We start from the raw sequence: 57,671 nt of genomic DNA on the forward strand, positions 1-57,671 counted from the left end.
ACAAAATAGCGTCATCGTCATGTGTAAATTCGATATATACGGATTTGCCCGTAAGATCCTCACTCAGTTCAACTTCCCTTCTAACCCAAATTTTAGGCTCCTGCCAATCAGTCTCCACATTGGGTTCTTTATCCTTGGTACCGAATGGCGCTGCCCCCGTCTTCCATTGCCGTGCATCAAATGAAGGTTTCATCCAGTCCGAGGCGGGTTCATTGACAACATAACTTCCGGTCCAAGCCGCATGTTCACCCATCCGTGCCAACGGCAAGAGTTCAGCTTCTTCTTTACCTAAGAAGCGATAGGATTTCCCATCCACTTTAAGGACGCCCAATAAGGGGAAGGATTTTCCGGTCCAATGGCGTACAACATCCGCATTCAATTCGTTGCTATAGGACCAGGCACTTGTATTGGGGTCAATTGTTACTAAAGGATAGGCAGGCGCGCGAAGATCATTCTTGAGGATTTGTTTTTGTGCAAACGACGATACCGATTGACATACAATAGCCGTTGCAATTAGTAATTTTAATTTCATTGATTTCGTATAAAATAGGTTTAGGTTGACGGGTATACTTTCAGCGATAAATTTAGGCCGCAACCCGAGTTGCGGCCATATCGCTATCAATTATTTGGTAGGTGCATTATAAAGCGCCTGATGTGCAGCTTTCAATTCTGCTTCAGGCATTTTGACAACTTTACGATCATAGGTCATCAAACCATTTGTTTCTACTTCCACATCTGTCGTCTGTGTATAAACAGCGGCAGACAATCCCATAGGAATTAGACGTGTCAAGTCATGGATCAGGCGTTTATAGCGCTCCAATAATTCCGTTTTATTTTTAAAACTTTGGTATCCCCAGTTGTCTTTTTGTTGCCAGGAGTGCCCGTCGATCGGTAATCCCAGACCACCAAACTCACCCAATGCAAGCACTTGTTTGGCGCCAAATAAATTTGGATCAGGCATGGCTGCGTCGGGATAATTGTGGATATCCAAGATATGTCCAGTTTCCATAAAGTTACCACCGCTGGCACTATTTACGAGTCTTGAAGGGTCATTAGCCATTGTCCATTCCGTTATTTCCTTCGTTTTGAATTGCCCCCAAGCCTCATTAAACGGTACCCAGATGACAATACTTGGGTAATTATGCAACACTTCCATAATGGTTTTCCACTCTTTTCTGTAGTACCCCTCAGATTCCTGCGAACGTACTTTATCCCTATTTCCTCCAGAAATCTTTCCCGGTTGCATATCCCAATGGTTTCCGCCAAGATCGCCGCTAGGCATATCTTGCCAGACAAGCATACCTATACTATCGCAGTAACGGTACCAGCGCGCCGGTTCTACTTTGATATGTTTACGGATCATATTGAATCCCATTTCCTTTGTTTTGACAACATCAAACTTCAGCGCTTCATCCGTTGGTGCTGTATGTAGACCATCTGGCCACCAGCCTTGATCCAATGGACCATATTGGAAGGTAAACTTATTGTTTAACATTAAACGTTGAACGCCATTTTCGTCTTTCTGCATGGCTATTTTCCGCATGGCAAAATAGCTTTTCGCCTGATCTACGACTTTTCCTTTTCGAATCAGCTGAATTTCTAGATCATAGAGCTTAGGGTTACTTGGGGACCATGGCTCCAGATTAGGTACCGAAAGATCGAAAGATGTATTCGGTTGTCCTGTTTGTTCTTTAATAACCTTTCCGCCATCCAATGCACGCACCTTTATTTCGTCACCGGCTTGACTTCCTTCTACTGAAGCCTGAAAGGCCAAGACTCCATCGTCCAAACGCGGAGTCTGTTTGGTACTCACGATGTAAGTTTGGGGAACACTTTCTAACCAAACGGTTTGCCAAATTCCCGTCACTGGTGTATACCATATACCATTCGGCTTGTTCACTTGTTTACCCCGTGGTTGTGGACCATCATCAGTCGGATCCCATACCCGAACGGCTATTTCCTGTTTCGCTCCTTTCTTTAGGAAGCTTGTCACATCCATCGAAAATGGATCAAAACCACCTTCATGTCTTCCGACCAATTGGTTATTTACATACACATCACATTGCCAATCTACGGCACCGAAATGCAACAGGACCTTATTTTTATTGACAGACTTGTCCAATGTTATAGTATTATTATACCATAACGCTTTATCTTTCCCGACCTCTTTACCAACACCGGACAATGCCGATTCAATAGCAAAAGGAACAAGGATATTTCCGTCCCATTGACGAGGAATCTCTTTAGTACCTACTGGAGTGACAGCATATTTCCATAGTCCATTTAAATTCTGCCAGTTATTGGCTCTGGTTAATTGTGGTCTAGGATATTCAGGATGTGGCTTTTGTGCCGTTACTTTCTCGCCCCAAGGGGTTAATATATGTGACCCTGCGGGTTTCCAATCCTGAGCAAAGTTCAATTGTGCTGCCATCATCAAACTGGCAAAAAGTAAGGTTTTCTTCATCATAAAAAATCGTTAAGTCATTAATTTATATATCGTATTTACATTATTTCACAGTTGGAAAAGCAGCAATGCGCAAACGTGCTGCTCCCATGGGAATCAGTTCAACTTCCTGCACCTCGCCCTTGCTTTCCACCGGACTCAGGGGCAATACGCCCGTTAGTCCATTTTCATCAATTTTCCATCCATCAATACGTTTCGCTTTCACAAGAATCGAAATAGGTACTGCTTCTGCGTCGAAAGGAAATGCATCTTTAGGCCATGGTCGTTTGACCACTTTTAGTTGGTCAACAGCTTGTAACTGATTTTGTACAAGTCCGTAATTCCAGTCACTTGCAGGAAGGATTTCATAGGATGGCCATTTTGATGGATCTGCAGTCTCCTGCCATTTAGAATCCCCAATTGCCGAAGCCTTACTATCCTTTTTCACATAATTCTCTTTGATTTTGAGTGCATAGGTCAATGGTCCACGCTGGATACTAACTGAATTTTTATTGGCAGCCCAAGTTTTCAGATCTATGGTCATCGGTAAGGAGAGTTCGACCTTGTCGCCGTCTTTCCATTTCCGTTCAATCCGAATATATTTTGCTCCAGCTTCTATAGCCTGACTTTTACCATTAACGGTTACTTTGGCTTGTTTCGCCCAGACAGGTATACGGAGATAAAAGGGAAAATCAACTGTTTTACCCTGTGTTCCTATTTCAAATCGTAGCGATTCTTCAAACGGATAATTGGATTCTTGTCTGATCTGAATGGATTGATTGTTTCCGACTTTGATTTCAGCTTTTGATGCGGCATAAAGTACTGCCGCAACACCATTATCATTCGTTGCCATATACAGATGCTCCGCATAATATGGCCAGCCCTGACTGTGATTATGTTGACAACAACGTGAACTGAAGGGGTTCATCATTAAAAATGGCCCATTATTATCAATCCCAGGAGCATGATTATGGCTATCGCTGATAGTCATATTAGGGCTCGTGATATAGCGTAATGCTTTAAAATCGGCTGTCACAGCGGCTGGGTAGGTATTAAAAGCAACTTCTTCCGCATGATCCGCCCAAAAAGGATCGCCTGTTATCCCGAGAAGGATTTCATTGGAAGCCATCTGCTCCACCATTCCACAGGTTTCCACTCCCTGACGGGGATCGGTATATCCCGGACGTGCATTTTCATCGGCACCGAACATGCCGCCCGGAACCTGACCAAATACTTGTCTGACAAAATTAAAATTATCGTAGGTTGCATTAAGATCTGCAGTCGATTGGCTTTTCAGATAATAGGTTGCTGGCTCTCTAAAACACTGCGCTACGTTGACATTATGCCAATTGGGCAAATCATCTTTCTGCCGCCAATTGGCTGTATTCCGATGGATTTTATCCGCTAAATCCATCAACCATTCATTACCTTGTGTTCTGTTATAGAGCCAATATACGGATAGCAAATTGTCACCACCACGACTGTTTTCCCAATAATCCTTGAGAAAAAAACTATCCGGCAAATTGGCCTGCCATTTAAAATAATTGGTCATCAACGTTAAAACACGTTGGTCACCGCTATATTCATAATAGGATTGCAAACACCATAGCATCAACATATTCCCCCAAAGATCAGGTTTGTTATTACGCAGGATCAATGGTCCAAAGTATCCATCAGGACGCTGGCTTCTTAGCGCAGCCTCTAACCAGATTTTTGATTCTGCTATTATCTTAGGATCTTTCAAGATGTAGCCCAAATTAGCGTAGCCTTTTAACCAATAAGGAACTTCTTCCCAGCCATAATCTCCTTTCCCATCCGTACTTAACCAAGCATTATTTTTTTTGGACAACCAGGCACTAATTTCTCCCAAATGGCCTGTAAGACCATCTTTTTGCAACTCGAGATACTTCCCTAACCAGCCTTCAGGCACGATACTACCCACCGGCAACTTCAGCAAGGCATTTTGTTTTAACGGAGCCCTATTGTTTATATATTGTGAGTTCTTACCTGTCAAGGGTAATTGATTTACGGAAGTCGCAATTCCGGATTGCGCCGACGCAGCTAAACCAAGCCCCATCAATAAGTTTAAAAAGCCAATTCTTTTAATCATTTTTTATTTTAGTTTCTTTGGTTCAATATCGTACAGGGCTTCAGTAATACCATTTACCCGCAATCCTACGCGCGCATACACTGCAGCACTCTTTGTCAAAATATCTTTGATATCCAGTTCTAATTCGACATGGCCGGCATTTATTCCAGTTTGTTCAATCTTGTAAGTATATTGGCCCAAATCCACAAATTTTGTATCATTGACCAGTAAAGTGACTAAATCAATGGTTCTTGAAGCATCTATCGTTTCGATATCAAAAGATGCTTTAAGGGTATTTCCTTGTACGTTATAGGTTATATTACTCATCATGTAATAAGGTTTCACCTGATAATCTACTGTGGTATTACCCTTTACATCAACCAGCAAGGTATCGGCACTGCTCAACCATGGTCCATTTCCACTTGTCGTCACCAATTTGTACTTTCCATCAAACAGTTTTGCGGAAAACGAACCATCTTGAGTCAAGTACACATTAATAGGAGACCGAAATTGATAACCATCCTGCCAGAGTTGAAGATAGACCGATTGATTGGATCCTCTCAGCCCCAAAGGTTTGGAATTATAGGTTACATGACCACTTAATGTACTTTGTGGCGCATCATAATTATCTTTGCCACAAGCAAAAACACCCAAGAGCAAACACAAACTGACTATTAATTTACAAAAAAAAGTTTTCATAAGAGTAATGCTATTGATAAGGATTTCGGACTAGCTTCGGATTGTTATTAATCCAATTTTGGTCAATGAAATTATAATAGTTTTGATATTTAAAATTTCGTGGATAGAGTGTATGACTCGATTTCTGTTTCTCAAAAATCCACTTACCATCATTAGGATCTCCTGGAGCATATATTTTGTAAGGAAACAATGCATAATGCACCGCATTGTAATTATCAGCGCTTCCATTCCAAATTTCGTGTGCAATCCGTAAACGCTTGAGATCCCAATAGCGATGATCTTCGAAAGCAAATTCAACGCGACGTTCCTGAATAATATCATTCAAGGAAATGGTCGTCAATGCCTGTATTCCCGCACGCTCTCTAATCTTATTGACATATCCTGTCAGCTCGGCTTGTGGTTTACCAAGCTCCAGGCCTGCCTCTGCAGCGATCAACAAAAATTCAGCATAACGGAAGCGCACAAACCAGATATCTGATCCACGCCCACGAGTAGAGGCATCTTTATTTTCGTCGATAAATTTCCTGATATTAAATCCAGTTTTGTTGACATACATATCGTTGGAAGTCGTAGGTCCGTCTTCGCTAGTAATAAGCCCGCCATATTTATCGTTTGAGGCGCCAGGCGAACCTGTTACGGTCTTCCAGGCACCATTTTCTTTATACCGTACCCCGGCCTGATATGTTATTTTCGTTCCTGCAAAGTCGGCTCCCGAGTATATTACTGTCCCATACAAGCGTGCATCCTTATTTGCAAAAAGATCTTCGGGGTTGCTATAATAAATATAGTCACCAGCAGCGGTCTTCGTTTTCAAATCGCCTTTTCGATCATTCGTATATTCAAATGCTTCCACTAAATTTAAAACGGGTGTTACGAAATTGGCATCAATATCACCGCGGACTGATGACGCAATATTATTATTGGTAAAAGAATGGGTCTCACCAGGATAAGCATAGTCTTTCGCCCAAATTACTTCATTGCTAGATTTAGAGGTTACAGCCAAATAAAAATTCTTGCCCTTATCAGGATTTGCATTATACAGCGCATAAGGACTATTATTTATGATATCCAAAGCGGTTTCGTAAGCCGTTTGATAATATTTGGTTGCTTCCGACGCCGGGATACCAACTTCATTTCCCGCAGTCTTCACGTCGGGAGTTTTATAGTTATACTTGGCAATGGAGGCAGCATATAAGCTTGCTCGAGCTTTTAGGGCCAGTGCAGTCCATTTGTTGGCTCTTGCCGAATTCACCGTTTTGTCGGATCCTAACATTTTAGCCGCTTCAGTACATTCACTGATGACATAATTATAGCTTTCAGCCTCCGTGGCACGCGATAACTGCAATTCGGCTGCATCCATCCCACTTGTATAATCATACACCTTATCTCCCACCAGCGGCACTCCGCCCAAACGCTTAATCATATTGAAATACGTCCAAGCACGAATAAAGCGAGCTTCCCCTTCGATGCTCTTTTTATTATTTTCATCCAATGTTGATTGACGGACGCCTACAATAAATTGGTTTAGATTGCGGATCAATTCATAATCGTACATCCGCCAAAAATCATTTGGAAACTCCTGCATATTGTTGGGAGAACCACTCGAAAATCCGGCTTCATCCAGCATTGCAAAGGAGCCATTATCACCAAATTGCTGGCCCCAGCTAACTCTTCCATAATAATTGGCCAACACTGACTTCACCATATTTTGATCTGAAAATATCTGATCGTCGGTAAAAATAGCTTGTGATTCCCGGTCCAAAAACTTATTACAGCTTGAAAATGCACATACAAAACATACACCCAATAAAATAACCTTCCTCTTTATCATTTCATTAAAAAGTTAAATTAACACCCACATTTATAACTCGGTTTGTTGGATATTGAACACCCGAATCACTTGTAATTTCCGGATCGATTTTCATATCACCCAAATTATCTATACTGAACAGATTCTGCATCATCGTATAAATTCGTAATTTTTGGATTCCACGGGCTTTCATCCATTTATCTGGCAACGTGTATCCAATCTGAAGATTTCTTAGTTTTATATAATTAACGTTGGTGAGCCAAAAATCACTGTGCCAATAATTACTATGGTTTTGATTTCCCCTAATTAAAGTCGGATACTTACCCGGGATCAATGTGCTATTCGGGTTGGTAATATCACTTAGCATCCATTGATTCTCCATGTAATACTGTGGGTTATTTCCACCATCGTGGAAAGGATTCATCGCTTCGTAATTAGGTCGATAGGATGCAAATGCTGCTCCTGTCAAATCCATAGCCAAATCAAATCCCTTGAATTGGCCTCCCAGGTTGATTCCAAAATTGAAATAAGGAAGTCCGCCTTGTCTATACCCTATCGGCCGCTGATCCAACTCATTGATCACTTTATCCCCGTTGATGTCCTCATATTTTATATCTCCCGGTCTCAAGGTTGAATTTCCCTGACGATCATTGTCTATATCATAATTTGCAATTTCTTCCCACGACTGAAACTGTCCTGTAGCATGTAAACCCCAATTTAGATAAGCATAGCGATCAAAAATGGAGTTCCGATATTGATCCCAGGAATTTCCAAACCGTGGTTTGTATTGTTCCCCATCGATCTGACGGGCAAATGTAAAATTCCCGCCCACAAAATAATTGAAATCACCAGCTTTACTTCGCCACATAATTGAGCCATCGATACCCTTATGCATATCGGAGTTTAAGTTTTCGTAGGGTAGACTAAAACCAACCTCATTCGGTATCAATACATCATTTCGAGAAGCCGGTAGACCGCTTCTTTTCCTTCGAAAGAAATCCAAGCTACCGGTCAGTCTTCCTTTTAATGTGCTAAAATCCAGTCCCACATTTAACATATGCGCCTCAATCCAGGAAAGTGTTTTAACCGGAAGTCCGCGAGGCTGCGTACCAATAACATATTTCCCGTCAATCGTTGAACCTTTTGAATTATAGGTATATCCACTTAAATAACCAAAAGCATAATATTTCCAATCATCCAAATTGTCATCCCCCAATATCCCATAAGATCCCCGGAGTTTAACATCGTCAAGTACCTTCCGCATGCCTTCTGTCCAGAACTTTTCGGATGAAATTCGCCACCCAGCGGATGCTGAAGGGAAAAATCCCCATCGACTTCCAGGAGCAAATTTCCAGGAGCCATCATAGCGCGAAGAAAGTTCCAGAAGATACTTTTGATCGTAGTCATAATTGACCCGACCTGCAAAACCTGCTCTCGCCTGCGTATTTACTCCAGTATCATTATAGGTATCCATCGTTTGAAAATAGATCAAACTCAATGCATTTGATGCTGGCCGATCATGTACATAGACATCGGGGTTATCACGTTTAATTGACTCCGCTGCTAATACGGCATTTACACCATGCTTTCCGAATCGTTTGTTATAATTTAAAGTAAATTGTGTTGAAATTTCTTCGATTTGGGCAATGGACCTTTCCCGCCATGGATTGTCCATGCTGAATATGACCGGATAAGTATCCGTCTTCTCATCATAGCCATACAATTTGTAAGTAAACTCCTGATTATCCATCCATTTATTGGCCAAATAATACCCTACCGTTCCTTTGGCCACCAAATCGTCTGTAATCTTATATTCTGCATTGAAATTTAACTGCATGACGCGCCAGGTTTCTTTATAGGTTCCTGAAAGGTCGTAGTTTAACATCGCGAAATTTGTCTCAGTATTGGCCGCAGTTTGTGTTGGATAAAGCGGGTTGTCATTTGCAAATGGCCGCGCAGTAGGCAAGTTGCGATATATAGCAAATAATGCTTGCCAGGTATCATCTGCTCCTGGTACCCCAGGTTGTTTACGTTGTTCAATACGCCCGTTCAAATTGGCACCTATTTTTAATCGTTTTGATACGCTCGCGTCAATGTTCATCTGTACATTGGTACGTTTGAAACCACCATAATTACGGATAATGGATTGTTGATCGAGATGCCCTGCACTTAAGTAATAATTGATTTTTTCAGACCCACCGCTCACGTTTCCAGAAATATAGGTCTGCGGACTGGTTTTTAAGATGTAATCATACCAATCAAAAGGGCGATATCCCTTTTCAGTACCTTGTTGCCATTTTTCAAGATCTCTTAATGTATACTTGGGATCCTTCACACCAAGAATGGCATCCGATTGAATGTAGCTCTTTACATAAGTACTGGCATCTGCAGGTTTAGGAAAACGAAACATGCTTTGCCAACCGTAGTAGGAATTAATATTGAAGCTGTTATTATCGCCACGCTTCCCCTTTTTTGTTGTTACGACGACAACACCATTGGCTGCTCGAACGCCATAAATCGCTGCCGAAGCATCTTTCAACACTGAAACGGATTCAATATCATTGAAATCTAAGTTATTGAATTGCCCTTCATCCTTTTGAACACCGTCAATCACATACAGGGGAGTCCCCATATTTCGGATGCTGATCCCCGTCCACGCGCCAGGACGTCCATCCGACATCCGGCTATTGACCCCTGCAATCTTACCTACCAAAGCTCCAGACGTTGTTGTAGCAACAGATCTGGAGATATCCTGGGAAGAAATTGCGGTGATTGCACCGGTAACGGATTCTTTCTTCTGCGTACCGTAACCTACAACGACCACTTCATCAATGCGCGAATTTTCATCTTCCAAAGTGATTGCCAAGTCAGCAATTGCCATCACTTCTTTGGAAAGGTAGCCTACAGATCTTACGGTCAAAAGTTCACCGGCATTGACACCTGTCAGGTTAAAATTACCTTTCGCATCTGTTGAGACTGCAATATTGGGTTTGGATTTCAATGCGACCGTCGCTCCTACAATAGGATTGCCATCCTTATCCTTAACAACCCCTTTTATTGCTTTTTGCAACTCGATCCCTTCTGAAGAAACTGGAATTAAATTAGCTCCCTTTGCTAAGGGGATAAAACTGCTCGCACAGCAGAGCAATGTAGCAGATAGTGGCAGACATTTAAGACCCTTAAACATACCTAGATTGATTAGTTTGTATAATTGATTTGTCCAAAATTAAGGTATATTCAATCGTACAGACTTTCGTTTTTTCTCAAAAAACTGCCTATTTGTATCAAATAAATAAAATAGACCTAAAACGTTTTAAAGTCTATTAAAAAGAGAAAGCACACCTCTTTTCAGTGGTGTACTTTCAAACCAATCATTATTAAATATGTATTATTTTACCGAAAAACGATACAGGGATTTCGTTTGATAAACTTGCCCGGGGTTTAGTACGGTTGTTGGAAAATTGGGCTGATTTGGTGCATCCGGAAAATGCTGCGGTTCAAGACAAAAAGCTGTGCGAAAGGAGTCTTTTTTCCCGTTCTTCAATTGCACCTGCTCGTTCATGAAATTACCACTGTAAAATTGTATTCCAGGTTCTGCGGTCAGAATATCCATAACAATACCCGATTTATCTCCAATCACGTGGGCTGCTTTGTACCACTCGCCATCTTTCTCCTTGCTTAAAACAAAGTTGTGATCATACCCCTTTCCAAAGCTCAGTTGCTGATCATTGACATTAATATCTTTTCCTATTGGTTTCAAGCTAGTAAAATCAAAAGCTGTTCCCTTTACCGGTGCTAATTGCCCTGTTGGTATGAGTGTACTATCAACTGGTGTGTATTCATTAGCAAACAATTGAAGCTGATGATCCAGAATTGTACCGCTTCCCTCACCATTTAAATTAAAGTAAGCATGGTTGGTCAAATTGATCACCGTCTTTTTATCGGAAGTAGCACGATAGGCAATCATCAATTCATTATTATCGTTAAGCGTATAGGTCACTTCCATCTGGATGTTTCCTGGAAAACCCTCGTGTCCATCAGGTAAAGTGTAAGCAAAAGTAAGAGACGATTTATCTGACGATTTTAATGTCCAATTGGCAAAATGCACACCTTTAAAACCTCCATGTAATGTATTAGGGCCGTTATTTACCGCCAATGTATAGGTTTTATCATCCAATTTAAATTTTCCCTTAGCGATCCGATTACCAAAAGGCCCTACAATAGTACCAAAAAATGGTTCTTTGGGATTATTATAATCAGCCGCTTTAGAAAAGCCCAAAACAACATCGCATAACTCACCCTTATTGTCAGGTACCCATAATCCCACTAAACGTGCACCAAAATTAGTAAAATAAGCTTGTACGCCATTTTTATTGCTCAGTTCATATAGATAAGCCTGTTTTTGATCAATAGTTCCGCTGAACTGTGCGGTATCCATGAAGGCCGATAAAGAATCTGCTTTTGAAGTTTTAGAACCCGTCGATTGCTGACAAGACACACAATATGCCAGCATTGCAGAAAGACCAAGCAAGGTCAATTTTCCTCTCATTCGTAATATTTTAAATGGTTTATAATCTTTGTTTAGATAGAACGTACGTCCTTTTCTAGATTTTTTATAATTTTAACGCTTACAATATATAAGCTAAAGTCTTAATTTTTTTAGAAATTTTAAGATTAAATTGTTTCATTTTAGCACTATTTTGTATCAATAACCAAATGATCATGATCAACCTAAAGCCTTTACGTCTTCTATTTTTTCTGTTGCTCCCCTCGTTGCTCCATGCGCAACCTTATTATTTCAATCATTATCAAATCAATGAAGGATTGTCTAACAATGCTGTCATTTGTAGTATGCAAGATAGTCAGGGCTTTCTTTGGTTCGGTACAAAAGATGGGTTAAATCGTTTTGATGGTAATAATTTCAAACATTTTGATGCGTCAAAATCTGGAAAAAATAGCCTGGGTGGCAATAATATCATTTCATTGAAAGAAGATTTTCGAAAGAGAATTTGGATTGGTACAGATCAGGGAATCTATTGTTACAACCCCGTCGATGAACAATTTAGATTACTGAGTAAACAATTTGAAAATGCGGACGTCCCCGTTATTATTACCGATCAACGCAAAAGGATCTGGTTTATATCAAATGGAATGCTCTATTGCCATGATTTAGTTAGTCACGCAATTCAACAATTTACAAAATCAGATCTCTACATTACGTCCATCAGCTGCACAAAAAATGGATCTGTATTTTTTGGAACTCCTGAAGGCAAAATCTTCCAAATAGGTACTTCCGGAAAACCCGTACTCATGCTTGACTTTCAAGCAAAATATGGTGCTAAGGATTGGTTTAGTATTGAGAAAATAATGGAAAACCGCGACGGAGACTTATTGATTGGTACTTCAAAAACCGGAGTCTACAGCTACCGATTTAAAGACCAGTCTTTAAAGCCCATACTTGGCCCGGATCAACTGCATCAATTTCTCTATGTCAGAGATATTATACAGCCAAATGATCATGAATATTGGTTTGCAACGGAGTCTGGCCTCTTCATTTATCAAATTGCTAGTCGACGTTACATCAACATTCAAAAAGAACAAGAAAACCCTTGGGGTATATCTGACAATGCCATTTATAACATCCTACAGGACAAGGATGAGGGTATTTGGCTGGGAACCTATTTTGGTGGGATCAACTATTATCATAAGAACAATAGTATAATCGAAAAATTCCTCCCACAAGATCGCCCCGGGAGCCTAAAAGGCTCTGTTGTACGCATTATAAAAAAAGATATCGACCAGAATATATGGATAGGCACCGAAAACGGAGGCCTATCTAAACTGGACCCTAATTCTGGTAATATCCAGAACTTTTCCGATAAGCGGGGGAATCTAGCAAACAATAATATCCATGGCGTTCTTCCCATTGGAGATAAACTGCTGATCGGTACCTTCGTCAATGGTCTGGACATATTTTCGCCAAAGCTTCAAAAAGTCATTTATCACATCGATCGCAATAACAATACAAACCCTTCTGATCTACAAAGCAATTTTCTATTTTATCTCTATAAAACTCGAAAAGGAGACATTATAGCTGCTTCAACTCGTGGCTTGTACCGGTTTAACTTTGAAAAAAAGTCTTTTCACCTCATTAATAATGTCCCTGAATACATGTTTTACACGACTATTTTGGAAGATAAAGAGGGGAATATCTGGGTAGGTACATGGCGCGATGGGTTATTTTGCTATAATCCTACAACAAAGTATTTCAAGCATTTTACCCATAGCCAGAACGATCCCAATTCCTTGCCTAACAATAGGGTCAATAGTCTATTTGAGGATTCAAAAAATCAAATTTGGATCGCCACTGAAGGTGGAATGGCTAAGAAGAAATCAAATCAGGACAGTTTTGAAAACATTGGCCTAGAAGAAGGAATGCCCAGTAACGTAACGCTCGCATTTTTAGAAGACAAACAACAGAATCTCTGGGTAAGTACCTCTAAAGGGCTGGTGCGCTATCATCTGCCCAATGGCAGAAAACGGATCTTCAACTTGGAGTCAGGCCTACCGACGATTCAGTTCAATTACAATTCATCTTTTGATGACGACAATGGGAACTTCTATTTCGGTACCATCAATGGACTTATACGTTTCAACCCCGAAAAGCTGAACCAGATCAACTATAAAAATCAAATTCCAATTTACATTACTAATTTTTACATCAACAATAGAGCGATCAATCAATATACCGATGCAAATATTCTGTCCAAATCAATTCTGTTCACGGATAAAATCAAACTGAAACACGACGAATCATCCTTCAGTCTCGATTTCGCGGCATTACACTATCAAGCCCCCCATTCAATTCATTATAGTTATAAAATGGACGGCCTTGACGACAGTTGGATAGACATTACAAGCAACCAACGTGCTTACTTCACCAAACTTGCGCCTGGGAACTATGTTTTTACCGTAAAAGCGGAGGATCCAAATGGTAACACAATACCCACCTTTGCTAGTCTTAAAATCACGATTCTTCCTCCTATATGGGCAAGTATACCGGCTTTTGTTTGCTACGCACTAATCCTTGTGGGGCTCATTGTATTTGTTATTCATCATTTCAATGAAAAGATCAAACAACGCAATCGACAACACCTTCTAACCGTACAAAATCTACGTGAGCAAGAACTCTACCGCTCAAAAATCAATTTTTACACCGATGTTGCCCATGAAATACGCACACCGTTGACATTGATCAAAGCCCCCTTAGAGAAGCTTATGGATAAGGTAGATCACAATCCTGTAACAGACAAGCTGTTATTGACCATGCAGAACAATACGGAGAAGTTGATTGCGCTTAGTAACCAATTACTGGATTTTAGGCAGGTCGAAACGGAAGGATTCAAATTACACTTTGAGTCAGAAAACATAAGCCAAACGGTTCAGGAAATCATCAACAATTTTACGGTCACACTCCAGGCGCAGGGAAAGCAGATTGTGTCGCACATTATGCCAGATATTATAGGTCAGGTCGATATCGACGCTTTCGACAAGATTTGTTACAACTTATTGAATAATGCGCTTAAATATTCCTCATCCTATATTGAAGTGAATTTGAATATGGATAAACAGAAAAATATCTTTATATTGACCGTGAAAAACGACGGAGCTTTAATTCCTTCAGAAGAAAGGGAAAGAATTTTTGAACCATTCAATCGTTTAAAGCAAAATAAGAATGTTCCTGGAAGTGGTCTAGGCTTGGCATTGACAAGATCCCTAACCTTAAAACACCAAGGTACCTTGTTATATAGTACAAACGACCTCCAATTGAACGTATTTAGCTTGACGTTACCTTTGAACCACAATACAAACCCATAATTATGAATGCCAAATCCAATTTATTATTAGTAGATGATCATACCGAACTGCTTGAATTTATTGCGGATGATCTCAATGAAGATTATCAGATAACAACGAGTTCTAATGGAAGAGAAGCCCTAGATTTATTAGCCTCTGAATATTTCGATCTGATCGTAAGTGATGTAATGATGCCAGAAATGGATGGTTTTGAGCTCTGTCAAAAAATTAAGGAAGATATCGCTTATGCACATATTCCAGTTATACTTTTGACGGCAAAAAATAGTATTGAATCAAAAATTCAGGGTTTAGAATTTGGTGCCGACGCTTACATTGAAAAACCTTTTTCGCCCGCTTTTTTAAGAGCACAAATAGCGAGTTTATTAAAGAATAGAGTTAAGGTCAAGGAATTTTTCATTAAAAATCCGATGTCGCAAATCCAACAGATCGGGCAAAATCAAAGTGAACAAGAGTTCTTGCTGAGGATTGAAGAAATCATTATGCAACATCTCGATGATCCCCAGTTTAATGTCGATAGAATGGCCGATATTCTCTGTATGAGCAGACCTACACTCTATCGCAAAATCAATGTGGTATCCAGCCTATCACCCAATGAACTGATTAATTTAACTCGGCTCAGAAAAGCAGCAGAACTGCTTATTCAAAAACAATATAAAGTTTACGAAATTTCTAATTTATTGGGCTATAGTTCGGCAACTCATTTCTCACGTAATTTTCAAAAGCAGTTTGGCCAAAGTCCTACCGAATTTCAGGACGCTCAAACTGCTTTATCTAAATCTTGAACAAGCAAATAATCATATCTGAATAAAAATAGGTGTCCGTCCACGCGTGCACCTATTTTGTTGGTTCAACTTGCGCAAGTGTTGCATACTGTGCTGCATAAGTGAACATGAACATTCCTTCCAAATCATTCTTACCTTTGTCATTTGCCCAGCCTCCAAGCAAGTCATTCGGCAGAAATCCATCTTTCAAGAAGTGGGTATAGCCATAATCCAAGTTATCCTGAAAAGATTTTGCATACATTCCAGCCTTGCTGTAATTCGGAGATATAGTGGTATACCCTCTTAACAACACGCCGTTAAACCAATTATTAAAACCATCTGTCGCATAGGTATAGTGCTCAGGAATCTGCTGCCCTAACTTTCCAAAATAAGTAAAAGTCGCATCGGCCAGTTTCTTGCCATCTTCTAAATAGCTTTTTGCTTTCGTAACACGATATAAGTCTGCTGCTCCGGAAATCATCGTGCCACTATTATAGGAAAATGCTGTTCCAACCGCTTTTCTGAGCTCAGTATTTTTTCGATATTGTACACCATTGACCGTTTCATAAGCTATCGAACAATCTGGAAAGCAATCACCCATCATATCCGCATAAACACCTTTTTCATTAAGAAGATACACCTTTTGCCAGTCATAAATCCTTTTAGCATAACGGAGATAAAAATCGCTCTTCTTCTCTTTTTTAGAAATACGGGTTAATTTATCTTTCTGATCAATGGAATGCGCAACGATTTGGTCTCCTTTCTTTTTATAGATTTCATACAATGCAACAAGCGGACTAATAATCGGTGCATTGCTACAGGCATGCTTAGTTACATATCCTGGACCCCAAGGAATTCCGCCATGCTCTTTCCCTTTCTCATCCAAAGTACAATCCCAACCATCAAGAACATAAGCAGTAAGGTATTCAGCTTCTTGCAAATAACGTTCTTGCCCAGTCAAGTGATAGGCTTCCAATAATTCCCGTACCAACCACATCTGATCATCATAGACATTCAAAACTCCCGTTACATTTGCTTTTCCTTTTTCTCGGACGCGATCGACAGCATACACCGTCCATTCTTTATGTTGTGTAAAAGATGTTAGCGTAAATGTCCCTAAATAATAAGCTGCATTTGCATGAAGCTTAGCCAATAAATCCACATAGCGGGAATAATACTTTCCGTAAAGCTCGGTATTACCTGCCTTTTGTTGCTTTTTCAAGCCGCTCAACACAGCATTTACAGCTTCTATGGAAGCAGAGTACATCCATACACTCGCTTTTTCTTCGGATCGAACCTGCGTAAATGGATTATAAAAACGATGCATTTTGAAATCTTCACCAGAAAAATAGACTTCCATTGACCGATCAATCAATTGGATCGCCCGTAAAAGATTCTGTTGGCTTTTATTTTGATCATGTACTGATCTTTGGCTATGCAATTCTTGCGCACACACCTGTTTTACACAGAGGGGTGATACTGACAGAGAAATTAGAGAGAGTGCCCAAAAAGGCCGGATGGAAAAGAATTTGATCATGATACGGTTTTAAATTGATTAAGTAGTCTTTCATGCGCTTTGGTAGAGCGTGATAACCGAGGTTGAAGATAAGCATTTTTTGGACAAAAAAAATCGCATTTTTTGAAATGCGATTAAACTCTTTGCCCTTTTGCTTAGTTAACCAAGAACTTTCTCGGTCAACTAAGCTGCCACTGGCTGACGATGACGATTCACAAATTGCTTTTTCAACAGATACAATTTGTAGTGGTCGTACAAACCAATGATTAAAAGAACAAAACAAACCACGTAAAATGTCTTATTCGATAAATAGGTGAATGAAATACCGCTCACAAGCCCTCCCATGACATAGGCTCCCACGATACTCAGCAGTAAATGGAATTTGTCGACCAACGCCTTATTGCTTCGGTTGGACTCCTTCGTGAACATCGAAATCAATATTGCCAAATCTGTCGTTAGTCCTGTCAAATGTGTCGTTTTCACAACAGAATTGGATATGCTCGCTGTTAAACCATTTTGTAATCCCATTGCAAACAGCAATGCACCGACAAGTATCTCTGTTTCTTTCAAAGAATCTTCATAAAATACATCAAGATATATTCCGACAAATAATATACTCAGTATTTCCAATGCCAAGGGAATGGAATGTGTCAGATAGGAGCTAAAACGTCCTTTACCATGAATGATGATAAGATTCGAAAGCATACTCCCTACTAGAAAAAGTAAAATCCAAAATAGCACTACTGCACCTTGATACCAATTTCCTTTCGCAATCTCTTGCGCAAAAACAGCATAATAACCTGTTACATTGGATGTAAACGAGAAAAAGACAATGACAGATGCGACATTGACCATTCCCGCAGAGAATGCAGTTATTCCCCCTAATTTGATATTATCTTGAATCGTTCTATGATTGCTATATTTTCTCAGCATACTTTTCCTTTCCTCCTTTTTTCAGCACAATTCGTGCAATTCCTTTCGTCTGCATATCCAAGTTAAGATGCAGTATCAATTGGTTTTTATTTAATTTTTGTATGACAAAGCTCTCTATAAGCTCATCATTTTTCCGAAGCTCAAGGATATGGCCTCGTCCCTTCAAAAACCAATTGTATTGTTTGTCCTCGTGATGGGCAATAAAATTTTTGTCACCCATTTTTTCAAAATGCCATAATCCATCCTGCAAGGGTGGAAGGTGAGCGATTGCAGCATCTTTTATTCCCTCATGGATAACCGCCTGTTTTTTGAACGTTGGAGACTTCTCCACTTTCTCAAAGTACCAACCTTGCTCTTCCCACTCCCCTTCTAAAAGCCGCTCGGGGTTTTCATAAAACATAACCATTGAACTAGCTCCTAAAAGCAAAAATGACAACAAGACGAAGTTGAACCTCGCCAATATTTTTCTCTTAATAATTAACATCCCATTTCTTGTTAAAAAATAAATCCGCCAAGACATTTCCTCCTGTTTTGTTTGTCCCAGGTCTTGCTACAATCGAGACATTCTTCTGTTTACTTTTACTCAAGTCAAGCAAAGCCTGTCCGACGTCGAAAAAATGCCGTGTTCTTTTTTCAAATTCATAATCTGTGGGAACTTTGACTTCATCAATCCGAGCTCCGCGCAAATAATGTTGTAAATAATTGAGATTGTCAGAGCCGATGATATCTGTATAGATATTTAGCTTACGATTTTCATAACGATGACAGATCATCTGGCAGGCCTTCAAAAAGTCCTCCGATTGAAGATTACTGAGTTGGTCATCCAATGTGATTCCCAATAGTTCGCTGATCGATGTACTGCTCTTATTACCATAGACAAGAATGATATCAAGTTCTTCGGCTGTCGATCGCTCTATACTATGAATCACAAAAAAAAGCGAATCAATCGTAAAATCACTTGGAATCAATACACGTATTGCCTTTGCCATATCCAATTATTTTTATACAAAATTAACAGGTCGTCATGGCAACCGAATGAATCTGGAATTAACTTTCTATTAGAATTTTAAGACTTATATTAAAATGAGATTAAAAAAAAGATGCAGATTAAAATGGGATTAAAATTTAGTTCCAGCTTTGTAATATAATTCCGCTAGTGCCTTTCTGTAGTCCGTAACAAGCTTCTCTTGCTTGATACGCATTTCGATCAGCTTGTTTTCCCTACTATTAACAACAAACAAGGTTGATTCACCCAGTTCAAACTTATTTAATTCCCCCCGAAGAAGCAGTTCCTGATTACTTATATTGATCGATTGAAGTTCAATCTGTTTACTGTAAGCATTTAAATCATTATATTTTTTAACGACTTCATTGTAAATATTTCTCTCGGTCGCAAGCTGTTCAAATCGTAGCTGATCTTGCTTAATCCGGACCTCTTTAAGCTTCCCACGTTCGGCGCGAATAAAAAGTGGAAATGCAAATTCAAAACCTACTTTATAATTATGCCAATTAAAATCATACTGCGGTGGTACAAAGTCATTAAAACCGTAACGGCTAGAAATGAGCGCGCCCGACACATTAAATTTAGGTTTAAGCATTTCTTTTCGATAACGTTCTTCAAATAGAAGTTGTTGATTTTTACTCGCCAACTTTATCATTTCGGGATGAGCAATTTTTGCCGAATCAAGTAGCGCCTCGATCACACTATTATCTGGCAAAATAACAGGATCTTCGAGCTTATGCGGTATGGCATGATCGGGAAGTTCTACTGGAAATTGTTGATCATTCCACAGATGATTGGACAATACAATTTTCGCGTTTTTAAGTTCAACCTCATACTTTGAAAGTTCTATCCGCCGTTCTTTTACAACGACCGAAGCTTCGATGGAATCAATTACAGGTTTATCTCCCAGCGTCGTCTGCTCACTGATTGCTTTAAACCGTTGATCAGCCAATTTTACACCCTCCAATAAAAGCTGATACTGTTGATAGGCAAAATACCAATTCCAGTAATCTGAAAGTGCCTGAAACCAAATGGCATTTATTTGTTTTATCTTTTCGCCTTCTAGGTAGCTGATCATAGCCTTTGCCTGCTGCAACGTATTTCTTCTGCTATCGACAATTAAACCTTGCCCCAATGGAATACTTAAACCGATTGCGGAAAGCCCTGCATTATTTGTTCGGGATTGCGGGTTTGTATAATCACCAACATTTCGATCATAAGCAATTTTCAGATCTGCGCCAGCTAACCAAAGTGGAATTTTCAACTCACTATTCCACTGATTGTAATAATCCGTCTTGCCAAAATGCTTATTTTTAAAACTGGAATTTAGCGTCGGATCAAACTTTCCTAACGCCTGTGTTACCTGGGCTTTTGCAGTTTCACTCAGCAGATTCACTTGTTTAACGATGGGATGATTGGCCATTAAAAGCTCTTCCATGTCATCCACGGTAAAAGTATTCGTTGCTCCATACTCCTTTTCCTGAGCCGAAAGATAAGGAGAGAAAAAAAAGCAAAACACGATAAAAATAAAATTCAATTTATTCATATAACAATTACTTTTTCTCCCTTTCTTTTGGTTCTCTTTCCAAACTCGGCGGAAAGCCATTCAACTGTCGCCATATCTCATACCATAATGGGACTTTATTTAAAATAACCCTTCCATAAGCACCTGAGCCTTGATTTAACTGAACAGGCCAGGGCTCATCTCCTTCCGGAACAGGATCTGTTGCGCGTATCAAAATCCTAAATCGGCCATTCGTACTACTCACTTTATCGATGACTGAAACTTTTCCAGCAAAGGTACCGACCGCGACAGACGGCCATCCGGAAAATTGAATCGATGGCCAGCCATCAAATTGTAGCCTTACATCACTTTCCGGCTCAATCAGTGGAACATCCATTGCGTTTACATAAAGCTCTACGGCAAGCAGTGGTTTCTTAGGCTGTAATGTCGCAACGGACTCTCCTTCCTTCATATTTTCACCAATTCCTGCCTTAAAGGTTTTTACAATAAAACCATCTTGTGGCGCCCTCACGACATATAACCCACGTCGTACATCAATATTGGATATCTCATTTCTCAGTTTGGCGATATCCCCTTGTACTGAGGCTTTGGAGGAAAAGGCGGAACTTAAATCGGACTGCGCTTTCGCCAATGATTCATTGTACTTTGCACGGATATTGTTTAATTCGATACTGGCATTCGTTAATGATTGTCTTGAATTCGACAACTTGTTATCTGCACTTACAACTTTAGCTCGATCATTTTGCAGATTTAAGCGCCTTGTTTCAATATCTGTTAAGGAAAATAAACCGTCACGATAGCCCTCTTCGTACCGTTTAAGCCGCTTTTCGCTGGTCTCAAAAAAGCTCATGACAGCGACCAATTCTGCGCTATCTATTTTTACCAGATTTTGAGCTTGAATCACCTTATTTTTAGCTGACGCAAGCTGGAAATCAAGCCCATTTTTCAATGCTTCAATCTGTGCTTCAGTGGCTTTCATTTTTTGATTAGCAGCATCTTCTCCGCTTTGTTTGGCATTCAATTGCTCTTCTAATCGCAATGGTAACATGGGATCAAAATAAGATTGAGAAGTCTCCGAAAGCACTAAAATCGTATCACCTTTCTTCACTTCCTGCCCTTCGGTAACCGCCCAATACTCAATGCGACCACCAATCTGATTTTGGATGGTCTGCGGTCTGTCCTGTGGACGTAAAGCGGTAACCGCTCCTACTCCAGGAATTGTCTGCCTCCATGGGAGAAAAAGTGCTAGTACAAAAACAATCCCAGAAAACACAAGAATTCGCCCCAAGACGAGGGATCCCCGCTCTTTCAATAACTTGCCAACTGCATCATCGGAAAGATCTCTCCATGAGAGCGTTTTCTGACTCGAACGATCCTTATTAATCAACATAAACCGCAGCGTCCTCCTCCAACGCAAGATCCGTTACAGCCGCCAATTTGACAACTCCAGTAAGCATATCAAAAATCGTATTCAAATTTGTCATCAGTTTTTCAATGGCATAACCAATTTGAACGATGACAACTTCAGCAGCAACAAATTGACCAAAAGTCATTTGCCGCTCAACAACAAAATAAGATCCAAGCAAGAGCATCGCTCCAAACAACAGGGTGCGAAGTAGGACAGAACCAATAAAAAAGCGCTTTAAAACCTTAAAATGATCGTTTCTCGCCCCTAAATACTTACTGACAATATAATCTGTTGTCTTTGTCACTTCGTTCATTTTCATCTCATCAGCACGATAATGGTCAATTTGTCCGGCAACAGCTTCCAAATAGGCTACCGTCTCATATTTGTATTCAGACTCTTCAATACTTGTTTTCAACCCTCTTTTATAGTATAAAACAAGTATCGTAATAACAGAAAAAATGACAATAAGGCCAAAGGCCAGAAATACAGGATGATAAAATGACAATAAGACCACGCTAAAGAAAATTGTCACCACTGCGGCGATGATATCGATCAAAAGTTTGATAATTCCCTTTTGAATAATGATAACATCAAAAAATCGGTTAACCAACTCCACAAGATTTTTTCCAAGTAACTCTTTAGGTTTAATTCTCGGCAGGCGATAAGAAAATTCAACCGCCGATTTTAGAAAGATTTTCTGCTCTAAATACTCGACTAAGGTCAATTGTCCGATCAATAATACCCCGCCCACAATCACGCCAAATAATACAAAAGCAATTAAGATATAGGTAGAGCTATACATCGCTCCATTGCTTAAAAAATTAAAGATAGCTGTTATCCCTATTGGAATAGTCAAACTAAAGATACCGATGACGATGGCATAAATAAATATATAATTGATCGTTTTTCGTTCAGTATGTAATAAGCTGGCCAACCGTTGCAAAGGTGATGGTCCGCCTTGTATATGCCCCATAAAAATAGATAGAAGATAAGTTAGAAATGATGAATCTCAGCTAAAAACAACAGTAAAAACTCCGATCGATCATTCTATTAGTCCGATTTCTCTGTTTCTAATACTTGGTTGTTCCTTAAATGAAATTGTAGAAGGAATTTGACTCTCGACTTTACGGAGTGCACTAGCGACATTAAAAAAATTGCGTGTTTTCTTTTTATAGGTATAATCACGTGGTATTATGACCTCATTTACAGACTGTCCTTTGAGGTAATGCTGCAAATAATGACTGTTATCGGTACCCAAAATATCTGCAAAAATACTGAGCTTACGGTTTTTATAGCGCTGATAGATTCCGCTACAGGCTTTTAAAAAAGATTCAGATTGAAGTGTTTCCAGTTGATCTTCCAATCCAATTCCGAGTAATTCACTCGCAGAAGTGCTGCTTTTATTGCCATACACAAGGATAATATCGATAGAATCAGCCATTGACTCTTCAATACTTTGACGCACAAAATGGAGTGAATCAACTGTAAAATCACTAGGTATTAATATACGCGTTGTTTTAGCCATGCTTTTTTTTAGCAAAGTTAAAACGCACATATGGCAACGGAATGAATCTAAAATTAGCTTTCCATTAGAAAGCGAGCAACAGTATTAAAATGAGATTAGAAATGCAGTTGAAATTAAAACCACATTAAAATCGAAGGTAAGTGGGTAGTTCAATTTCTACAGTGGTGCCTTCACTCACAACAGAATTGACCTTCAATGTCCCACCATGCAACTTAATAATATTTCTGGCCAAAGGAAGTCCAATACCATAACCGTCAATGCCACTCGTATTGGACGCTCTAAAATAAGGATCGTAGATATGATCCAATTCGCGGGAGGGTATTCCTATACCTTTGTCTTTTATTAGAATAAACACTTTATTGTCCAATGCCCCTAAAGCAATATAAGCGGTTCTATCGGATGAATACTTACACGCGTTGCTGATAATATTGGATAGCGCAAGCTGTAGCAAAATTGCATTTCCATTCACCTTAAGTCGCATACTATCATCTGGTAATAGACTGAAATCTGTGATAATCTTAAATTTATCATTGATGGCCTTAACAGTCAGCTCGGCGTCCATCACGATCTGATCAATACGAACGGGACTAAATGCGGTCGCATTATTCACAAAACCTGTACGCGCCAACAGTAAAAGTGCTTTTGTTTTCTTTTCCAAATGCTCTGCCGACTCAATGATCTTAAATAATGTTCGTTGGTACTCCGCTGTTGTTCGTTCTTTGGATAAAGCAAGATCTGCCTGTCCTATGATGGATGTCAATGGTGTATTTAGCTCATGTGATGCATTGCTGATAAAGTTCTTTTGTGTTTCGAAAGAAGTTTCCAAGCGCGTCAACATCCGATTAAATGTGAGTGCCAGACCATGAAGCTCACCTTTGTATTTATCCTCATCCAATCGCTTATAAAGATTTTCCGAACCAATCTCTTGCACCTCTTTCATCATGGTTAGTATTGGCTTTAAGAACGAACGTTTCATAAAAACCGAAACAACGAATATAAAGAGAATCCCCAAAATCAGACTTATAATAAGCAGATTACGAAGGTAGGCCAAATGGTGTGTATAAAAGTAATTTTCAGCGGAAGCGCCCACAATATACTTTCGACCATTTTGCGAAAAATATTTAGTTGAATAGAATTGATTACCCGACTTGAAATTTGAGCTTCCTTTTTTATTGATTTTATCCCAAAGTTCTTGATGAAATCCTTGGCTTCTTAAAATAGCACCATTGCTATCAAATTCTACCAAAAATTCATGCTGATTATTGAGATTTTCTATAAAATCAAGGCTCCACTGATCAGCCTGGGAGGCGGATTTACTATTCAGAAATTTTTCAGCAGCAATATTTCGCCGCAGATCCAGCCGTTTATAAAAATCTGTAAAAGCGAAATTTGTAACGGAATAAAAAATAAAGCCAACAAAACAACTCACATAAATGACCAGAATTGCAATGAGATAAATAAGCTTTCGATTATAATTGTGCATTTTTAAATATTCAGTCTTCTATTTTTAGAACATATCCCATACCAATAACCGTATGGATCGCTTTTTTGCTCGTTATTTTTTCAATCTTTTTTCTCAAATAATTCACATAAACATCGACAACATTTGATCCAATATCGAAATTTATTCCCCATATTTTATCCAAAAGCTCCGTTCTCTCAAATACCTTTTTGGGGCTCTGAATAAACAACAAGAGTAAACGATACTCTGTACTTGTCAGATTGAGTTCCTGCCCCTCACAGTAGGCTATTTTTTTATAATCATCAATACTCAGAAAACCATAACTAAATGTGTCTTTCGAGGGCTGTAACTCACGTTGTGTTGCCTGTACGATAGACTGTTGCCTGCGGATTAACGAACGTATCCGAGCCTTCAATTCAATCAGCTTAAAGGGCTTGGAAAGATAGTCATCGGCACCATTATCTAGTCCGAGCACCACATTCTCTGGAGTACCAAGTGCAGTCAGCATCATAACAGGTAAATCGGTATACCCCCACTGTCTGATCTGCTTACAAATATCCAGGCCGTTAGTTCCCGGCAAAAGAATGTCCAATAACACAAGAGAGACATCTTGCTTCGCCAAAAGCTGTTCCAGACCTTCCGAACGCCCCAAATGAATGACCCTATAGCCATCCTCGCCTAAGCCTTGTACGATCAAATCAGCAACATCCTGTTCATCTTCAACCAAAATAATTTTTTGCTCCTCCATATTCGTCATGATGTGTAGTTCTCTGTAATGAACTACGATCCAAACCATAAAAATAACGTTTTGACTCAAGAGACACAAATCCCATTTTTGCCCGAATCCACACAAAAAGAATCTTGCTCTATTTTGCAAAAGCAAAAGCGCTGTGTTCATCGATCGTGAAACAGCGCTTTCGTCCTAGTATTTAATTGGTTCAGCTATAATTTTACTTTACCCATTAACGGATCCGTCTTACTTGATTTACCAGTCTCTATATGCCCAGCATAGCGGAATTTGACCGCATGATCTTCTGAACTCGTTATTTCGATATCATACCAACCTTCACTCTTGCTGCAATCGATTTCAACCAAAGCAGGATCATCCTTGCGCATTGTCTTAGCATGGAAAAGATCATAGGAACAGTCTTTAAGAAGTAAATCCCAATTTAGCGACTCTGATTGTACACAAAGAATAGGCTTTCCAGCGACTACTTTCGTATATACATCAATAGCTGGAATATGTGACTTTGCGCCTTCAATCGTGCGATAAAAACCATTAGGGCCATGCAATGCAAATGATATGTACTCTCCTACAATTTTATCGAGTTCCCATTCATACGCTAATTGATCCCCTTCTCGTACCGTAAAATTCCAAACTTTACCCGCCGCATGGCCATCATACGCCACATAGGAAATAACATAATAAGGCAGACCCGCTCCCGCTTTAGCTGTATTGAGCCTTCTTTCCAAGGTTGAGCTGATGGAAAGCATCGTTGGTGTATGCTGTACTTTTAGCTGCAATTCATAAGGTAAAGCACAAGCATCCTTCCATCCCTGCTCTTGCATCTGCATAGCTGCATGATACTGACCTGTCGATTTGATTTCCTCCAGTTTTTGGCTGTCGATTTTCACAAAACCTGTTGGGAGCTTTTTATTCCTGGCGGAGAATATACGTTCAACATACTCATCTCTATCCACCGGATTAAGCCTTGTTTTGGAAATTTTATCTACAGGACGAAAAGAAGTTGTTAAGTCGCCACAGACCATTCTTCGCCATTGACTGATGTTTTCTTCTCGTACCACCTTACCCGTTTTCTTCTCCAAAAAATGTTCTAAAAATTGAAGACAGGAGGTGTGGTCGAAAACTTCGGAATTGACCCACCCACCCTTAGACCAGGGTGAAGCTATCACCATTGGTACTCGATAGCCCAAACCAATAGGACTTTCAAAACTTACATTCTTACTATTTCTCCTTTTTCGCTCCTGTTCTAGCGTAACATATTCATCCGAAGTGTCGATTTCTGACACGGCACCCTGATCTTTGTTCGTGCTCAATGGCGGAACAAAAGGAGCTATATGATCAAAATATCCATCATTTTCGTCATAAGTTAAGATGAAAATCGTCTTTTTCCAAACCTCAGGGTCTTTGGTCAATATATCGAGGACTTCGGATACGTACCATGCCCCATACCAAGGTGAGCCCGGATGATCCGAGAAACGACAAGGTGCCACTAACCATGACACTGTAGGTAATTGGCGATCTTCAACATCTTTTCTAAACTGATAAAAAACATCCCCCGCAGGCACCTCAACTTCCTGCCGCTTTCCACCTTCTTTATAACTTAATTTATCAAGTTTGTGAAAGTTGGGATCAGCTAGATTAGTCACAAAAGCATTACGATGAATATCTTTTTCAAATTGGGATAGCTTTTCAAAATTTTCGGGGGTATAATGAATGACATCTCTTTTCAAATCCTCCAATTCCGCTTTGGCTTTGTGCAGCAATTCTTCGTTTGGATTTGTTTCCAAAAATTTATGCAGCTCATTTACCCGTTCTTTCATCCACTGATAATGTGCCAAATGATATCTTACACCATATTGTTGGTGAAACTCCAGGTTGTTATCTGTAAAATTGGCCAACCAATCTTCCTCTTCTCCTTTAAAGCCTACTGGTAAACTTAGTTCATTTTGATAAACTTTCCACGAGACCCCTGCTTTTTGCAGTCGTTCAGGATAGGTTTTCCATTTGACATCCTTGTAGTTGATCTGACCATTGTCTACATGCGCAACAGATTCGGGATTACGGGGTTCTTCACGCACTGTACCAGTCCAAAAATATGATCGATTAGCGCTCGTTCCCGTCAGTGAAGAACAAAAATGCTGGTCGCAAACCGTAAATGCATCTGCAAAAGCATAATAAAAAGGAATATCTGCACGATTATAATAACCCATTGTTAAAGGCATGGCCTTATATTCTGAATTACCAGAGCTCTTTGCTTCCAACCAATTATCCATTTTCCCGTCATGACGAGCAGCAACCATATCACGCCAACCATGCGGAAGCGACCCCATCCAAGTCGATTTACTATTGACGATATCTAAATGGAAAGGTGCAAAATATGCACCTTCCTTATTTCCTTGTATCCATACAGGTAGACCATTCGGTAATTTCATCGCGCGGGGATCGTTAAAGCCACGTACACCCTTCAAAGTTCCAAAACAATGGTCAAACGATCTGTTTTCCTGCATCAAAAAGACAACATGTTCGGCATCCAAAAAAGTTGATCCTTTTGGAGCTTCAATCGCCAAGGCTTTTTGTATTGATTCAGGCAGCCAGTTTATAGCGACTGTACTCCCAGCCAGCATGGCTGCTTTTTTTAAAAATACCCTCCTTGAATCCATTATTTTAACCACCAAGTCTGTAAATTAATATTGTCATTTCCGCCAAATTGTGATTTGATCGCATCAGATACATTCGCAGTATTATTATTGTACTCATCTTGAGGATACATCCAGCGATAGGCTGTTTTCACATTCGCAGATTTACGGAAACTCGGATATCCCGTGCGCAAATGATCAAAATAAGCCGAGTATCCCCCCTGATGAAATGAGCGTAGGTATTTCTGCATCAAGATACGTTCTAGCTTTTGCTCATTGGAGCTAGCTCCGTCAAGACTTACCGAATTTTGTTCAAGATATTTGGCCGCTTGTGCTTCATTTGTATAAGTTCCTAAATTTTTCGCATACTTTTCATAAAATTTGAACGATGCCTGTACTCCTTTGGTATACGTTGCATTGAGATCGCCCGTTATCCAACCTTTCAAAATGGCTTCAGCCAAAATAAACTGCATCTCCGAACAGCCCAATAAGACCAATGGCTCAGCTGTGGGATCTTGATAAAATCGTTCGTGGACTTTCGATAATTTACCTAATACAGCTTTTGCATTCACCTGTGCGTAAGGAACAATCGGATCACCGCCTTCATAAGCCGTAAAGTCATTAATCGCTTTACCCGCTTCTTTACCCAGTCTTGTTTGTGTAGCGACGGCAAATAACCGCGGATCTTTCAAGTCCTGCAATCGTTGGATAAATGTTGAATCCATATACATTCCCGATCCATAACCACTTGAGTTAAACTCCGGATAACGATTACCCTCTTGATTCAAAAAGACGAGTTGCCCATCTTCAGCACCACTAACATCAGTGATTCTAGACTCATTGGTAAATATTTTTGAAAATTCTGTTGCTGCATTAAATGGGAGATCAGTCGTTTTCTTCGAAAGCGTCAATAATACTTTTAGGCGAAATGAATTGACTAACTTGTTCCAATTGCCACTATTTCCACCATAAATAATATCCCCATTTATGGTGTTATTGTTCTTCTTCAGAATAATACTTGCTTCCTCAAGCTCCTTCAATACACCCACCAAAACGTCTTTCTGTGTATCGTATTTCGGTGCAAAAATTGCCGAATTTTCACCCTTTGCTGCTTCTGAATAGGGGACATCACCAAACGTTAAGGTAAGATTATAAAAATAATACGCACGGAAAAATTTTGCTAATGCCAAATAACTTTCAGCGCCAATACGTTCAGCTTCTTCAGTCATCTTGGTAATATTGCGAAGATTACCATATTGCTCAAAGCTTCCTCGTTGCCAATTATAAATTTGATTCGCATTTTCACCATCCGTTTGCACAATCATTTTCAAGGCATATAGTGGTGAGGTACCGTGCCAGGTCCGAAAAGCATCCCATTCTACCTTCGTCAATAAAGCTTGCGGGTGGGTTGTTGTCGCTTCATTTGGATTAACATTTACTTCAGTCAATTTCTGACAAGAAGTCATGATTGAAAGAGAAAATAATCCAAGAAATATATGTTTATTAAATAATTTCATCGTACTACGTTATTAAAACTTAAAATCTAGAGAAAAACCAATATATCGCGTGGAAGGATCTTGTAAGTTTCCATCGTTTCCAACACCAAAATCAGGATCGATATAAGGTACTTTCTTCCACATAGCCAAATTATAGCCAAATAGTGATGCATTTAAGGCCGTAAGCTGTTTTAATTTAAACACCTTATTGACATCATAACCTACCGACAGTCTACGTAGTTTTACAAATGATCGATCAAATACATTGGCAAACAGTTTACTTTCAGACTCTGTAACTCTGGCCTGATAAGGATAATTTTGATTCCAAGCCTGCCAATCAACAGCTTTTGTATTACTTGTATACGTTCGGGTATCTGAAGTAATATTACCGTTCACGTCGCGGGTAAGCTCACCTCCTGTTACGATCACCCCATCTGGCACAAAAACTGGTTTCCCTGCATCGTATTGTTCCTGACGATATAAGACCGAAGAAGGATGCTTTCCACCCCACCACATTTTTTCTATGGTTGTCGAATTCATCACGCCGCCAATAGATCCGTCGAAATCAAGATTTACCTGAAATCCCTTAAATTTGAACTGGTTTGCAAAACCAAATTGCCAGTCCGGTTGAAAGTAACCTAAATACTGTGGAAATGGATTTTTGGTCGGCATACCCGTATTCGGATTCAAGATAACCTTACCATCAGCCGATTTTTCCCAAACAGTACCATAATAGCTGTCTGCACGATCGCCTTTTTTAAGATTACCGTATTTCGCTTGGTTATTATAAATTTCTTCCAAACGCTGAATTGCACGAGACCAGTTTACAGTAGACGTCCACGAAAATTGTTCATTTTTAATTATATTTCCTGTCAAAGAAATCTCCAATCCTTTTGTACGGTATTTATTTCCATTTACTTTACGCGACGTAAAAGCGGATGCTTGAGAAATACTCAAATCGATAATCTGATTTTTATCAACGACATTATAGTACGTCACATCAGCCGAAAGCCTATTTTTAAAGAAAGCCATAGAAGCACCAATTTCTAAGGAAATGGACTGCTGCGGAAGGATATCAGGATTAATAATACCTGCAGGATATGTTACTGATGGCGTCGAACCATAGGTAACATCTTTTTTATAAGTCGCGGCAATGCTATAAGGATCCAGATCAGAAGATACCGATGCCCAGGAACTGTACAATTTAACAAAGTCAATTTGCGCTGGCAGTTTAAAATAATCGGAGATAACACTACTTAGTGAAACCGATGGATAAAAGAATGACTGATTTGCCTTTGATAATGTGGATGACCAGTCATTTCTTCCTGAAAAATTCAGATAGGTCGACTTAAACACATTTAAATTTACCGACGCATAAGCACTTCGGATTATTTTTTCAGTTGTTGTATTTGTTGCCTTAACTGGGCCTTGGGTATTGCCTAAGTTATAGACAAATGGTACAACTAAACCATCTGTAGTTTGATAAAGCTCACGATAATCTCTTTTGAAAGTGGAAGATCCCGCATTAACGGTTACACCGAAATTATCAGACAACTGCTTAATATAAGTTGCTAAGACGTCCGCATCAAAATTGAGCTGTTTGCTATCCCAGTTTTTATAATCCCCATTCCGTGAATCGCCATAATTCATGTAAGACTTAGGACTCTGCATGTCCTGGAATAGATTTTTTTGTCTTGCTGCAGCACGACCTTTGATGGTAAATTCAGGTGAAATACGCCAAGTTAAAGCAGTCTGCCCGGCCAAAATATCTTGATCGTATACTTGGTTCAACTCATTAGCTGCAAAATAAGGGTTGTTGTACCAAGCATAGTTATAGTTTGCTTGACGATAGCCTTCCTGTCCCGGAATATAGAGGTGATCCTTTAATTCCTGTCCATTTACATCATTTCCCATCCACAACAAAATCGTATACATATGATTTTTAGGCCCATATCCATACCTTGGATAATTTGGAGATTTCACTTTATTATAGGATAAGTTAAGATCTAATTGTACCTCAGGAGTAAAACGGTAAGAGGTATTCAAATTTAATCCACCTGTAGAAAGCTTTGTATTGGGCACCTGACCTTTTTGATAGGCATATTTTCCTGTTCCAAATATGCTTACCTTTTCTGAACGATACGATAATGTCGCATTATTTTCGGTAATCAGTCCAGTTCCAAGGAAATCCTCTAAATTGTTATGTGCGACCCAATCAATCGGCACTCTTTCGTAACGTGACTTATCGTTATACTTGGTTCCACTCACATCACCCCACCAAGGAATCACTTCACCAGTTTGCTTATCACGAATCGGACTGTTCCATTGTGCAACCTTTATTCCGGAGTTCAATTTGGGACCCCATGTCATATCTCCATCTGAAATCCCCCCATCAGCACCATCCCAAAACTCATATTTACCGTTGGATCCACTTCCGAACTCCTTCTGCGATTCAGGAAAAACCGTAAATCCTGCAGAAAACATATTACTGGTTCCAACCGAAAACTCCAGCCTATCGCTTTTTGCACTTTTGGTTGTAATTAAGATCGCTCCATTTTTACCGCGTGATCCATATAAAGATGAAGCGGCTGTTCCTTTCAGCACATTGATATTCTCTATGTTTTGACTGGACATGTCGTAAAAATCAGATTCTACAGGAATACCATCTACGACAATAAGTGGGGTCTTACCACGCAATTGAAAAGATGGTGCCTGAAAAATCCCCGTTGGATTATTAACGATCAGACCAGATACTTGTCCCGTTAGCGCTGTACCAATATTCATTGTTTTAGACTCTTTAAGTACGTCTAATTTAACTTCTTGGGTAGCGTAACCAATTTGCTTCTTTTGTTGCTTGATACCAATTGCCGTGACAACAACCTCATCCAACTTTGAATCATCTTTTTCCAAAACCACCACAAGATCCCCATCTGTAGCAGTTATTGTAGCTGTTTTATATCCTAAAGAAGAAACACGGATTTGGTCGCCAACCTGACCTTTCACATTGAATTTACCATTAAACTCTGTACGCGTACTCTGTTTGCTGGTTTCATTGATGATCGTGCCGCCGTCAATAGGTTTGCCGTCCTGATCCTTAACAATCCCTTTAATAATAGCTTGATCGGCAATTTCGAGCTTGGTAGTTTCATTCGCAAAGTTTGCCCATACGCTATCGACATGTGCCGCATTCAGCAATGCAATAGCTAAGGTCACCTGAGCTGTTTTCCTAAATTGAGGTAGTTTAATAGGTTTCATTATTTTGAATTTTGCCCAAAAAAATGAAACCTATATTACTAGAAGATGAGTAGTATATTAACAATGCAATCTTAAAGATTGCTTAACTTAACATTAATATCGTTCGCGCTGCAATCTCCTATACATCAACCTGCATATTGAGCTTCCGCGTGCTTCGTCGAACCGCATAGATGACTATAATGAAAATAATCCAATCTATCGCCGCGCTCGCTACATAAATGCTGTGTACACCAAAATATTTTGGCGCAATAATTAAGATAGGAATATAAAATACAACCTGCCGCAATACACTGATAAAAGTCGCAGGCTTGGCATGATCAATGGAGGGAAACCACACCATCGCCATAAAAATAAATGGAAGAACCAATAAAACACTCATGTAAATTCTGAAATCCATTAGCTGCTGTATTGAAAAAATCGCTCCTGGTATCATGATAGATATCACGGCAACGGGATGCAGCATCACCAGCAACCAGAACGGAAGCAGAATCAGCAGCCCAGTAATGGCAAATAAACGGTACGAATTGATACTTCTCGTATACTGCCCAGCACCATAGTTCATCCCCGTTACAGGTTGCAAAGCCCGCATAAGCCCCCATAGTGGGGTATTTAATAAAATATAAAGCCGATTGACCGCCGTAAAAAACGTAATATCCATATCATTTCCGTAATTGGCCAATGCGTTGAAGACAACAATATTCTGGATTACAATCATGACCATCATGACAAACCCGGGCATTCCTAACGAAAAAGTTTCTTTTAAAATCGATAAATCCCAAGATAAAGACCAAAACTTTGTTTTGAACGAAGCCTTTCCCCCGGCGTAATACCATACACCTAAAAATGTGTAGATGATCATCGATATATTGGTTGCCCAAGCTGCTCCTGAAACACCCCAACCAAAGTGTTCTATAAAAACCGGTTTAAGTAAGACATCAACAAGCAACCCTATTGCAATCATCCAGGCCGCAGTTTTCATACGACCCTCTGCACGAATAATCATATTGAGGGCCAAACCATAAATCCAGAAAAAACTACCCAATATGGTTGCTCGAAAGTAATCCACCCCAAGAGCCAATATCTCACCTCGACCGCCCATCATGTAAACCAATTTGTCGGCAAATACATAGCAAGGGAGCGTAATTATAAGAGAGAAAATAATCGTCAAAAAATGCACCGTACCAAATGACCTATGTAATTTCTCCTGTTGATCCCCACCTATCCAAATGCTAATTGCCGCCCCCATACCTGTTCCGATCAGAGTACCAAAACCTTGTGCAAATTGGGCTAAAGGATAGGTTACACCGACAGCTGCCAACGCTGTATTGTTAATCAGATGACCAACAAAAATACCATCCAGAAAATTGTTCAGACCATACAGGACCATTGCAATCACGGCAGGCCACGACATCTGCCACATCACCCTGCTTAACTTGCCGTTTAAGATCAGTTGTTTCTGTTTCTCCATAACCTATCGTAAACGTTAAGCCCGGATTTCTTCACTCTCACTACGGCGATCTGTAGCAGATTTATCTTCAGCAACTCCGGCTTTCCAATACGAATAAGCATAAAGTTCCTCTCTTCCCCAACCGAGATCCTTACGCAAATAATTGCGAATCTCCTTAACTGTCGAAAATTCAGCAGCTATATAAGCAAATTTATCCTCTACGGGCAAGGATCTGATCTTCACCAAATCCGCCAAAAGGCTACCTTCCTGTGGCGTATCATTATGTAACCAGATAAAATCAATAGCAGCCTTAGTCTTCAATTGCTGTATATCTTCGCTACCATGTACTTCAATCATACAGATTCCCTTTGCCGAAGGTGGCAAATCTTCTAAGATTGCCCCCAGAACAGGAATTGCAGTTGCATCCCCAACAAGGAGATAGTTAGCTGCAACTTTATATAGAGAGGTCTTACCTGCTTTCATTAGAATCCCAAGCACATCGCCAGGTTTTGCAGCCATAGCCCAAGCTGAAGCTGGCCCCTCATCACCATGGGCAACAAAATCAATCCATACCTCATTTCTATCAAGGTTGATACCGCGATGTGTATAAGTTCGAACTGTTGGCCTAATCGCTTCATCCATCGGCTTCCACTGCCCTCGTTCATAATCAAATTCTGGAAAATAAATGCGATCTACATGCTTTGGCGGAATCAAGATCTTGTTATTGACTCCGACGGTCGTATTAGCGATTTGATCCACACCATCACCAGTCAAATAAACACGAATATAATGTGGCGTCAGGTATTCTTTTCTACTTACAGTCAGGGCGAGCTGTATTACTTTCATTTCAGTTTTTCCCATGATTTTCTAATTACGTACATATTTGATCAAAAGATTTCTATTAAGAATCTTTCTAAACAAAGGTAATTATTCGACTTTTATCAAACCCGATTCATGCGCTATTAAAACTTCCGTAAGAAGGAATAAAAGGTCCGTAAAGTGTGAAAAAAGCTATTCCACATTACAAGGTATTTTTTAGCTTACTCGGTGGGATTCCAAATTTACGTTTAAAGGCCTCCGAAAAATGGCGTTGATTTTTGTAACCAACCAAATCAGAAACTTCACCGATTGTTCGATCTTCATCTAGGATCAGTTTCTTGGCATGTTCCATTTTTGCGTCATGCCAAAAACCAAAAACAGTCGTACCAAAGAGCTCCTTAAAACCTTTTTTCAATGTGAATTCATTGGTACCCACCAGATGCGCGAGATTGACCAGTGTACTATTGGTATCCATATTTTTTAAAAGAAACTCACGAACGGCATATATCTTATCGATATCGGCTTGTTTTAACGAAACTGCTACAAAATCTTCTTCCTGAAACTGTTCCAATTGAAGAAGCAAGAGCTCCATAATCTTTGCTTCCAGGAAAATTTTCTTAAAAATTCCCTTTCGTTGACAATTAATTATCTCGTTGATAATTTGATACATATCGTGGGTAATCCGTCTATGCATATTGGTCAGCAATCCCGATTTACCACGGTCAATGGCATTACGAAAATCTGCAAAGAATTTAGAATCGTCGGGTAAGAATCTTTTAAAAAATTCAGGCGATAAGTTTATTTCACATAACTGAAACTCCTGATTCCCCCACTCCATTTGACCACACATTGAATTTCCGTAAATAATATTATGCAGGTAGGTCTCGAAATTTACACCGGATGGCATCATTTCGCTACTCGCCTGACTATTACCCTTTAAAGCAAAGTGCATTTCAACTGTTTCAAAATCACTTTCAAAACGAAATCGCATCCGTTTAAATAATTGTGCATGACCGTAACCAATATGAATACCATCGAAGAAAACCTCCTTGTAAAAACCTTTTCCAAAAGTAGTATCTAAATGTGTTACAGATTCATAAATTCCCGTATCGACAGAAAAGCAGGTACTTGGGTAAGTCCGCTCCAATAATAAATTGGGTGAATCAATATCATATAATCTTAGTGCCATTTTTAATTCCTTTTAGGATTCAAATAGTCTTACGCACATTAGGCAATATATCTTAGCAGAATATTCCCTTCGACGGACATTTTACTCCTTTATGCAGACCCCATAACAATAGAATGCCTGCTATCTTTGACTAAAGTATAAAATTATTTAGAATCATTCTTAATTATTTTAAAAATAATTCACTATGGATACAAATAGAAATCAGGATATGGCAGACAACTTTCCACTCATCCAGGATAGCATTTATAATAACATCAAGATTGCCAATCCAAATGCAACGAAACATGATATTATTTTAGCCGCAGAAAAAGCGAAAGTCTTAGATTTCGCCTGGGAATTTCCAAAGGGGCTCGACACATGGATTGATGATAGCAGATATCCTTTATCCAGCATACAACAACAACAAATCCAACTGGCCCGTAAATTTTTAAGGGCATTGTCGTAATGACAATGCCCTCCTTATGCTATGCCGTGCAACGTGCTGCGGTGGCATAACTATTTAATCACCTCAGTTAACTATAACCAGCCCTTTACGAGATCGTTATGTTTCTTGACCCATTCTTTTGCCGTAATTGCTTTGTTCTGGCTTCCCTGCATTTGTGACAACAAATCAGCCATTGTTGATTCATCAAAGTGGACTTTCGAGAAAAATCGGGCTAGCTCCGGTTGCTCAATGTTAAAGTCTCCCCGTGCAAAAATTTTAATTTGCTCGGCATCACCCAATGTCTTTTTGGGGTCATCCAAAAACTTCAATTTCATTTTAGCAAACATCCAATGCGGTTGCCAGCCAGCTACCACAATCCAACGTTTTGCTTTGATCGCGTTTTGCAATTCCGTGATCATAGCGACGGTAGATGAGTTCACATGCTTATAATCGAGGCTATAATCTTTGATCACCTGATCCACCGCACGTGTTATTCCAGCCCCCTTTTCTATACCAATGATCCTACTATCAAACTCTTTTTCATGTTTTTTCAACTCTTCAATTCCATCAATTGTTACGTAATCCGGTACAACAAGTCCATTTCGCGCATGGTTATAACTCGTTCCAAGCTCTTCAATATTTGGGAATTTAGCCACTTTACTTCCATGGGTCAATGGCAGCCAGACATCCATATATAGATCTGTATCGCCATTGTTCATGGAGGCTAAGATCATATCTGGCGTAGCCCGCTGGATAACAACATGATACCCCTTTTCTTCCATAATAACTTTTGCGACCTCTGTCATTGCGACTCCTTCGGCCCAGCCATCGACCATACCGATATGAATAATATTTTTATTCCGGCCTGTGGTGCATGAAGCAAGCAATAACACCATCAGACACAACACCATACTTTTTATTTTCCTCATACTATGCTTTCTTTTTTACAAAGCCCTGCGTGATCCGATCCAAAATAATAGCGAGAATCACAACGGACAAACCGCTTTCAAAACCAAGACCAATATCCAAGTTGTTGATACCCTCAAGCACTTTTTCTCCCAAGCCACCAGCAGCAATCATTCCGGCAATAACAACCATCGATAGAGACAGTAATATGGTTTGATTGATCCCCGCTAAGATTGTTTTTGTAGCCAAGGGCAGCTCTACTTTAAATAAGATCTGACTATTGGTAGCTCCAAATGAACGTGCAGCTTCCACAATATCTTTTGGCACCGCATCAATCCCTAGAGTCGTCAAACGGACAGCAGGTGGCATAGCGAAAATAATGGTAGCAAAAGCTCCCGGGACTTTACCGATACTAAAAAATAACACCGCTGGAATCAAGTAAACAAAGGCAGGCATCGTCTGCATTAAATCAAGTAAGGGCCGAATGATTTTCGCTGCTAGTTTATTCTTCGCGGCCCACACGCCCAAAGGAACTGATATAACCAATGCTGTCAGTGTAGCTACCAACACCAGGGCCAAAGTCTCCATCGTTGCAATCCAAAATCCCATCAGATAGATCAATGTTAATCCCACCAATGTTGTCAATGCAACCCCTTTCCCAGATTTCCACCAGGCTAAACCTGTAAATAATGCGATGATAATAAAAAAAGGTATTGTTGTTAGCACCCATTCCAGCCCAATAATGGATGCATTCCCCGTATTTTTTATCAAGTTAAAAAATGGTTCTAAATGATCTGTCAGCCAATTGACGGCTACAGCAATGTATTGTCCTATATCGATTACTTTATTCATTTCTACTGATTATTTGCTTTCTCTTTTAATTCAATAATTTCTTCTTCATTATACTTTGTCGCTTCGATAATCAATGATGTCTGTGTTACGATCCCCAACAAACGATTATGTTCATTCACCACAGCGATTGGCGACCGGATCTCCGATATCAAGGGCAACATTTCTTCAACGGTCACCTCTTTTGATACAGTTGGAACGGTAGTATGTATAATGGATTCTACGGTAGGTTCCCTACGCTTTGCAGATTGAATGACTTCACTCATATGAACAAAACCAAGAAAAGTCTCATGAGCATCAACTACAGGGAGAATCTCAATTCCTGTCGACCGCATTTTACGTAGAGCCCCCTCAGGGCCATCTTTTTTGAAACGTACAACAGTAGGTTTCTCAAACATCAGTGAACCTGCCGAAATGATGGACTTGCGATCCACTTTTTCAACAAAGGCTTTAACATACTCACTCGCTGGATTTGTCAAGATATCTTCCGCAGTACCGATCTGTTCGATGACACCATCTTTCATAATAGCAATACGATCGCCCAATTTGATTGCTTCATCGAGATCATGGGTAATAAAAACGATCGTTTTTTGTAAATTATCCTGCAACTCCAATAACTGATCTTGCATTTCTGTTTTAATCAGGGGATCTAGTGCTGAAAATGCCTCATCCATCAGTAATACTTCGGGATCATTTGCAAGTGCCCGAGCCAGTCCAACCCGCTGTTGCATACCACCAGATAACTGAGACGGTAACTGTTGTTCAAATCCGCTCAGCCCCACTACATCAAGTGCTTTCTGAGCCTTAGATTCCCGTTTGTCTCGTTCTTCCCCTCTTAGTTCTAAACCAAAAGCGGCATTGCTCAATACGGTGTGATGTGGCAACAGACCAAACTTCTGAAAGACCATACTCATTTCTGTCCTACGGACTTCAAGAAGATCTTTATTATTTTTCCCTGTAATATCCTCTCCATTGATAAATACCTTTCCTGATGTGGGTTCGTTCAATCGATTAAGACAACGGAGCAGGGTAGATTTCCCACTGCCTGATAGTCCCATTATAACAAAGAATTCACCCTCGAAGATTTCAAAATTAGCTTTGTTGATTCCGATCGTGCAATCTGCCTTTGCCAAGATCTCCTTTTTGGAGAAACCCTCATTTAGTAATTTCAAAGCTTGCTTCTTCTGTTTTCCGAAAACAAGTACCAAGTCTTCAACTTTTACTTTTACCTTGCTAGTTTTATCCATTCTTTAATTTTTTTAAACATAAATAAACCATAAGGGCATGAGTAACCCACTAAGGCCATACGCCTACGCTATTTTCTTACAAATAAAAATATCCCTACAGTTGAGTTCGTTTGATCGAAATCTTACTCGTACAGTTCAATCAACTTATTAACTAACATACTTTACTCTCGGTTCGGTAAGAGCAATGATGAAAAAGAAACTAATCTTTTAAAGACGAAATGCTCCATTCAAAAAGCATCTCCAAAATATACTTCAACAAGTATAACGAACAACCTAGGCTGTGCCAAAGGCACAAAGCCATAGCGGAATAAACTCACGCCATTCTGTCTTTTGACAGTACAAAGGTACGAAAAATAAATTTAACGTCTTTTTCGGAGCATATAAACCTATTTTACAACAACTTATAAAAATAAAAATGAGATCTGATTTTTTGAAGATAAAATCAGTAAACTTAGTAGCTAAACCAGCCGGTCTCGCAGCCCATATTGTACACATAATCCCTTTACCTTTTCCGCAAATGCCTGTCGATAATAGCTGGGAAGTTTACCGTCCGGACCAAACAATCGTTGGTATTTTTCCACGAGCTGTGGATAGCGTTTTTCAACCGCACGCATAACCAAAGTCCGATTACCACCAGGGTCAGAACCATATAATGCCAAGGTATCTCTCCGTTTTGTTTTGTTAAGAATGGATTTAGCAATTACACGCTGCATACGGAACTTTACGTTTAATGAAAATCTATCTTATAAAAACAGATTTTAACATCCTAAGTTAGTTCAAAATTACGACTAAGAGACAAAAAATAACTCCATAAAATTATTCGTTTAAATAAATTTCACAAAACTCCTTTCGGCTACATATTCCCTCAATTTGGCGATTTTTATTAGACGCGCTTTATGGAAGTTTGTATTACAAATACAAAGAAATATGACACAAAATACGCAAAGTAAAATCTGGTTTATCACGGGCAGTTCGCGCGGATTCGGGAAAATCTGGACAGAGGCAGCATTACAGCGGGGAGACAAAGTAATTGCTACCGCACGAAGACTCTCTTCCATCGCCTATCTCAATGAGAAATATGGAGACAACGTATTGACACTGGAATTGGACGTTACCGATACCGAAAAAGTAAAAACTGTTGTACAACAGGCATATGATCACTTTGGCCAGTTAGACATTGTCCTTAACAATGCAGGTTACTCTCTGGTTGGAACTATTGAGGAAGCTAGCATGGACGATATTCGAAAACAATACGAAACAAATATCCTTGGACCGGTAGCTGTCATTCAAGCTGTTTTACCATTATTACGTCAGCAAGGACATGGCCACATCTTAGGGACATCAAGTAGCCTAGGCCACGTTACACTGCCTGTAATCGGATACTATTGTTCCTCAAAATGGGCATTTGAAGCAATACACGAAAGTTTAGCGCTTGAGGTCAAAGCGTTTGGCATCAGAGTAACCATCATAGAACCCGGAGCCTATGCCACCGAATTTGGAAGTCAGGAATCACTACAATTTGCTGAAACATTAGATCCTTACCAAGATTTTAAAGCCCAATTTTTTACTGATTTAGGAAAAATGGAGAAAGGTGATCCGAATGCGACTCCAGCTGCAATCTTCAGTATTGTTGACACAGAAAATCCTCCCTTGCGGTTTAATCTAGGAAATGGAAACCTATCTTGGGTAAGTAGTGTATATGCCGAAAGGATTGCCACATGGAAAGAATGGGATACTGTTTCAGCACAAGCTCAAGGCCTTTCCAAGTAATCCCTATGTCAATAATTCATTCTCGTTTACATTATCGACTATTGTAAACGAGAATTACGTAAATTCAAAAATGAAAAAAGAACAAAAAGCTCTCCCAAAGATGGAATCCCTATCGGATATTCACCGTGCTTTTGGCCTTCCAACACCGGCCCACCCCTTGGTCAGCATGGTGAATGGCACCACTCATCAGGTTATGCTCAACAATATTCCTCAACCGCATGTATTGAATTTTTACAAAATATCCTACAAACCGAGTGTTAAAGGAAAACTCATCTATGGACAAGGTTACTATGACTTTGACGAAGGTGGACTTCTGTTTGCCGCTCCAAATCAAATTATAGGAAACCACGGCGCAAATGAAGGCGAAGTGTGCTCACAATATACCCTTTTGATACATCCTGATTTCTTTTGGGGATATCCGCTAGCAAAAAAAATAAAACAATACGGCTTTTTTTCTTATACCACAAATGAAGCCTTACATTTATCCGAAAAAGAAAAAGACCGAATTATTTCCATCTTCCGACACATCGATGAAGAATTAACTAGCCGAATCGATGACTTTAGTCAAGATGTGATTATTTCCCACATTGAATTACTTTTAAATTATGCCAACCGATTTTATAAAAGACAGTTTATCACACGAAAAGCGATTAACACGAACTTAATAGCCAAACTTGAGGAAATATTGGAAGCATATTTCTCTAACAATATTTCTACTAAACAAGGCATTCCAACGGTACAGTATCTTGCTGAACGCCTACACATTTCAGCCAGTTATTTAAGCGATATGCTCCGTTTGCAGACCGGTGAAAATACGCAACATTTCATCCATGATAAAATAATTGACAAAGCAAAAGAGAAATTATCCATCACAAACCTATCCGTAAGCGAAGTTGCTTACGACTTGGGCTTTGGCCATCCCCAATCATTTAACAAGTTATTCAAAGCGAAGACAAATATGTCTCCTTTGGCCTTCCGAAAATCTTTTCCCCAACCAAATAAGTAGGTAAATACGAGAAAAATAGGTGATATAGCACAAATAATTGCAAATATTTCATTTTCAATACCTAATAAAGGCATTTATTCCTTACCTTTATCCTATTGAAACAAAACTCAACCCCAGCCATGTTTATCGGCGCAGTCAAATGGTTCGACAATAACAAAGGATTTGGTACTCTTGCGTTACCTTCCGGAGAAGAACTCTTTGTGCATATACGCAGGTTTAAAGTTCCTCCAGAACATATTATTCAACCTGGAGAAGTTATTGTTGGCGACAAGAAACCCGACCCTAAAAGGAGCGGTTATCTCGCTCAGAACTGCAGGATTCTCAAAAGGCCCGAAGATTGGAAATTCGTCATCTCGCTCCTCGACAAAGAACACACCGTACTCCTCCCCGACAGCCACGGTCGAGAACAAAAGCATAACTTAACCTCATTAACAGCAAGACAACTTTTAAGAACCCAGCCCAGAGAACATATTGTGGCCATGCTGACCGCTAATTTTGATGTTCATTTTGATAGCTCAATTTTCATTTCCTATGCCGAATTGATCGACAAAAGCATTACTGGTGTTTTTGAGAAAGAAACCGCTTACGATATACTTTCCAAAGTGTTCGAATACTTTGGGAAACATGTCTCGCATCAAATCCTATTTCGCGTATGGAAGGAAAGCATGTTTAAGTATCTTGGCTATCCGGCAGAAGGCGACTACGAAATTCCTGAGCTTGTATTTAATCTGAATGCCACAGAAATCAATTGTGAGGATCTTGCCAGAATTAGCACCTACAGTTATGGAAAATCCTTTTGTACTGATTTTGTAAATGCACTATTTGACGATCTAGAAACAATGGATAAGCAAGATATCGAGCCGCTGCTTCCATATATCGAGTTCTTAGAGAATGAGGCGTCTATCGAAAAAATACAGACGTTGCTGCAAGAATAGCTTAAACTATTTAATCTCGTAAAATTAGCATGCAATCCGCCCTAATATAAATAAGCGAGATCAGACAAAGAATCTGAACTATTGATTATCCTTCGTATGATAATAATTGAATATCTACGAAGGATAAGTTCTTCACCTAAAATTCTCTTAGTGCGCTATGCAGGTAATTAAGAATGATTGATACCCATTCCACCGTCCAAAACAAAATCAGCGCCAGTGATGTAAGATGCATGATCACCACTCAGATAAACAACCATTTTAGCGACATCCTCAGCTGTACCTATCTTTTTGAGTGGAGATTCTGCTGCCAACTTATTCCAAATATTTTCGACAGTCTGCTGGTCATAATTCTTGTTAAGAACATCCGTCCTAGTCGGACCCGGACTCACGGTGTTTACACGAATTTTACGGTCTGCAAGCTCCATTGCTGCTGTTTTGGCAAAGGAATTAACGGCCGCTTTACTCGCTTGATAAATCGAACTCGCTGGCATATTTAAGGTAGCTACATTAGAAGAAAGAATAACGACAGACGCACCATCGCGAAGAAGTGGAATAAACCTGCTCAATGTAAAATATGAGCCTTTTAAATTGATATCCATTACTGCATCAAAATTCGCTTCTGATGCTTCATCAATAAAACCTCCTTCACCTGTAATACCGGCGTTGATAAATAGGACATCTATATATCCAAACCGATCTTTTATTTCTTGAGCAAGTTTTTCAATATCCTGTAGTATAGCCTGATCCGCCACGTAGGCTGTTGCTCCTATCCGCTCAGCGGCTTGATCAATAGCTTGTTTTCTTCTTCCTGTAATAATAACTTGTGCCCCATTTTCCCTAAACTCCTTCGCTGTTGCAAAACCAATTCCACTATTCCCTCCTGTAACTAAGACGACTTTGTTTTCTAAATTTTTCATTGTTCTATTTTTTGACAAATATATCGGGTATTTGATATACATTTGATACCAGTATAATAGAGTATACCAAAATTACCATGGAAAGAAATCAAGTAGAAGAACTAAGGGCATTACAAGACACCCTGTATTTTATAGGTGGAAAATGGCGTATTCCCATTATCAATTCATTATGCAACGGTAATAAACGGTTTCGAGAAATTGAACGAAGTATCCCTGGGATCACGACACGTATGCTGTCCAAAGAATTGAAAGATATGGAACTCAACAAACTCGTTAGCAGAAAAGTCTATCCGGAAAGCCCTGTGTTAATTGAATACCTACCGACTGCCTATTGCCGGACATTTGGTAATATCATCCAAGAAATGATTAACTGGGGCCGAGAGCACAGAAAGGTGATTATTGAAGAATCTGTAGAATAGACTTTTGAGCTCTATTCTACAGATTTAAATCGAAGTGCAGTAAGACTGACTTTATCCCCCTCCCCCTCCAATAAAGAAACAGTAATTTTGTAGCGCCCCGGAGCCTTAAATTTCATCCATCCCCAAGGGTACCAATTATACACAGAAGAGGCCGCTTGCTGATTCTGCACGATCTCCCCAGCCGAGTTTTCGATCTTCCACACCACTCTCCCCTGCCCCGTATAATTGAGATCAATTTGATAATAGCCTGGCTTAACAATGTCTATAGCATACGTTAGTTTACTTTCATCAGCCCATTGCCCTACTTGAACCACATGCTTCCATTCACCGAATTTTTCCATCCAGGATTTTCCAGTTTTATTACATCCTTCAACTTCAGCAAAATCAACAGGCACAATTGTCTCCATCGCCGGATCAACACCTAACATTTTATCAATAACGGGCATTCCCTGCATAACTACCTCAATCACGGAAACCAATGGATCGGGAGCTACACCTGGCGTATTGATTTTTAACCATTTTCCATCGAACGTGTAATTCAAGGACTTTTTGCCGTTGGAAGTTAAAAGGCTAATCGACTTTATCCCTTTTGTTAGGCCCGGAACAAACAACTTTCCATTGGCCGGCCAATGATAGACCAACAACGAAATCTTACGCCCCTGTACAGTAGCATCTCCCCAGGGTAAGGCATGCCCCCAAGGTGACGCTTGCGCCCCATAAACGGTCTCAGGATATTTTCGGATCCAGGCACCCGCACCGCGCAACGCTAAGCTCGCTGGTTCTGGAATAGTCCCGTCTGGCTTGGGCCCTACATTTAACATATAAGTCCCACCTCGACCAACCGTCGACAATGTACGCAATAGGATCTCGCGAGCACTCTTCCAATTATTGTCGTACCAAGCATACCCCCAAGAATCGTTGGTTACATCCACTGCTTCCCAAAGACCTGGAACATTCTGCCGCGGTACTTCCATATCTCCTAAAGTAGAATAATCCCCGAGCCCATGCCCAACTCGCCCCGACACATACGCCCCAGGTTGATTTTTATGAACCAATTCGACAAGTTTTTGTGCGTATTTCTTATCCATCCCACCTGGAGTATCGAACCAGACCAGTTCTATCGGTCCATACTCAGTTGTAATCTGATTCACCTCAGGATAACATTTCTCCCAAAAATAATCATCAAATGTTTTCGGCTGACCAGCTGCATTCACCTTGGGGCCTCCATTTCCGCCAGGATAGGTCCAATCCTGATTTTGCGAATAATAGAACCCAAAACCAATTCCCCCCTCTTTACATGCTTTTGCGAGCTCAATCATTGGATCACGCTTAAAATCAGTAGCCTCAACAATATTAAAAGAATTCACCTTAGAATGAAACATCGAAAATCCATCGTGATGTTTACTTGTAATCACGATGTAACGCATTCCAGCATCTTTTGCAAGCTGCACAATAGCTTTAGCATCAAAATGATCTGGACGGAAAGAACCCGCAGCAGCCATATAGTCCGCAACAAGGATATTGGCCATGCTCTTGTTCATGAGCCACTCCCCTATGCCATAAAACGTTTTTCCCTTCCAGGTATTTGCTAGCTGCGAATAGATTCCCCAATGGATAAACATCGCATATTTGCCTTCACGGAACAGTTTCCCTCTATTTTGGGCGATCGGTTTATTTCCCCCCTCACCATTCCACATTTGTTCCATCTGTTGCGCTGAAACCTGGTTCACAACCAACCCCGCCAGTACTAGACAAAACAATATCTTTTTAATTACCTATTTTTAACATCTTAGACTTTGGGCAGGTTATAACCATTATGATAAACTTTCGCTAAGTACTGGTCGGCATCTTTATCATTGAAACTGCGCTTTTGTTTGTCCCAGAACAATTTCTTTTTGGCCCGATAAGCAATATTTCCCATTTGTGAGAATATCGCGATATGTGCCCCAGCTTCTATCGGAGCATGTAAACCCTCCACGGATTTCTTTCTAACTGCTTCTACAAAATTAACCATATGCTTGTCCAATCCATTATCCTGTGAACGTTGAAAAGAGACAGCATCCATTCGCCCTTTCTCCGGGATAACTTCCCAGCCCTCACGATTGACGACCAAGGTACCATTATTGCCAATGAAAGCAACTCCGTGAGTCTTTTCGTAAGGCCCCAAATCTATCCCTGTTGCCTGCTCCCATTGAACATTAAATCCATCAAACTCATATACCGTTGTTAAACTATCTGGAGTTTCAGCGGCATCGTCAGGATAAGCAAATTTACCGCCAGCAGCCATAACCGAAACAGGATCTGATACTTTCATTCCAATTAGCGCATAATCCAACATATGTACACCCCAATCGGTCATCAAGCCACCCGCATAATCCCAATACCATCTAAAATTGAAGTGAAAACGATTGGGATTAAACGCACGTTTTGGTGCTGGCCCTAGCCATTTATCATAATGTACTCCCGCAGGAACAGGAGCGTCAGCCTGAACCGGAATACTCTTCATCCAACCTTGATAAGCCCAAGCCTTAACAAGACGTATTTTCCCCAATTTTCCGCTATGAACAAAATCCATCGCATCTCTGAAATGTTGTTGGCTACGTTGCCACTGCCCAACCTGTACAACGCGCTTATGCTTCTTAGCAGCTGCAACCATAATTTCGCATTCCCGAATGGAGTTTCCAATCGGTTTTTCGACATATACATCTTTTCCGGCCGCAACAGCATCAACCATTTGCATACAATGCCAATGATCAGGTGTAGCGACAATAACAACATCAACGTCATTTGCTTTTAGGAGGTCTTTATAATCGATGTAAGTCTTCACATTAATATTGCGTTTCTTTAATTCCTCAGCTCGATTCCCCAAAACATTTTCATCGACATCACATAATGCCGTACACTGCACTCCTGGTACCTTCAAGATGGCGTTCAGATTGGACCAGCCCATTCCGTTTGTACCGATCAGCCCTACACGAACCGTATCAGCTTGAAAACCGAATACTTTCGTCTGTGCAAAAAGTGCTGATGCAGCCAATAGACTCGTATTTCGTATAAATTCTTTTCTCTTCATTGTTTAGTTTGGTTTATATTGATATTGTGTATTCATTACTAGGAAGACGATTATCTTGGGATCCCCCCTAGCGAGATTACTAATATAACATTTAGTCTTTAGGATGAAGAATATTAATCCAAACAAAATAGCTGAAATATAACACTTTGAATGCTGTAGATAATTTCTATATTTGTTAAAAACAAGCATAAAACCATGGGCCGAAGAACTTGTCTTTCTCCTCCAGCAAAATAATATAGCGCAATGTCAAACGAATAATGGCGTCCGATCAGGAGCAAATTCGGATGATATAAGGATTAACTATTTATTTAGCTTTTAAATTTCCCTTTTGGGAAAGACATTTTTTTATGAAAAAATCATATTTAGTACTTCATACCGCAGTACTGCTCGCAGGCTTCACCGGTGTTTTCGGCAAGCTAATTACCCTCAATCAAATACCACTCGTCTGGTTTCGGGTTTTACTCTCAACAATCATCTTATTCCTCGTTCTCAAATTATTCAAAATTGAGCGTTTAAAATCCACTAAAGATGTGTTTAAAATTGCGAAAGTCGGCCTATTAATCACCATCCACTGGATATTTTTTTATGGTAGCATCAAGTTTTCCAACATTTCCATTGGCGTGGTTTGCTATTGCCTAACCAGTTTTTTTACCGCTGTATTAGAGCCAATCATCAACAAGAAAAGATTTAGCGCAGCGCAGCTCATGTTAAGTATGCTGACATTGATCGGAATCAGTTTAATCTTTCATTTTGATAGCTCTTATCAACTTGGGATTATTTTGGGTGTAATTTCAACTATTTTTGCGGCTTTATATACCATTTACAACGAGCGACTAGTCAAACAATATGATAGTAAATTGCTCAATTTTTATCAGATGCTTAGTGGCACCATTGTATTGGGACTCGGACTGCCCATTTTCTATTATCTATTTCCCACCGAACGTTTTATACCGAGCTTTTCTGATGGGGTCTATTTAATCTTGCTGGCTTTATTTTGTACGGTTGGCCTCTATGTTCTTTTTGCTGAATCACTCAAGAAGCTATCTGCATTTACGGTCAATTTGAGTTTCAATCTCGAGCCCATCTATTCGATTATCATTGCTTTTTTATTCTTCAACGAAGGCAAACAAGTCAATGCTTCCTTCTATGTTGGACTCGCTCTTGTACTCGTTTCTGTTCTTCTCCAAACGATGCGCTCTATCAGAAAAAAAACTTAATAGTACCTTATTCCATAGGCAAAAATCGCATTGATTGCCTATGGAACCTCTATTTTAACATTAAGAAAAGAATTAATTTTCATCACATTTCTTAGGCAGATGGTGCCTTTGGCAGACTCGCAATATGTTGTCCGGCTTTCATGCCGGAGAAAATACATCCCCCCAAAAATGTACCTTCCAGTGCCCGATAGCCGTGCATCCCGCCACCACCAAATCCAGCCACCTCACCCACAGCATACAAGCCCTTTATCACCTCGTCATCCTTTGTTAGCACTTGTGCTTGGAGATTCGTTTTAAGACCACCTAAGGTTTTCCGGGTCAGTACATGGAGACGTACCGCAATAAGCGGTCCATTTTCCTGCGCTAGGATTTTATGAAGGGCTGCCACTCGGCCTAATTTATCACCACGGTAATTCCGTGTATTCCGGATGTAATTTACTTGCGTGTCCTTTGAAAACTTATTATCTACTTCCCGGTCACGCGCTTCAATTTGCGATTTAATCGCTTCATAATCCAATAGATCCTCCCCTGCCAAACGATTCATACGGGCTACCAGATCCTTTAGATTGTCCGAAACAATAAAATCAGATCCTTTTTCCTTAAAAGCCTCAACGGGCCCGGGCGCATTTTTCCCAAAAATGCGCTTCAAAAATAAGCTGTAATCCTTGTTGGTAATATCTGGATTCTGTTCTGAACCCGAAAGAGCAAACTCTTTTTTGATAATCTTCTGCGTCAAAATAAACCAGGAATAAGAAAAGCCTGTCTCTTGCAGGTGCTTGAGTGTACCCAAGGTATCAAATCCAGGCAAATAAGGAGCAGGAAGTCTGTTGCCGCGGGCATCAAACCACAATGAAGAGGGCCCAGGCAAGATACGGATGCCGTGGTTAGGCCATATTGGATTCCAATTTTCAATCCCTTCCGTATAATGCCACATGCGATCGCGGTTTATCATATGAGCCCCAACCTCTTCCGCAATTCCGAACATTTTTCCATCGACATAGGCGGGAACACCTGAAATCATTTGTGCCGGCGCTTTCCCTAATCGTTCAGGCCAATTTTCCCGTACCAATTGATGATTTGCACCGATTCCTCCCGAAGCTATAACGACTTGATCTGCATAATATTCAAACGCCGCAAGAATAGTTCTGTTGGTTGCAATACCCCTTGCTTTGTTATCATCTTCCAAAACATCGCCCGCAATTCCAATGACCGTGCCATCTTGCGTTAGCAATTTTGTCACGCGATGTCTAAACTGAAACTGCAGAAGACCTTTTTTCTGCGCAGCATAAGCTTTATCCACAAAAGGTTTCACAACGCCGGTTCCGGTTCCCCAACTGACATGAAATCTAGGCACAGAATTACCATGCCCCGAGGCCGAACCATCACCGCGCTCCGCCCAACCGACCATAAACATCAACTTTATACCAAGCTTAGCAATGTAGGCCGACTTTTCTTCCGTTGCAAATTTCAAGTAGGCCTCAGCCCATTGTCGTGGCCAATAATCCTCCTCGCGGTCAAATCCGGCAGTCCCCATCCAATCCTGTCGGGCTAGTTCATAAGAATCCTTGATACCCATGCGACGTTGTTGCGGCGAATTGATAAGAAAAAGTCCCCCGAAGGACCAATAGGCCTGCCCCCCTAGATTTTCTTCCGTTTCCTGATCTACAAGAAGCACTTTCTTACCAGCATTGGTGACTTCCATTGCTGTCGTAAGTCCTGCCAAGCCAGCTCCAATGATAATCACGTCAGGTTTAAATTGTTCTACTTTTTGCATCGTTATCCTTTTGCTCAACTGCTTATTCCAATAAAAATGGTATTGATCGCCTTCGAAAAGACTTACTGCATGACATAAATTTACTAGTTTATACAGGAATGAGCAAGAAAAACTTAGCTATAACTGTTCAAGCTTTCCTTAAAAAAACACCTAATGATATATCACAAAAATAATAGAATAACCTAATTTAAATTATTTTAATAATAAAAAGTTGTATTATAACTTTGTTCTATCAATCATTCAGATAATAGTAAATGCAATTTCGAACAGATTTATTTGGTGAGAAAGGCGCATTAGCGTAATAAATAATTTTAATAGGAAAAATAAAAAAATGGAATACAGAAAATTAGGAAAAACAGATTTAGAATTATCAGCAATTACTTATGGAGCTTTCGCCATTGGTGGCAACATGTGGGGCGGAAATGAAAAGAGAGATTCCATTGATTCTGTAAAAGCATCGATCGACAATGGTGTCACTACATTGGATACAGCCCCTTTTTATGGATTTGGTTTAAGTGAAGAAATGATCGGTGCGGCAATTCAGGGTTACGATCGGACCAAAATACAGCTATTGACCAAATTTGGTTTGGTATGGGACAGTAGTAACCAAGGAAAAGGCGAATTTTTCTTTGATGCAGAAGAAGCTGGTAAAACTATTCCAGTTTATAAATATTCGTCAAAAACTAGTGTAATTCATGAAGTAGAGAATAGCCTAAAACGCTTACGTACGGACTACATCGATCTACTTCAGATTCACTGGCCAGATAGCACGACCCCGATTTCGGAAACGATGGAAGCCTTGGATCTTCTTTTGCAACAAGGTAAGATCCGTGCCGCCGGCGTCAGCAATTATAGTGTCGATCAAGTTTCAGAAGCACGGAAGAACCTCAACATTGCGAGTAATCAAGTTGGTTACAGTATGTTGAACCGAGGTATCGAACAGGACCTTGTTCCTTACGCAAAGGAAAATGATCTAGGGATCATTGTATATAGCCCTATGGAGCGCGGTTTATTAACCGGTAAATATTTCAATACAGGTAAATTAAAAGAAAGCGATCACCGCAATGGTTATTTCCAACAATTTGATCTGGCCAAGGTAAAGACCTTCTTGGATACCATCAGTCCAATTGCCACTAACAAAGGTGTAACGCTTTCTCAATTGGTATTACGCTGGACCAGTCTACAGCCTGCGATCACTGTGGTTTTGGCAGGTGCCCGAAATGCAGAGCAGGCCATAGCAAATGCTCAAGCCATCGATATCACGCTTACCGTCGAAGAACTATCATTTATCGATCTTGCATTGGCGAAAATTTAATATTCAGACCTGAAAATATTTATTCAATTGCCAGTACTTCCTACGGGCGTACTGGCATTAAGAACATTACAAGGGTATGTCCTCAAATAAAATACTGCACATAGGTTACCACAGTCATCACATGGTATGATCTAGCTTATGGTAAGAGCGACGAAAACATTATTGCCTTATTGTCGAAAAGTCATCGATAATCTTCATTAATACAACAGCCTCCTCAATCGGAGATGGATTAGGCCCGATGCCGCTGAAATAATCTACTGTGCGCGAAATCATTGGCAATTGAATATTTTCAGGATGATCAAATAGGAATTCCTTCTCGCCATCTCTTGTTTTGATAACAACTGAATTTCCAAAAATAGAAAAAGTAATATGCCCGAGGCTTCCTACAATTTCAACCTTATCTACTTGGTTTTCTTTGGCAACATTAAAACACCAACTTCCATTAAAGACAAGCTGATTTTCAAACAAAATCGTTCCTGTGGTCTGATCAGCTACAGCACTTTCTTTATCCTGAATCAAGCTAAAACCATCGTATGAAACCGGCATTCCAAAAAAATAGAGCATCAAATCCAATTGATGTGGGGCTAAATCAAAGAAATAACCTCCCCCCGAAACGGCAGGGTCAGTACGCCAATCTCCGGCACCTTTAGTCACCAAGTCGGGGGTTCTGCTTTGCCATAAACGCAATTGGACTGTCCTTAATTCGCCAATTTCACCACTTTCAACAAGTTCTTTAACTTTTAGAAACAAAGGCAATTGCCGCCTATAATGTGCAACAACCAACTTTCCGCCACTTTCTTTTACTTCCTGCAATAATGTTTCTGCTTCTATCGCATTTAACGTAACGGGCTTTTCAACATAAACAAACTTCCCTTTACGCAAGGCAGATAGCGCATATGCGAGATGAGAAGATGGTGGCGTTGCAACATAAATTGCATTGAGATCGATATTATCGAGCAAATCGTCCGCTTCTGAATACCACAAGGGGACTTGATGTCGAGTAGCATAATCAGCAGCTTTCACCGCATCTCTTCGCATTACAGCCAATAGCTGACTATTATTTATCCGATTAAACGCTGGTCCGCTTTTTTTTTCCGTGACATCACCACAGCCGATGATACCCCATACAATTTTAGGATTATCCATAAGTATATTCAAATTATCGTTAAAATTCTGACCAATAATCCCGATATCTGGCCAGAATTACAGTATATACATCGAAGTACTGGTCTGATTTCTTAGGGCTTTTCACGGCCCACAAATCGGTTTTTACCCAAAAGAAAACCCATTGCTTTTTCAATATTTTTTCTTCGACTATCCGCCGTTTTTAAGGAAGAAATATAGCGGATAATTTCCTTTTGCTTCGATGGAGACAATCCATCGAATACCTGCAGAGCTTCCTTATTTAGTGCAAATGCTGCTTCGAGTTCGGGGTGGGGTAAAATAGTCCGGTCTTCAGGATCAAAAGCGATTGTTACGGCTAAGGTCTCCCCGATTCGTTTCGGCGAATTCGACAATATAACCGTATTAATGTACAGTCTCCACTCCCCCTTAAACCGCAGCAACGTCTGAACATAATCCTTTTCATTCACTTTTCCTTTCACAGGAATATATCCTTTGTTTATTCCTGCATCCTTGAATAGGTTTTCCAGAATATCCGTAGGAACATAAACAAAAGGATTGATACCAATAATTTCCAATTGTGCTTCGAAGGCAAACATGATATGATCAATTAGGTGACTAATTATGCTTCAGAATAGTATCTATATGCGTCAATTCATCCGCCGTAAAGTCCAGCCTGTCCAGGGCCTTGAGCGAATCAACCAGCTGTTCACTATTTCTTGCCCCCACCAAAACTGAGCTTACGCGTTCATCTTTCAACAACCATGCAATTGCCATTTGCGCCAATGTTTGACCTCTTTGTATCGCAAGATTATTCAACCGGTCGATCTTCTCCATTAATTCTGCAGTGATCATTTCACTTTTCAAAAAATGCTCTTTCGAAGCGCGTGAATCTGCCGGAATACCCCCGAGGTATTTGTTGGTCAGCAGTCCCTGTGCCAAAGGAGAGAAAGCGATCGCTCCGATTCCTTCTGCCTGCAGCACATCCAAAAGTCCCTCCTCAGGTGTCCGCACCAGCATCGAATACTTAGGCTGATGAATAAGGCATGGTGTCCCCATTGCACGCAATAACGCTGCAGCTTTCTGAGCAAGATCAGGAGGATAATTGGACAAACCTACATAGCAGGCCTTTCCTTGATGAACAATATCTCGCAATGCTGCCATTGTCTCTTCCAACGGTGTATTCGGATCCGGTCGATGATGGTAAAATATATCCACATAATCGAGCTTCATCCGTTTTAAGCTCTGATGTAAGCTGGCCATCAAATATTTACGACTTCCCCAATCACCATAAGGACCTGGCCACATGGTATATCCTGCTTTGGTAGAAATAAGTAGTTCATCACGATAGCCCACAAAATCGGCATGCAATATATTCCCAAAGTTTTCTTCTGCACTTCCTGGGGGCGGTCCATAATTATTGGCAAGGTCAAAATGGGTAATCCCACGATCGAAAGCCGTAATTAAAGTGTTCCGAAATACAGCTTGAATATCAGTTTCACCAAAATTTTGCCAAAGCCCCAATGAGATGGCAGGTAAGAAAACACCGCTCTTCCCGCAGCGTCTATAGGGCATATGTTGATATCGATTTGGATTGAATGTCACGTTACAAAGTTTATACCTGCAAAATACAAAACTATTTCCAACAGTGCAGCGTATTTCCCGATTTCGCCTTCTTTCGCAAACCTCCTTTTAACATCATATCATTTAACAGCAGGTCATGTTTTAACACCCTATCGATTAACAACAGATCATGTTAACCTTAGGAAAACAGGCTTCAATGAATAATTCTTTTTGCATAGAAACGTATTTATATTGCATATAAAAAGCAATTTATCTAAGTTTGATGATATCCAAAAATTAAGGCAATTAATTAGACATAACATGATCAGCAGGTTTTTCAGAAAATTTTATTTACATATTGTCATCTGGACTATACTACTGCTGTTACCCTTTATAACTTACCTCTACCAACCCGATAAAATCGCGGATTTCAAAGCATATTCAGCATTATCGCATTTAGTAAATATCGTATTCCTGGCTGCTAATTTTTACTTGCATTGCTATGTTGTTGCACCTACCTATTTTTTCGGTCGCAGAAAGATTTTTGTGCTATTAATCGCACTTGGATTTGCCACATACGTGGTGCTCAACTACATCATAGTCTATTTCAATCCAGATGGAGAACTTGCCCATTTGACCAAAGAGAATATTCTTTTTGTGCGTTTGGTGATTGGCCCCGGTATCATTTATTCCCTTTGTATGATTACTTCATCCATGATCTTTCTCTATGATGAACAAGCCCGACAAAAGGAGCTCAACAAACAGATCGCGCTTGAAAAAACAACGGCAGAACTAACGATGTTAAAACTTCAGATCAGCCCGCATTTCCTATTCAATACACTTAATAATATCCGTTGGCTCATTCGTAAACAATCACCAGATTCAGAAGACACTATTGTTAAGTTATCCGAAATGCTACGCTATATACTTTACGAAGTAGACGGCCCCAAAGTCGAACTTTTTAAAGAGATCGACCATATGCGCAATTTTATCGCCTTACAGACCCTTCGTCTTCCTATCCCAGGAAATGTAGCACTTGATATTGAAAATACGGTCAAAAACAGAATGATCCCCCCATTACTCTTCATACATTTTGTGGAGAATGCATTCAAGTATGGTGTGGATAGCAAAACAGCTCCACAGATACAGTTTCAATTTCAGGAAACTCCAGGTGGCATTATCTTTATATCCCGCAATAGAATCTTACAACATACAGAACCACGCCCAAACGAAGGGATAGGACTGACCAATGTACGCAGACGATTACAATTATTGTATCCCAATCGACATGACCTCAGCATCAGAAAAACCGATGTTGGAGATTTCGAAGTCACCCTCAAACTGATGACCGATGAAGATTAAATGTATACTCATAGATGATGAACCCTTCGCACTCAATATTTTAGAAGATGACTTGTTGAATTTTGAGCAAATCGAAGTCGTCCATAAATTTAATGCGACGGCCGAAGCGGAAGAATATTTAAAAGATCACGCTATCGATCTGATTTTTCTGGATATTGAAATGCCCGATCAATTGGGCACGCAGTTTATTCGCGAACTCGCTCCCCGCCCCCTAGTTATCTTCACCACGGCCTATCACCAATATGCTGTCGAAGGTTTCGAACTAAATGCTATTGATTATCTGCTTAAGCCGATCTCAAAAGAACGACTCGCAGCTGCAGTCCGGAAAGTGGAAGAGGGCATGCTGCTCCGCGCAAAGCAGACTCCTGAACAAGACCATATTATGGTCAATGTCGAATACAAAAAGACGAAAATTTTTCTTCACGAAATTAGTTACATAGAAGGTTTGAAAGACTATGTTAAAATATACCTGGTAGACCGTGAATCACCGCTTCTTACACGTAGCAATTTACGTGGAATGGAAAAAATATTACCGATCGCGGACTTTTTACGTATACATAATTCCTTTATTGTCAATAAAAATCGTATCGGGCAGGTGTCTCAAAACAAACTTACTTTACCCGAAGCCGCCCTCCCTATTGGTAAAAAATATATCAAAAATATCGAACAGTTTATATAATGTACCGAATCGTATCGTTATAATTATCCATTCGTCTACACATTCGCCACTTCGGTCTACAGATGATTGCATAGCTAAAAAATCCTTTTCAAATTTGTGTACTATCGAACAGCCTAATCCGCGTAGCCGGTAGAATAGCAAAGAAAAAATGAAAAGATTTATAGCAATAGCGCTAATGGCAACTGCGGTTGCTTCCGTACACGCTCAAGCCCCTGCAGGTGGTCGTCCTGCTTTCACCATGTCCGAAGGTCAGCTCTCGGGCCAAATTGTGGACAACAACGGGAAACCTATTTCGCAAGCTTCCGTGAATTTATTGAAGGTCGTCAAAGACCAAACCACAGGTAAAGAAAGGGAAATTCTCGTAAAAAGTACCAGTTCATCGGAAAATGGAAAATTCAATTTCCCTGGTATTTCACCAAAAGAAAAATGGAAGCTAAAAATTAGTTCTGTAGGC

46 protein-coding genes (2 of these 46 running past the window's edge) are annotated in these 57,671 nt (G+C 40.0%); 12 read left to right on the forward strand and 34 right to left on the reverse strand.

Annotated elements, in window-relative coordinates:
• The 7 genes from M2419_RS02740 to M2419_RS02770 all read right to left on the reverse strand — a co-directional run.
• A protein-coding gene (locus M2419_RS02740; protein ID WP_259254171.1) for a glutaminase family protein crosses the window boundary here: on the reverse strand, positions 1–532 show its 5' portion. 1,943 nt of this gene lie to the left of the window's left edge; the window shows 532 of its 2,475 coding nt (coding positions 1–532); its start codon is at positions 530–532; its stop codon lies off the left edge, out of view.
• 90 nt (positions 533–622) lie between these two features.
• Positions 623–2,467, reverse strand: coding sequence for a glycoside hydrolase family 2 protein (locus M2419_RS02745; protein WP_259254172.1), 1,845 nt, complete (start codon positions 2,465–2,467; stop codon positions 623–625).
• A gap of 40 nt (positions 2,468–2,507) precedes the next feature.
• Positions 2,508–4,553 (reverse strand): glycoside hydrolase family 127 protein, encoded by a 2,046-nt coding sequence (locus tag M2419_RS02750; protein ID WP_259254173.1) that lies wholly within the window; start codon positions 4,551–4,553, stop codon positions 2,508–2,510.
• 3 nt (positions 4,554–4,556) lie between these two features.
• Positions 4,557–5,231, reverse strand: coding sequence for a DUF3823 domain-containing protein (locus M2419_RS02755; RefSeq protein ID WP_259254174.1), 675 nt, complete (start codon positions 5,229–5,231; stop codon positions 4,557–4,559).
• A 10-nt stretch (positions 5,232–5,241) separates the two neighbouring features.
• Complete coding sequence (locus M2419_RS02760) at positions 5,242–7,062, reverse strand: RagB/SusD family nutrient uptake outer membrane protein (RefSeq protein ID WP_259254175.1); 1,821 nt, start codon at positions 7,060–7,062, stop codon at positions 5,242–5,244.
• Between the two features lie 4 nt (positions 7,063–7,066).
• On the reverse strand, positions 7,067–10,228 hold the full coding sequence (locus tag M2419_RS02765; protein ID WP_259254176.1) for a TonB-dependent receptor: 3,162 nt from the start codon (positions 10,226–10,228) through the stop codon (positions 7,067–7,069).
• A gap of 201 nt (positions 10,229–10,429) precedes the next feature.
• On the reverse strand, positions 10,430–11,590 hold the full coding sequence (locus M2419_RS02770) for an aldose epimerase family protein (RefSeq protein ID WP_259254177.1): 1,161 nt from the start codon (positions 11,588–11,590) through the stop codon (positions 10,430–10,432).
• 173 nt (positions 11,591–11,763) lie between these two features.
• Here M2419_RS02770 and M2419_RS02775 point away from each other — a divergent pair, with 173 nt between their 5' ends.
• Together M2419_RS02775 and M2419_RS02780 are read left to right on the forward strand one after the other, a co-directional pair.
• Positions 11,764–14,919, forward strand: a complete 3,156-nt coding sequence (locus tag M2419_RS02775) for a sensor histidine kinase (RefSeq protein WP_259254178.1) — start codon at positions 11,764–11,766, stop codon at positions 14,917–14,919.
• A 2-nt stretch (positions 14,920–14,921) separates the two neighbouring features.
• Positions 14,922–15,701: a response regulator gene (locus tag M2419_RS02780; protein WP_159727703.1), complete on the forward strand. Its 780-nt coding sequence runs from the start codon at positions 14,922–14,924 to the stop codon at positions 15,699–15,701.
• A 52-nt stretch (positions 15,702–15,753) separates the two neighbouring features.
• On the opposite strand, the gene M2419_RS02785 is transcribed toward M2419_RS02780, so the two are convergent.
• The 16 genes from M2419_RS02785 to M2419_RS02860 form a co-directional block, all read right to left on the reverse strand.
• The gene (locus M2419_RS02785) at positions 15,754–17,217 is read right to left on the reverse strand and encodes a glycoside hydrolase family 76 protein (RefSeq protein WP_182331178.1); all 1,464 of its coding nucleotides are present in this window, start codon (positions 17,215–17,217) and stop codon (positions 15,754–15,756) included.
• 162 nt (positions 17,218–17,379) lie between these two features.
• A complete protein-coding gene (locus tag M2419_RS02790; protein WP_075993467.1) occupies positions 17,380–18,129 on the reverse strand; it encodes a YoaK family protein in 750 nt (249 codons plus the stop codon).
• A complete protein-coding gene (locus M2419_RS02795) occupies positions 18,113–18,613 on the reverse strand; it encodes a hypothetical protein (protein WP_070567934.1) in 501 nt (166 codons plus the stop codon). Before M2419_RS02795 ends, M2419_RS02790 begins: the two co-directional genes overlap by 17 nt.
• Positions 18,600–19,118 (reverse strand): hypothetical protein, encoded by a 519-nt coding sequence (locus tag M2419_RS02800; protein ID WP_159727709.1) that lies wholly within the window; start codon positions 19,116–19,118, stop codon positions 18,600–18,602. The genes M2419_RS02795 and M2419_RS02800 overlap by 14 nt, the downstream gene beginning before the upstream one ends.
• 129 nt (positions 19,119–19,247) lie before the next feature.
• A complete protein-coding gene (locus M2419_RS02805; protein WP_159727710.1) occupies positions 19,248–20,678 on the reverse strand; it encodes a TolC family protein in 1,431 nt (476 codons plus the stop codon).
• Positions 20,679–20,685: 7 nt separating this feature from the next.
• Positions 20,686–22,047: an HlyD family secretion protein gene (locus M2419_RS02810; protein ID WP_153845790.1), complete on the reverse strand. Its 1,362-nt coding sequence runs from the start codon at positions 22,045–22,047 to the stop codon at positions 20,686–20,688.
• On the reverse strand, positions 22,037–23,038 hold the full coding sequence (locus tag M2419_RS02815) for an ABC transporter transmembrane domain-containing protein (protein ID WP_153845789.1): 1,002 nt from the start codon (positions 23,036–23,038) through the stop codon (positions 22,037–22,039). Before M2419_RS02815 ends, M2419_RS02810 begins: the two co-directional genes overlap by 11 nt.
• Positions 23,039–23,107: 69 nt before the next feature.
• A complete protein-coding gene (locus tag M2419_RS02820) occupies positions 23,108–23,590 on the reverse strand; it encodes a hypothetical protein (RefSeq protein WP_153845788.1) in 483 nt (160 codons plus the stop codon).
• Positions 23,591–23,714: 124 nt separating this feature from the next.
• On the reverse strand, positions 23,715–25,073 hold the full coding sequence (locus M2419_RS02825) for an ATP-binding protein (protein ID WP_075993474.1): 1,359 nt from the start codon (positions 25,071–25,073) through the stop codon (positions 23,715–23,717).
• 10 nt (positions 25,074–25,083) lie between these two features.
• The gene (locus M2419_RS02830) at positions 25,084–25,848 is read right to left on the reverse strand and encodes a response regulator transcription factor (protein WP_227550161.1); all 765 of its coding nucleotides are present in this window, start codon (positions 25,846–25,848) and stop codon (positions 25,084–25,086) included.
• 146 nt (positions 25,849–25,994) lie between these two features.
• Entirely contained in the window at positions 25,995–28,457 is a 2,463-nt protein-coding gene (locus M2419_RS02835) for a phosphocholine-specific phospholipase C (RefSeq protein ID WP_259254181.1), read from the reverse strand.
• Positions 28,457–29,950: a SusD/RagB family nutrient-binding outer membrane lipoprotein gene (locus tag M2419_RS02840; RefSeq protein WP_259254182.1), complete on the reverse strand. Its 1,494-nt coding sequence runs from the start codon at positions 29,948–29,950 to the stop codon at positions 28,457–28,459. Before M2419_RS02840 ends, M2419_RS02835 begins: the two co-directional genes overlap by 1 nt.
• A 12-nt stretch (positions 29,951–29,962) precedes the next feature.
• On the reverse strand, positions 29,963–33,184 hold the full coding sequence (locus M2419_RS02845; protein ID WP_259254183.1) for a SusC/RagA family TonB-linked outer membrane protein: 3,222 nt from the start codon (positions 33,182–33,184) through the stop codon (positions 29,963–29,965).
• A 118-nt stretch (positions 33,185–33,302) separates the two neighbouring features.
• Positions 33,303–34,652, reverse strand: coding sequence for an MATE family efflux transporter (locus tag M2419_RS02850; protein ID WP_182331173.1), 1,350 nt, complete (start codon positions 34,650–34,652; stop codon positions 33,303–33,305).
• A 15-nt stretch (positions 34,653–34,667) separates the two neighbouring features.
• On the reverse strand, positions 34,668–35,492 hold the full coding sequence (locus M2419_RS02855; RefSeq protein WP_153845784.1) for a siderophore-interacting protein: 825 nt from the start codon (positions 35,490–35,492) through the stop codon (positions 34,668–34,670).
• Between the two features lie 160 nt (positions 35,493–35,652).
• Positions 35,653–36,639, reverse strand: coding sequence for a helix-turn-helix transcriptional regulator (locus tag M2419_RS02860; RefSeq protein ID WP_259254184.1), 987 nt, complete (start codon positions 36,637–36,639; stop codon positions 35,653–35,655).
• A gap of 184 nt (positions 36,640–36,823) precedes the next feature.
• Between M2419_RS02860 and M2419_RS02865 the strand changes: the two genes are divergently transcribed.
• Positions 36,824–37,084 carry a hypothetical protein gene (locus tag M2419_RS02865; RefSeq protein WP_046675378.1) on the forward strand — a complete coding sequence of 87 codons (261 nt, stop codon included), beginning with the start codon at positions 36,824–36,826 and terminating at the stop codon, positions 37,082–37,084.
• Positions 37,085–37,155: 71 nt separating this feature from the next.
• Here M2419_RS02865 and M2419_RS02870 read toward each other — a convergent pair whose 3' ends face one another.
• From M2419_RS02870 to M2419_RS02885, 4 genes are all read right to left on the reverse strand, one after another.
• Positions 37,156–37,992: a glycine betaine ABC transporter substrate-binding protein gene (locus tag M2419_RS02870; RefSeq protein ID WP_182983965.1), complete on the reverse strand. Its 837-nt coding sequence runs from the start codon at positions 37,990–37,992 to the stop codon at positions 37,156–37,158.
• 1 nt (position 37,993) lies between these two features.
• The gene (locus M2419_RS02875; RefSeq protein ID WP_075993479.1) at positions 37,994–38,821 is read right to left on the reverse strand and encodes a proline/glycine betaine ABC transporter permease; all 828 of its coding nucleotides are present in this window, start codon (positions 38,819–38,821) and stop codon (positions 37,994–37,996) included.
• 2 nt (positions 38,822–38,823) lie between these two features.
• Positions 38,824–40,065: a glycine betaine/L-proline ABC transporter ATP-binding protein gene (locus M2419_RS02880; protein WP_153845781.1), complete on the reverse strand. Its 1,242-nt coding sequence runs from the start codon at positions 40,063–40,065 to the stop codon at positions 38,824–38,826.
• A 458-nt stretch (positions 40,066–40,523) separates the two neighbouring features.
• Positions 40,524–40,778 (reverse strand): hypothetical protein, encoded by a 255-nt coding sequence (locus M2419_RS02885; RefSeq protein ID WP_153845780.1) that lies wholly within the window; start codon positions 40,776–40,778, stop codon positions 40,524–40,526.
• Between the two features lie 214 nt (positions 40,779–40,992).
• On the opposite strand from M2419_RS02885, the gene M2419_RS02890 reads away from it, so the two are divergent.
• From M2419_RS02890 to M2419_RS02900, 3 genes are all read left to right on the forward strand, one after another.
• A complete protein-coding gene (locus tag M2419_RS02890) occupies positions 40,993–41,835 on the forward strand; it encodes an SDR family NAD(P)-dependent oxidoreductase (protein WP_259254185.1) in 843 nt (280 codons plus the stop codon).
• A gap of 70 nt (positions 41,836–41,905) precedes the next feature.
• The gene (locus tag M2419_RS02895) at positions 41,906–42,841 is read left to right on the forward strand and encodes an AraC family transcriptional regulator (RefSeq protein ID WP_153845778.1); all 936 of its coding nucleotides are present in this window, start codon (positions 41,906–41,908) and stop codon (positions 42,839–42,841) included.
• Between the two features lie 95 nt (positions 42,842–42,936).
• The gene (locus tag M2419_RS02900) at positions 42,937–43,776 is read left to right on the forward strand and encodes a cold-shock protein (protein ID WP_259254186.1); all 840 of its coding nucleotides are present in this window, start codon (positions 42,937–42,939) and stop codon (positions 43,774–43,776) included.
• A 167-nt stretch (positions 43,777–43,943) separates the two neighbouring features.
• Here the strand turns inward: M2419_RS02900 and M2419_RS02905 are convergent, their stop codons facing one another.
• Positions 43,944–44,693 (reverse strand): SDR family oxidoreductase, encoded by a 750-nt coding sequence (locus M2419_RS02905; protein WP_159727740.1) that lies wholly within the window; start codon positions 44,691–44,693, stop codon positions 43,944–43,946.
• A gap of 77 nt (positions 44,694–44,770) precedes the next feature.
• Between M2419_RS02905 and M2419_RS02910 the strand changes: the two genes are divergently transcribed.
• Positions 44,771–45,112, forward strand: coding sequence for a helix-turn-helix domain-containing protein (locus tag M2419_RS02910; RefSeq protein ID WP_153845775.1), 342 nt, complete (start codon positions 44,771–44,773; stop codon positions 45,110–45,112).
• 11 nt (positions 45,113–45,123) lie between these two features.
• On the opposite strand, the gene M2419_RS02915 is transcribed toward M2419_RS02910, so the two are convergent.
• Both M2419_RS02915 and M2419_RS02920 read right to left on the reverse strand, forming a co-directional pair.
• Complete coding sequence (locus M2419_RS02915; RefSeq protein ID WP_259254187.1) at positions 45,124–46,842, reverse strand: alpha-L-fucosidase; 1,719 nt, start codon at positions 46,840–46,842, stop codon at positions 45,124–45,126.
• A 59-nt stretch (positions 46,843–46,901) separates the two neighbouring features.
• Positions 46,902–48,185 (reverse strand): Gfo/Idh/MocA family protein, encoded by a 1,284-nt coding sequence (locus M2419_RS02920; RefSeq protein WP_153845774.1) that lies wholly within the window; start codon positions 48,183–48,185, stop codon positions 46,902–46,904.
• 347 nt (positions 48,186–48,532) lie between these two features.
• Between M2419_RS02920 and M2419_RS02925 the strand changes: the two genes are divergently transcribed.
• Positions 48,533–49,402, forward strand: a complete 870-nt coding sequence (locus M2419_RS02925) for a DMT family transporter (RefSeq protein ID WP_153845773.1) — start codon at positions 48,533–48,535, stop codon at positions 49,400–49,402.
• Between the two features lie 91 nt (positions 49,403–49,493).
• On the opposite strand, the gene M2419_RS02930 is transcribed toward M2419_RS02925, so the two are convergent.
• Positions 49,494–51,176, reverse strand: a complete 1,683-nt coding sequence (locus M2419_RS02930) for an FAD-binding dehydrogenase (RefSeq protein ID WP_259254188.1) — start codon at positions 51,174–51,176, stop codon at positions 49,494–49,496.
• A 331-nt stretch (positions 51,177–51,507) separates the two neighbouring features.
• Between M2419_RS02930 and M2419_RS02935 the strand changes: the two genes are divergently transcribed.
• Positions 51,508–52,491 (forward strand): aldo/keto reductase, encoded by a 984-nt coding sequence (locus M2419_RS02935; RefSeq protein ID WP_259254189.1) that lies wholly within the window; start codon positions 51,508–51,510, stop codon positions 52,489–52,491.
• A gap of 159 nt (positions 52,492–52,650) precedes the next feature.
• On the opposite strand, the gene M2419_RS02940 is transcribed toward M2419_RS02935, so the two are convergent.
• The 3 genes from M2419_RS02940 to M2419_RS02950 form a co-directional block, all read right to left on the reverse strand.
• Positions 52,651–53,637, reverse strand: a complete 987-nt coding sequence (locus M2419_RS02940) for a Gfo/Idh/MocA family protein (protein ID WP_259254190.1) — start codon at positions 53,635–53,637, stop codon at positions 52,651–52,653.
• 92 nt (positions 53,638–53,729) lie between these two features.
• Positions 53,730–54,212: a YdeI/OmpD-associated family protein gene (locus M2419_RS02945; protein WP_159727748.1), complete on the reverse strand. Its 483-nt coding sequence runs from the start codon at positions 54,210–54,212 to the stop codon at positions 53,730–53,732.
• A 19-nt stretch (positions 54,213–54,231) separates the two neighbouring features.
• Positions 54,232–55,188: an aldo/keto reductase gene (locus M2419_RS02950; protein ID WP_153845860.1), complete on the reverse strand. Its 957-nt coding sequence runs from the start codon at positions 55,186–55,188 to the stop codon at positions 54,232–54,234.
• 309 nt (positions 55,189–55,497) lie between these two features.
• Here M2419_RS02950 and M2419_RS02955 point away from each other — a divergent pair, with 309 nt between their 5' ends.
• The 3 genes from M2419_RS02955 to M2419_RS02965 form a co-directional block, all read left to right on the forward strand.
• Positions 55,498–56,538, forward strand: a complete 1,041-nt coding sequence (locus tag M2419_RS02955; protein ID WP_259254191.1) for a sensor histidine kinase — start codon at positions 55,498–55,500, stop codon at positions 56,536–56,538.
• A complete protein-coding gene (locus tag M2419_RS02960) occupies positions 56,528–57,217 on the forward strand; it encodes a LytTR family DNA-binding domain-containing protein (RefSeq protein ID WP_259254192.1) in 690 nt (229 codons plus the stop codon). Before M2419_RS02955 ends, M2419_RS02960 begins: the two co-directional genes overlap by 11 nt.
• Positions 57,218–57,365: 148 nt before the next feature.
• Positions 57,366–57,671: the 5' end (the start) of a TonB-dependent receptor domain-containing protein gene (locus tag M2419_RS02965; protein WP_259254193.1), read on the forward strand. The gene runs 2,226 nt beyond the window's last position; the window shows 306 of its 2,532 coding nt (coding positions 1–306); the start codon lies at positions 57,366–57,368; the stop codon falls past the right edge of the window.

The sequence above is a fragment of the Sphingobacterium sp. BIGb0116 genome, assembly GCF_024808035.1.
In the GTDB taxonomy this organism is placed as follows: Bacteria; Bacteroidota; Bacteroidia; order Sphingobacteriales; family Sphingobacteriaceae; genus Sphingobacterium; species Sphingobacterium paramultivorum.

Bases quoted from the DNA above. Each gene is read 5' to 3' on its own strand.
- M2419_RS02755 (WP_259254174.1), bottom strand. From the start codon at position 5,231: ATGAAAACTTTTTTTTGTAAATTAATAGTCAGTTTGTGTTTGCTCTTG.
- M2419_RS02875 (WP_075993479.1), bottom strand. From the start codon at position 38,821: ATGAATAAAGTAATCGATATAGGACAATACATTGCTGTAGCCGTCAAT.
- M2419_RS02785 (WP_182331178.1), bottom strand. From the start codon at position 17,217: ATGATCAAATTCTTTTCCATCCGGCCTTTTTGGGCACTCTCTCTAATT.
- M2419_RS02830 (WP_227550161.1), bottom strand. From the start codon at position 25,848: ATGGTTTGGATCGTAGTTCATTACAGAGAACTACACATCATGACGAAT.
- M2419_RS02820 (WP_153845788.1), bottom strand. From the start codon at position 23,590: ATGGCTAAAACAACGCGTATATTAATACCTAGTGATTTTACAGTTGAT.
- M2419_RS02935 (WP_259254189.1), top strand. From the start codon at position 51,508: ATGGAATACAGAAAATTAGGAAAAACAGATTTAGAATTATCAGCAATT.
- M2419_RS02870 (WP_182983965.1), bottom strand. From the start codon at position 37,992: ATGAGGAAAATAAAAAGTATGGTGTTGTGTCTGATGGTGTTATTGCTT.
- M2419_RS02810 (WP_153845790.1), bottom strand. From the start codon at position 22,047: ATGTTGATTAATAAGGATCGTTCGAGTCAGAAAACGCTCTCATGGAGA.
- M2419_RS02845 (WP_259254183.1), bottom strand. From the start codon at position 33,184: ATGAAACCTATTAAACTACCTCAATTTAGGAAAACAGCTCAGGTGACC.
- M2419_RS02955 (WP_259254191.1), top strand. From the start codon at position 55,498: ATGATCAGCAGGTTTTTCAGAAAATTTTATTTACATATTGTCATCTGG.
- M2419_RS02780 (WP_159727703.1), top strand. From the start codon at position 14,922: ATGAATGCCAAATCCAATTTATTATTAGTAGATGATCATACCGAACTG.
- M2419_RS02835 (WP_259254181.1), bottom strand. From the start codon at position 28,457: ATGGATTCAAGGAGGGTATTTTTAAAAAAAGCAGCCATGCTGGCTGGG.
- M2419_RS02840 (WP_259254182.1), bottom strand. From the start codon at position 29,950: ATGAAATTATTTAATAAACATATATTTCTTGGATTATTTTCTCTTTCA.
- M2419_RS02760 (WP_259254175.1), bottom strand. From the start codon at position 7,062: ATGATAAAGAGGAAGGTTATTTTATTGGGTGTATGTTTTGTATGTGCA.
- M2419_RS02855 (WP_153845784.1), bottom strand. From the start codon at position 35,492: ATGGGAAAAACTGAAATGAAAGTAATACAGCTCGCCCTGACTGTAAGT.
- M2419_RS02890 (WP_259254185.1), top strand. From the start codon at position 40,993: ATGACACAAAATACGCAAAGTAAAATCTGGTTTATCACGGGCAGTTCG.
- M2419_RS02950 (WP_153845860.1), bottom strand. From the start codon at position 55,188: ATGCCCTATAGACGCTGCGGGAAGAGCGGTGTTTTCTTACCTGCCATC.
- M2419_RS02790 (WP_075993467.1), bottom strand. From the start codon at position 18,129: ATGCTGAGAAAATATAGCAATCATAGAACGATTCAAGATAATATCAAA.
- M2419_RS02750 (WP_259254173.1), bottom strand. From the start codon at position 4,553: ATGATTAAAAGAATTGGCTTTTTAAACTTATTGATGGGGCTTGGTTTA.
- M2419_RS02945 (WP_159727748.1), bottom strand. From the start codon at position 54,212: ATGTTTGCCTTCGAAGCACAATTGGAAATTATTGGTATCAATCCTTTT.
- M2419_RS02925 (WP_153845773.1), top strand. From the start codon at position 48,533: ATGAAAAAATCATATTTAGTACTTCATACCGCAGTACTGCTCGCAGGC.
- M2419_RS02770 (WP_259254177.1), bottom strand. From the start codon at position 11,590: ATGAGAGGAAAATTGACCTTGCTTGGTCTTTCTGCAATGCTGGCATAT.
- M2419_RS02920 (WP_153845774.1), bottom strand. From the start codon at position 48,185: ATGAAGAGAAAAGAATTTATACGAAATACGAGTCTATTGGCTGCATCA.
- M2419_RS02775 (WP_259254178.1), top strand. From the start codon at position 11,764: ATGATCAACCTAAAGCCTTTACGTCTTCTATTTTTTCTGTTGCTCCCC.
- M2419_RS02795 (WP_070567934.1), bottom strand. From the start codon at position 18,613: ATGTTAATTATTAAGAGAAAAATATTGGCGAGGTTCAACTTCGTCTTG.
- M2419_RS02930 (WP_259254188.1), bottom strand. From the start codon at position 51,176: ATGCAAAAAGTAGAACAATTTAAACCTGACGTGATTATCATTGGAGCT.
- M2419_RS02865 (WP_046675378.1), top strand. From the start codon at position 36,824: ATGGATACAAATAGAAATCAGGATATGGCAGACAACTTTCCACTCATC.
- M2419_RS02825 (WP_075993474.1), bottom strand. From the start codon at position 25,073: ATGCACAATTATAATCGAAAGCTTATTTATCTCATTGCAATTCTGGTC.
- M2419_RS02765 (WP_259254176.1), bottom strand. From the start codon at position 10,228: ATGTTTAAGGGTCTTAAATGTCTGCCACTATCTGCTACATTGCTCTGC.
- M2419_RS02815 (WP_153845789.1), bottom strand. From the start codon at position 23,038: ATGGGGCATATACAAGGCGGACCATCACCTTTGCAACGGTTGGCCAGC.
- M2419_RS02910 (WP_153845775.1), top strand. From the start codon at position 44,771: ATGGAAAGAAATCAAGTAGAAGAACTAAGGGCATTACAAGACACCCTG.
- M2419_RS02745 (WP_259254172.1), bottom strand. From the start codon at position 2,467: ATGATGAAGAAAACCTTACTTTTTGCCAGTTTGATGATGGCAGCACAA.
- M2419_RS02905 (WP_159727740.1), bottom strand. From the start codon at position 44,693: ATGAAAAATTTAGAAAACAAAGTCGTCTTAGTTACAGGAGGGAATAGT.
- M2419_RS02805 (WP_159727710.1), bottom strand. From the start codon at position 20,678: ATGAATAAATTGAATTTTATTTTTATCGTGTTTTGCTTTTTTTTCTCT.
- M2419_RS02895 (WP_153845778.1), top strand. From the start codon at position 41,906: ATGAAAAAAGAACAAAAAGCTCTCCCAAAGATGGAATCCCTATCGGAT.
- M2419_RS02860 (WP_259254184.1), bottom strand. From the start codon at position 36,639: ATGGCACTAAGATTATATGATATTGATTCACCCAATTTATTATTGGAG.
- M2419_RS02885 (WP_153845780.1), bottom strand. From the start codon at position 40,778: ATGCAGCGTGTAATTGCTAAATCCATTCTTAACAAAACAAAACGGAGA.
- M2419_RS02960 (WP_259254192.1), top strand. From the start codon at position 56,528: ATGAAGATTAAATGTATACTCATAGATGATGAACCCTTCGCACTCAAT.
- M2419_RS02850 (WP_182331173.1), bottom strand. From the start codon at position 34,652: ATGGAGAAACAGAAACAACTGATCTTAAACGGCAAGTTAAGCAGGGTG.
- M2419_RS02800 (WP_159727709.1), bottom strand. From the start codon at position 19,118: ATGGCAAAGGCAATACGTGTATTGATTCCAAGTGATTTTACGATTGAT.
- M2419_RS02880 (WP_153845781.1), bottom strand. From the start codon at position 40,065: ATGGATAAAACTAGCAAGGTAAAAGTAAAAGTTGAAGACTTGGTACTT.
- M2419_RS02940 (WP_259254190.1), bottom strand. From the start codon at position 53,637: ATGGATAATCCTAAAATTGTATGGGGTATCATCGGCTGTGGTGATGTC.